Source organism: Streptomyces sp. MUSC 14, assembly GCF_001866675.1.
GTDB lineage: Bacteria > Actinomycetota > Actinomycetes > Streptomycetales > Streptomycetaceae > Streptomyces.
Window position 1 is genome coordinate 57,672 of the sequence record NZ_MLYN01000089.1, and the last position, 54,346, is coordinate 112,017.

At 71.8% G+C, this 54,346-nt stretch carries 56 protein-coding genes and 5 pseudogenes (1 of these 61 running past the window's edge); 26 read left to right on the forward strand and 35 right to left on the reverse strand.

The window, feature by feature from the left end; all coding sequences use genetic code 11:
• On the reverse strand, positions 1-947 hold the start of the coding sequence (locus tag BIV25_RS42495) for an RICIN domain-containing protein (protein WP_071377937.1). It extends 994 nt beyond the left edge of the window; only the first 947 of its 1,941 coding nucleotides appear in the window; its start codon is at positions 945-947; its stop codon lies off the left edge, out of view.
• 370 nt (positions 948-1,317) lie between these two features.
• Here BIV25_RS42495 and galU point away from each other — a divergent pair, with 370 nt between their 5' ends.
• Entirely contained in the window at positions 1,318-2,271 is a 954-nt protein-coding gene (gene galU, locus BIV25_RS42500) for a UTP--glucose-1-phosphate uridylyltransferase GalU (protein ID WP_071377938.1), read from the forward strand.
• Between the two features lie 297 nt (positions 2,272-2,568).
• On the opposite strand, the gene BIV25_RS42505 is transcribed toward galU, so the two are convergent.
• Positions 2,569-3,027: a DUF4442 domain-containing protein gene (locus tag BIV25_RS42505; protein WP_177235627.1), complete on the reverse strand. Its 459-nt coding sequence runs from the start codon at positions 3,025-3,027 to the stop codon at positions 2,569-2,571.
• A gap of 152 nt (positions 3,028-3,179) precedes the next feature.
• On the opposite strand from BIV25_RS42505, the gene BIV25_RS42510 reads away from it, so the two are divergent.
• On the forward strand, positions 3,180-4,196 hold the full coding sequence (locus BIV25_RS42510) for a hypothetical protein (protein ID WP_071377940.1): 1,017 nt from the start codon (positions 3,180-3,182) through the stop codon (positions 4,194-4,196).
• Between the two features lie 152 nt (positions 4,197-4,348).
• Positions 4,349-5,647, forward strand: a complete 1,299-nt coding sequence (locus BIV25_RS42515; protein WP_071377941.1) for an MFS transporter — start codon at positions 4,349-4,351, stop codon at positions 5,645-5,647.
• Here the strand turns inward: BIV25_RS42515 and BIV25_RS42520 are convergent.
• From BIV25_RS42520 to BIV25_RS42530, 3 genes are all read right to left on the reverse strand, one after another.
• Positions 5,609-6,454, reverse strand: a complete 846-nt coding sequence (locus tag BIV25_RS42520) for a spermidine synthase (protein ID WP_071377942.1) — start codon at positions 6,452-6,454, stop codon at positions 5,609-5,611. The two genes, BIV25_RS42515 and BIV25_RS42520, sit on opposite strands and share 39 nt — an antisense overlap.
• Positions 6,455-7,633, reverse strand: a complete 1,179-nt coding sequence (tuf, locus tag BIV25_RS42525; RefSeq protein ID WP_071377943.1) for an elongation factor Tu — start codon at positions 7,631-7,633, stop codon at positions 6,455-6,457.
• Between the two features lie 261 nt (positions 7,634-7,894).
• Positions 7,895-8,617 carry a DNA alkylation repair protein gene (locus tag BIV25_RS42530; RefSeq protein ID WP_071377944.1) on the reverse strand — a complete coding sequence of 241 codons (723 nt, stop codon included), beginning with the start codon at positions 8,615-8,617 and terminating at the stop codon, positions 7,895-7,897.
• Between the two features lie 114 nt (positions 8,618-8,731).
• Here BIV25_RS42530 and BIV25_RS42535 point away from each other — a divergent pair.
• Both BIV25_RS42535 and BIV25_RS42540 read left to right on the forward strand, forming a co-directional pair.
• A pseudogene (locus BIV25_RS42535) lies at positions 8,732-9,884 on the forward strand (glutathione-independent formaldehyde dehydrogenase).
• Positions 9,885-9,976: 92 nt separating this feature from the next.
• Positions 9,977-10,693: a TVP38/TMEM64 family protein gene (locus tag BIV25_RS42540; protein ID WP_079177239.1), complete on the forward strand. Its 717-nt coding sequence runs from the start codon at positions 9,977-9,979 to the stop codon at positions 10,691-10,693.
• Between the two features lie 3 nt (positions 10,694-10,696).
• On the opposite strand, the gene BIV25_RS42545 is transcribed toward BIV25_RS42540, so the two are convergent.
• Positions 10,697-11,866, reverse strand: coding sequence for a thiolase family protein (locus BIV25_RS42545; protein WP_071377945.1), 1,170 nt, complete (start codon positions 11,864-11,866; stop codon positions 10,697-10,699).
• Positions 11,867-12,002: 136 nt separating this feature from the next.
• Between BIV25_RS42545 and BIV25_RS42550 the strand changes: the two genes are divergently transcribed.
• The gene (locus BIV25_RS42550; protein WP_071377946.1) at positions 12,003-12,494 is read left to right on the forward strand and encodes a helix-turn-helix domain-containing protein; all 492 of its coding nucleotides are present in this window, start codon (positions 12,003-12,005) and stop codon (positions 12,492-12,494) included.
• On the opposite strand, the gene BIV25_RS42555 is transcribed toward BIV25_RS42550, so the two are convergent.
• A complete protein-coding gene (locus tag BIV25_RS42555) occupies positions 12,489-12,707 on the reverse strand; it encodes a hypothetical protein (RefSeq protein ID WP_071377947.1) in 219 nt (72 codons plus the stop codon). The two genes, BIV25_RS42550 and BIV25_RS42555, sit on opposite strands and share 6 nt — an antisense overlap.
• Positions 12,708-13,063: 356 nt before the next feature.
• Between BIV25_RS42555 and BIV25_RS42560 the strand changes: the two genes are divergently transcribed.
• Both BIV25_RS42560 and BIV25_RS48600 read left to right on the forward strand, forming a co-directional pair.
• Positions 13,064-13,939: an undecaprenyl-diphosphate phosphatase gene (locus BIV25_RS42560; RefSeq protein WP_071377948.1), complete on the forward strand. Its 876-nt coding sequence runs from the start codon at positions 13,064-13,066 to the stop codon at positions 13,937-13,939.
• A gap of 99 nt (positions 13,940-14,038) precedes the next feature.
• Positions 14,039-14,218, forward strand: a complete 180-nt coding sequence (locus tag BIV25_RS48600) for a hypothetical protein (protein WP_079173002.1) — start codon at positions 14,039-14,041, stop codon at positions 14,216-14,218.
• Between the two features lie 172 nt (positions 14,219-14,390).
• Here the strand turns inward: BIV25_RS48600 and BIV25_RS42565 are convergent.
• Positions 14,391-15,047, reverse strand: a pseudogene (locus tag BIV25_RS42565) (DUF4291 domain-containing protein).
• A gap of 92 nt (positions 15,048-15,139) precedes the next feature.
• On the opposite strand from BIV25_RS42565, the gene BIV25_RS42570 reads away from it, so the two are divergent.
• Together BIV25_RS42570 and lnt are read left to right on the forward strand one after the other, a co-directional pair.
• Complete coding sequence (locus BIV25_RS42570; RefSeq protein WP_071378016.1) at positions 15,140-15,643, forward strand: nuclear transport factor 2 family protein; 504 nt, start codon at positions 15,140-15,142, stop codon at positions 15,641-15,643.
• A gap of 51 nt (positions 15,644-15,694) precedes the next feature.
• Positions 15,695-17,260, forward strand: a complete 1,566-nt coding sequence (gene lnt, locus BIV25_RS42575; protein WP_071377949.1) for an apolipoprotein N-acyltransferase — start codon at positions 15,695-15,697, stop codon at positions 17,258-17,260.
• Here lnt and BIV25_RS42580 read toward each other — a convergent pair.
• Entirely contained in the window at positions 17,178-18,089 is a 912-nt protein-coding gene (locus tag BIV25_RS42580) for a Gfo/Idh/MocA family protein (protein ID WP_071377950.1), read from the reverse strand. The two genes, lnt and BIV25_RS42580, sit on opposite strands and share 83 nt — an antisense overlap.
• A gap of 136 nt (positions 18,090-18,225) precedes the next feature.
• On the opposite strand from BIV25_RS42580, the gene BIV25_RS42585 reads away from it, so the two are divergent.
• Together BIV25_RS42585 and BIV25_RS42590 are read left to right on the forward strand one after the other, a co-directional pair.
• Positions 18,226-18,741 carry a DinB family protein gene (locus BIV25_RS42585; protein ID WP_071377951.1) on the forward strand — a complete coding sequence of 172 codons (516 nt, stop codon included), beginning with the start codon at positions 18,226-18,228 and terminating at the stop codon, positions 18,739-18,741.
• 115 nt (positions 18,742-18,856) lie between these two features.
• Entirely contained in the window at positions 18,857-19,333 is a 477-nt protein-coding gene (locus BIV25_RS42590; protein ID WP_071377952.1) for a hypothetical protein, read from the forward strand.
• A 23-nt stretch (positions 19,334-19,356) separates the two neighbouring features.
• Here the strand turns inward: BIV25_RS42590 and BIV25_RS42595 are convergent, their stop codons facing one another.
• From BIV25_RS42595 to BIV25_RS42625, 7 genes are all read right to left on the reverse strand, one after another.
• Entirely contained in the window at positions 19,357-19,833 is a 477-nt protein-coding gene (locus BIV25_RS42595; protein WP_071377953.1) for a hypothetical protein, read from the reverse strand.
• A 105-nt stretch (positions 19,834-19,938) separates the two neighbouring features.
• Positions 19,939-20,625, reverse strand: coding sequence for a uracil-DNA glycosylase (gene ung, locus BIV25_RS42600; RefSeq protein WP_071377954.1), 687 nt, complete (start codon positions 20,623-20,625; stop codon positions 19,939-19,941).
• A gap of 108 nt (positions 20,626-20,733) precedes the next feature.
• Complete coding sequence (locus tag BIV25_RS42605) at positions 20,734-22,311, reverse strand: ABC transporter substrate-binding protein (protein ID WP_071377955.1); 1,578 nt, start codon at positions 22,309-22,311, stop codon at positions 20,734-20,736.
• 208 nt (positions 22,312-22,519) lie between these two features.
• Positions 22,520-23,281, reverse strand: a complete 762-nt coding sequence (locus BIV25_RS42610) for an SDR family oxidoreductase (RefSeq protein ID WP_071377956.1) — start codon at positions 23,279-23,281, stop codon at positions 22,520-22,522.
• 30 nt (positions 23,282-23,311) lie between these two features.
• Complete coding sequence (gene fabG / locus BIV25_RS42615) at positions 23,312-24,073, reverse strand: 3-oxoacyl-ACP reductase FabG (protein WP_071377957.1); 762 nt, start codon at positions 24,071-24,073, stop codon at positions 23,312-23,314.
• Positions 24,074-24,220: 147 nt separating this feature from the next.
• A complete protein-coding gene (locus tag BIV25_RS42620) occupies positions 24,221-24,670 on the reverse strand; it encodes a DUF3037 domain-containing protein (RefSeq protein WP_071377958.1) in 450 nt (149 codons plus the stop codon).
• Positions 24,667-25,470, reverse strand: coding sequence for a HipA family kinase (locus tag BIV25_RS42625; protein ID WP_071377959.1), 804 nt, complete (start codon positions 25,468-25,470; stop codon positions 24,667-24,669). Before BIV25_RS42625 ends, BIV25_RS42620 begins: the two co-directional genes overlap by 4 nt.
• 162 nt (positions 25,471-25,632) lie before the next feature.
• Here BIV25_RS42625 and BIV25_RS42630 point away from each other — a divergent pair, with 162 nt between their 5' ends.
• Entirely contained in the window at positions 25,633-26,151 is a 519-nt protein-coding gene (locus BIV25_RS42630; protein ID WP_071377960.1) for a Rieske (2Fe-2S) protein, read from the forward strand.
• A gap of 6 nt (positions 26,152-26,157) precedes the next feature.
• On the opposite strand, the gene BIV25_RS42635 is transcribed toward BIV25_RS42630, so the two are convergent.
• Entirely contained in the window at positions 26,158-26,802 is a 645-nt protein-coding gene (locus BIV25_RS42635) for a cysteine hydrolase (RefSeq protein WP_071377961.1), read from the reverse strand.
• Positions 26,803-26,886: 84 nt separating this feature from the next.
• Between BIV25_RS42635 and BIV25_RS42640 the strand changes: the two genes are divergently transcribed.
• Complete coding sequence (locus BIV25_RS42640) at positions 26,887-27,357, forward strand: pyridoxamine 5'-phosphate oxidase family protein (protein ID WP_071377962.1); 471 nt, start codon at positions 26,887-26,889, stop codon at positions 27,355-27,357.
• A gap of 47 nt (positions 27,358-27,404) precedes the next feature.
• Here BIV25_RS42640 and BIV25_RS42645 read toward each other — a convergent pair whose 3' ends face one another.
• The gene (locus BIV25_RS42645) at positions 27,405-28,307 is read right to left on the reverse strand and encodes a LysR family transcriptional regulator (protein ID WP_071377963.1); all 903 of its coding nucleotides are present in this window, start codon (positions 28,305-28,307) and stop codon (positions 27,405-27,407) included.
• Positions 28,308-28,381: 74 nt separating this feature from the next.
• Here BIV25_RS42645 and BIV25_RS42650 point away from each other — a divergent pair, with 74 nt between their 5' ends.
• Positions 28,382-29,341 (forward strand): DMT family transporter, encoded by a 960-nt coding sequence (locus BIV25_RS42650; RefSeq protein ID WP_177235628.1) that lies wholly within the window; start codon positions 28,382-28,384, stop codon positions 29,339-29,341.
• Between the two features lie 159 nt (positions 29,342-29,500).
• Here the strand turns inward: BIV25_RS42650 and BIV25_RS42655 are convergent, their stop codons facing one another.
• Entirely contained in the window at positions 29,501-30,832 is a 1,332-nt protein-coding gene (locus BIV25_RS42655) for an aminotransferase class I/II-fold pyridoxal phosphate-dependent enzyme (protein WP_079177240.1), read from the reverse strand.
• Between the two features lie 74 nt (positions 30,833-30,906).
• Between BIV25_RS42655 and BIV25_RS42660 the strand changes: the two genes are divergently transcribed.
• Positions 30,907-31,587: a pyridoxamine 5'-phosphate oxidase family protein gene (locus BIV25_RS42660; protein ID WP_071377966.1), complete on the forward strand. Its 681-nt coding sequence runs from the start codon at positions 30,907-30,909 to the stop codon at positions 31,585-31,587.
• 275 nt (positions 31,588-31,862) lie between these two features.
• Here the strand turns inward: BIV25_RS42660 and BIV25_RS42665 are convergent, their stop codons facing one another.
• From BIV25_RS42665 to BIV25_RS42675, 3 genes are all read right to left on the reverse strand, one after another.
• Complete coding sequence (locus tag BIV25_RS42665) at positions 31,863-32,825, reverse strand: EamA family transporter (protein ID WP_071377967.1); 963 nt, start codon at positions 32,823-32,825, stop codon at positions 31,863-31,865.
• A 191-nt stretch (positions 32,826-33,016) separates the two neighbouring features.
• A complete protein-coding gene (locus BIV25_RS42670) occupies positions 33,017-34,021 on the reverse strand; it encodes a DMT family transporter (RefSeq protein WP_071377968.1) in 1,005 nt (334 codons plus the stop codon).
• Positions 34,022-34,132: 111 nt separating this feature from the next.
• Positions 34,133-34,720 (reverse strand): Clp protease N-terminal domain-containing protein, encoded by a 588-nt coding sequence (locus BIV25_RS42675; protein ID WP_256257139.1) that lies wholly within the window; start codon positions 34,718-34,720, stop codon positions 34,133-34,135.
• 220 nt (positions 34,721-34,940) lie between these two features.
• Here BIV25_RS42675 and BIV25_RS49965 point away from each other — a divergent pair, with 220 nt between their 5' ends.
• Together BIV25_RS49965 and BIV25_RS42685 are read left to right on the forward strand one after the other, a co-directional pair.
• Positions 34,941-35,135 (forward strand): hypothetical protein, encoded by a 195-nt coding sequence (locus tag BIV25_RS49965; RefSeq protein ID WP_177235623.1) that lies wholly within the window; start codon positions 34,941-34,943, stop codon positions 35,133-35,135.
• 138 nt (positions 35,136-35,273) lie between these two features.
• Positions 35,274-35,702, forward strand: coding sequence for an SRPBCC family protein (locus tag BIV25_RS42685; protein ID WP_071377970.1), 429 nt, complete (start codon positions 35,274-35,276; stop codon positions 35,700-35,702).
• Between the two features lie 56 nt (positions 35,703-35,758).
• On the opposite strand, the gene BIV25_RS48605 is transcribed toward BIV25_RS42685, so the two are convergent.
• The 3 genes from BIV25_RS48605 to BIV25_RS42700 all read right to left on the reverse strand — a co-directional run bounded on the left by BIV25_RS48605 (position 35,759) and on the right by BIV25_RS42700 (position 38,019).
• Positions 35,759-36,385 (reverse strand): PadR family transcriptional regulator, encoded by a 627-nt coding sequence (locus BIV25_RS48605; RefSeq protein ID WP_079177243.1) that lies wholly within the window; start codon positions 36,383-36,385, stop codon positions 35,759-35,761.
• Between the two features lie 664 nt (positions 36,386-37,049).
• On the reverse strand, positions 37,050-37,370 hold the full coding sequence (locus BIV25_RS42695) for a hypothetical protein (protein WP_071377972.1): 321 nt from the start codon (positions 37,368-37,370) through the stop codon (positions 37,050-37,052).
• A 211-nt stretch (positions 37,371-37,581) separates the two neighbouring features.
• On the reverse strand, positions 37,582-38,019 hold the full coding sequence (locus BIV25_RS42700; RefSeq protein ID WP_071377973.1) for a GNAT family N-acetyltransferase: 438 nt from the start codon (positions 38,017-38,019) through the stop codon (positions 37,582-37,584).
• A gap of 41 nt (positions 38,020-38,060) precedes the next feature.
• Between BIV25_RS42700 and BIV25_RS42705 the strand changes: the two genes are divergently transcribed.
• On the forward strand, positions 38,061-38,489 hold the full coding sequence (locus BIV25_RS42705; RefSeq protein ID WP_071377974.1) for a VOC family protein: 429 nt from the start codon (positions 38,061-38,063) through the stop codon (positions 38,487-38,489).
• An 83-nt stretch (positions 38,490-38,572) separates the two neighbouring features.
• Here the strand turns inward: BIV25_RS42705 and BIV25_RS42710 are convergent, their stop codons facing one another.
• Positions 38,573-38,947 (reverse strand): MerR family transcriptional regulator, encoded by a 375-nt coding sequence (locus BIV25_RS42710; RefSeq protein ID WP_071377975.1) that lies wholly within the window; start codon positions 38,945-38,947, stop codon positions 38,573-38,575.
• 59 nt (positions 38,948-39,006) lie between these two features.
• Between BIV25_RS42710 and BIV25_RS42715 the strand changes: the two genes are divergently transcribed.
• A complete protein-coding gene (locus tag BIV25_RS42715; RefSeq protein WP_071377976.1) occupies positions 39,007-39,921 on the forward strand; it encodes an NAD(P)-dependent oxidoreductase in 915 nt (304 codons plus the stop codon).
• Positions 39,922-39,950: 29 nt separating this feature from the next.
• Here the strand turns inward: BIV25_RS42715 and BIV25_RS42720 are convergent, their stop codons facing one another.
• Complete coding sequence (locus BIV25_RS42720) at positions 39,951-40,565, reverse strand: TetR/AcrR family transcriptional regulator (RefSeq protein WP_071377977.1); 615 nt, start codon at positions 40,563-40,565, stop codon at positions 39,951-39,953.
• Between the two features lie 69 nt (positions 40,566-40,634).
• Here BIV25_RS42720 and BIV25_RS42725 point away from each other — a divergent pair, with 69 nt between their 5' ends.
• Positions 40,635-41,021, forward strand: coding sequence for a hypothetical protein (locus BIV25_RS42725; RefSeq protein WP_177235630.1), 387 nt, complete (start codon positions 40,635-40,637; stop codon positions 41,019-41,021).
• Positions 41,022-41,043: 22 nt separating this feature from the next.
• Here the strand turns inward: BIV25_RS42725 and BIV25_RS42730 are convergent, their stop codons facing one another.
• Positions 41,044-41,478, reverse strand: a complete 435-nt coding sequence (locus BIV25_RS42730; RefSeq protein WP_071377978.1) for a VOC family protein — start codon at positions 41,476-41,478, stop codon at positions 41,044-41,046.
• A gap of 120 nt (positions 41,479-41,598) precedes the next feature.
• Here BIV25_RS42730 and BIV25_RS42735 point away from each other — a divergent pair, with 120 nt between their 5' ends.
• Positions 41,599-42,411 carry a PhzF family phenazine biosynthesis protein gene (locus BIV25_RS42735; protein ID WP_071377979.1) on the forward strand — a complete coding sequence of 271 codons (813 nt, stop codon included), beginning with the start codon at positions 41,599-41,601 and terminating at the stop codon, positions 42,409-42,411.
• Positions 42,412-42,418: 7 nt separating this feature from the next.
• Here the strand turns inward: BIV25_RS42735 and BIV25_RS42740 are convergent, their stop codons facing one another.
• Together BIV25_RS42740 and BIV25_RS42745 are read right to left on the reverse strand one after the other, a co-directional pair.
• Positions 42,419-43,219 (reverse strand): CPBP family intramembrane glutamic endopeptidase, encoded by an 801-nt coding sequence (locus BIV25_RS42740; RefSeq protein ID WP_071377980.1) that lies wholly within the window; start codon positions 43,217-43,219, stop codon positions 42,419-42,421.
• Between the two features lie 139 nt (positions 43,220-43,358).
• Complete coding sequence (locus BIV25_RS42745; protein ID WP_071377981.1) at positions 43,359-44,897, reverse strand: glutamate--cysteine ligase; 1,539 nt, start codon at positions 44,895-44,897, stop codon at positions 43,359-43,361.
• Between the two features lie 571 nt (positions 44,898-45,468).
• Here BIV25_RS42745 and BIV25_RS42750 point away from each other — a divergent pair.
• The gene (locus BIV25_RS42750; protein ID WP_071377982.1) at positions 45,469-46,068 is read left to right on the forward strand and encodes a hypothetical protein; all 600 of its coding nucleotides are present in this window, start codon (positions 45,469-45,471) and stop codon (positions 46,066-46,068) included.
• A gap of 336 nt (positions 46,069-46,404) precedes the next feature.
• Positions 46,405-46,611 (forward strand): DUF5999 family protein, encoded by a 207-nt coding sequence (locus tag BIV25_RS42755; RefSeq protein WP_071377983.1) that lies wholly within the window; start codon positions 46,405-46,407, stop codon positions 46,609-46,611.
• A 100-nt stretch (positions 46,612-46,711) separates the two neighbouring features.
• Here the strand turns inward: BIV25_RS42755 and BIV25_RS42760 are convergent, their stop codons facing one another.
• The 4 genes and pseudogenes from BIV25_RS42760 to BIV25_RS48620 form a co-directional block, all read right to left on the reverse strand.
• Entirely contained in the window at positions 46,712-47,755 is a 1,044-nt protein-coding gene (locus BIV25_RS42760; protein WP_071377984.1) for an endo-1,4-beta-xylanase, read from the reverse strand.
• A 32-nt stretch (positions 47,756-47,787) separates the two neighbouring features.
• A pseudogene (locus BIV25_RS42765) lies at positions 47,788-48,633 on the reverse strand (carbohydrate ABC transporter permease).
• Positions 48,630-49,779: pseudogene (locus BIV25_RS42775) on the reverse strand (extracellular solute-binding protein). The pseudogenes BIV25_RS42765 and BIV25_RS42775 overlap by 4 nt, the downstream one beginning before the upstream one ends.
• Positions 49,780-49,988: 209 nt before the next feature.
• Positions 49,989-50,599: pseudogene (locus BIV25_RS48620) on the reverse strand (family 43 glycosylhydrolase); the annotation flags it as partial.
• A 240-nt stretch (positions 50,600-50,839) separates the two neighbouring features.
• On the opposite strand from BIV25_RS48620, the gene BIV25_RS42780 reads away from it, so the two are divergent.
• A complete protein-coding gene (locus BIV25_RS42780; protein ID WP_071377987.1) occupies positions 50,840-51,370 on the forward strand; it encodes a universal stress protein in 531 nt (176 codons plus the stop codon).
• Between the two features lie 362 nt (positions 51,371-51,732).
• Positions 51,733-53,688: an APC family permease gene (locus BIV25_RS42785; RefSeq protein ID WP_071377988.1), complete on the forward strand. Its 1,956-nt coding sequence runs from the start codon at positions 51,733-51,735 to the stop codon at positions 53,686-53,688.
• Positions 53,689-53,727: 39 nt separating this feature from the next.
• On the opposite strand, the gene BIV25_RS42790 is transcribed toward BIV25_RS42785, so the two are convergent.
• Positions 53,728-54,321, reverse strand: a complete 594-nt coding sequence (locus BIV25_RS42790) for a DUF1707 domain-containing protein (protein ID WP_071377989.1) — start codon at positions 54,319-54,321, stop codon at positions 53,728-53,730.
• Positions 54,322-54,346: the final 25 nt, after the last annotated feature.

Consider the following 54,346-nt stretch of genomic DNA (forward strand, 5'->3'; position numbering starts at 1 on the left):
CCGGCGCCGACGAGCAGGGCCGTACGGCGGCGGCCCCCGGAGCCGGTGCGGTGCCGGGCGCCGCCCGCCGCCCGGTCCGCGTCCACCGCGGGTATGGCCGGCCACTCCTCGAGGGCGCCGCGTCCGGGGCGCGAGTCGAGGTAGCGGCGGGCGCCCCAGCCGAGCACGGTCTCGGCGAGCATCAGCCCCAGATCACCCTCGAACTGCCCGATGGTGTCGGCGGCATGCCGGCAGTACGGACAGACCGACAGATGGTGGCGCACATCCGGCAGCAGGGCGCCGCCGCGGCGCATCGGGACATCGAGGAGCCGGTTGTAGAAACGGCATTCCTTGGTCGGTGCGAGTTCTCTGTGGGCACGCACGCAGCCCGTACGGAATTGCTCACGGACCCGTTCCAGGGCGGCCGTCGCGGTGGCCGGGGCGATACCCAGCAGACCGGCGGGTATGTTTATCGGCTCCGCTTCCACCTCGGTGTGCCACAGAAGGCATTGCGCCGTGCCGGGAAGGTCCCGGAAAGCGCGTTCGGCGAGCTGTCGCCTTTCCGGCGTTCCGGGGTGTGCGGCGCGCAGTCCGCGGCCGCCGGTGGGTCTGCGCAATTCCGGCAGAGTCGTACAGGTCGCGTCGTCCGCGGCCCAGGTGCGGACGGTGTCGCGGACGGCGACCAGGAGGTGCGGGCGCAGGGCGCCGCCGACGGCGCCGCCCGCCGCGCGGCCGAGCACGTCGTGGAAGGCGGCGGTGGCGACGAGCGGGGCGGCGGGGCCGAAGGAGGCCAGGCAGACGACGGCGTAGTCGCGTGCGGCTCGCCAGTGCCGGGCCAACAGCACGGCGACGGCGTGATGGCGGGCGGCGTGCGGGCCGGTCAGCCGGGCGAGGAGCTCGCGGTCGGAGGCTCCGCCCGGGCCGGGCAGGGGCGGGTACGGCGGGCGTGGGGGGTGAGGGGACTGCACGGAACCATTTCCTTTCCCACCGCAGAACTGCGTACGAAATGCGGTTCTGTCGGAAAGCAGTGCCTGATTGGTGCGTACCACCAGGGCCGGTCTCGGCGTTCGACGCCGGCCTTTGCCCTTCCCGCGGGGAGGCTCACCTTCGCACACGCGCCTCACAGGAAACAAGGAGATGGATTGACTGGACTTCAAAATCGGCGAATTCCACAAGAGTTACCGACGGTATCCCATCCCGACGAGTTCTCCGACGGGTTCTCCGGCAGCAACTCCTGCGGGTTCTCCGACGGTTGACTCCGACGGCTCTCCGGCGTCCACAGCCGGTTCCCATGATTCTCCGGGCGCACTCTCATCCACGTGCTCCACCATGAGCCGCATGATCGCCCCCCACTCCACAGCGACCCCCGTTTCCCCCCGCGCCGTCCGCAAGGCGGTCGTACCGGCCGCGGGGCTCGGCACCCGGTTCCTGCCCGCGACCAAGGCCACGCCGAAGGAGATGCTGCCGGTCGTCGACAAGCCGGCCATCCAGTACGTGGTCGAGGAGGCCGCCGCGGCCGGCCTCGACGACGTGCTCATGGTCACCGGCCGGCACAAGCGGGCCATCGAGGACCACTTCGACAACGCCTTCGAGCTGGAGCAGGCACTGGCCGCCAAGGGCGACACCGTGCGCCTGGACGCCGTACGCGACCCCGCCCGGCTCGCCGACATCCACCACATCCGCCAGGGCGACCCGCTCGGCCTCGGCCATGCGGTGCTGTGCGCCCGGCACCACGTGGGGAACGAGCCGTTCGCGGTCCTGCTCGGCGACGATCTGATCGACCCGCGGGAGACCCTGCTGCACCGCATGCTGGACGTGCGCGAGCGCCACGAGGGCAGCGTGGTCGCGCTGATGGAGGTCGATCCGGAGCAGATCCACCTCTACGGCTGCGCGGCGGTCGAGGCGACCGGCGAGGAGGGGGTCGTACGGGTCACCGGTCTGGTGGAGAAGCCGGCGCCCGGGACCGCACCGAGCCGGTACGCGGTCATCGGCCGCTATGTGCTGGACCCGGCGGTGTTCGACGTCCTGGAGCGCACCCCGCCGGGCCGCGGCGGCGAGATCCAGCTGACCGACGCCCTCCAGGATCTCGCGACGGGCGGCACCGTGCACGGGGTCGTGTTCGACGGGCTGCGCTACGACACCGGCGACAAGGCCGAATATCTGCGCACGGTGGTCCGGCTGGCCTGCGACCGCCCGGACCTGGGGCCCGAATTCCGGTGCTGGCTCAGGGAGTTCGTGGCCGGCCTGGAGGACGGCTCGACCGGCGACGGCGAGGAGCGCCAGGCCGCCTGAGCCGTCGACGCCCCGGACCCGTCGGCGCGTCCCGCCCACCGGTCCCGCCCACGGATCCCGGGCGTCGAGCCGTCGTGGGCGACGACGGTCCGTCCGCCGGGCGCGTACCGGAGCGCTGCCGGCCGGCGGGGCGGCGGCGGCGGCGATCGGACCCTGCCCGGCGGGCGCGCCCTCCGCCCGCCCACGGCAGCCCCGACCCCGCACCCAAGCCCCCCCGGTTCAGGGACCTCCGCCCAAGCTCCAGAGCACCGGGACCCTGCCGCCGGCGCCCCGTGCCCTTCTCCCCGAAATGCCGGGTCAGTCCTGCTTGTTGGGACGCAGCGTCCAGACGACGCTCATCTCACTGGTGACGGCGCCGTCCGCACGCCGGATCTCGATCGTCACGGGGAATTCGGGGCGCTGCCCCGCGTCCAGCTCGGCGACGACCTCGGCGGCCGGGCGGCCCAGCGTCGCGGTCGCGGTGACGGCGCCCATCGCCAGCTTCTTGTAGGCGATCTCGGCGCGGACCGCGAGCGGCACCGCGCGGGTGAGCTGGTCCCCGAAGGCGGCCAGCACGATGGCGCCACTGGCCGACTCGCCGAGCGTGAACATCGCGCCGGCGTGGGGCCCGCCCACGTGGTTGTGGTAGGGGTCCTGGTCCGGCAGGGACACCACGGCCCGCTCCCGGCTCGTCTCCAGGAACTCCAGGTTCAGGGTCCGGGCCATGGGCACGGTGGCGGCGAGCATCTCGCCGATCGACATCTGGTCTGCGCTCATGGACGGCATGTTACTCATGAGTAGCAGGAACTGGCCAGCACGGGCCGGGACCGCCCGCGCATCGCCCGGCCCCTTCGCCGCGACCCCTTCGCTACGACCCTGACGAGGGCCGGTGACCGAATCGTGTCCCTGGCCCCATAGGGTTACTGGCCATGTGGCCAGATCAGCAGCCGCCAGGGGGCGCGCCGAACCCGCAGCAGAACCCGTACCAGCAGCCGGGTTACCAGCAGCCGAACCCGTACCAGCAGCCCGGGTACCAGCAGTACCCGCAGGCCGGGCAGTACGGCCAGCAGCCGCAGTGGGGGCAGTCGCAGCCGCCCACCGTGCCCGTTCCGACACCTCCGCAGGGCGGCGGCGGCCGCACGAAGATGATCGCGATCATCGCCGCCGCGGCCGTCGTGGTCGCCGCCGGCGTGACCGGATTCCTGGTCCTCGGCAAGGACGGCAAGAAGGACGACACGGCGGGCAAGGGCGGCGGGCAGAGCCAGTCGCCGTCGGCCCCGCCGTCGTCGCCCTCCCCGTCGGTCACCGACGACCCGCGCGGCGTCAACAACGAGAAGGCGACCGTCCCCGGCTGGAAGGTCGTGGTGAACCCCAAGTACGGCACGGCTTTCGACGTGCCGGCCGACTGGGAGGTGGAACGGCCCGGCGTCTTCACCTTCTTCGAGGACAAGAAGAAGAACGACGGGTCGGCGTACATCGGCTTCTCCGCACCGTCGTTCCTGAAGCCGGACTACTGCAGCGTCGACACCACCGGCTCCGGCTCGAAGGAGAACTACGCGCTCGCGGGCAGCGGCACGAAGGGCGAGAACGGCGGCAAGGACACGGCCAGCATCGCACGGGGCGACGCGGCCGCCTTCGCGTTCGGCGGTTACACCGACCAGTCGGACGCGGCCAAGAAGTATCTCCGGATCGGCGCGGCGAAGCCCTTCACGACGACGTCGGGCCTCAAGGGCAGCGTCGCGGCGTCGTACGTCACCGGAGTGCCCAAGAAGAACAAGTGCGACACCGACGGCAAGGCCATCACGTTCGCCTTCAAGAACTCCGCCGACAACTTCGTCTCCTGGACGCTCTATGGCGAAAAGGGCATCAAGGACGAACTGTCCGACGCGACGATCCAGAAGATCCTCGCCACCGTACGGCTGCACGGCGACCCGACCGTGAACTGACAGCGGTCGGCAGACCTGACCGGCGTGTGGCGCCGCCCACCCCGGCGAACGGGGTGGGCGGCGCCACACAGGGAACCGGATGCTCGTCCGCGGAGACGGCCAGGGCGGAAATGCGCTTGGGCAAACCCGGAGCGGGAGGGCATAGTCGGCCGGTGACCCAGAACCCCGGCTCGGCGGCCCACCCTCACAAACCCGCCTGGGCGGGCCGCAATTACTCGCTGCTGACGGCGGCGACCGTCGTCACCGGCCTCGGCGCGAACGGCTCGCTCATCGCCGCCGCGTTCGCCGTGCTGGAGTCGGGGGGCGACGGCGGGGCCGTGGGCCTGGTGGCCGCCGCACGCACCCTGCCGCTGGTGGTGTTCCTGCTCATCGGCGGCGCCCTCGCCGACCGGCTGCCCCGGCACCGGGTGATGGTCGCCGCCAACGCCCTCAACTGCCTCTCCCAGGGCGCCTTCGCCCTGCTCGTGCTGACCGGCGAGCCCCGGCTGTGGCAGATGATGCTGCTCACCGCGTTGGGCGGCACCGGGCAGGCCTTCTTCGGCCCGGCGGCCGAGGGCATGCTGATGTCGTCCGTGGACGGCGAGCAGGCGGCCCGGGCGTTCGCCTTCTTCCGCCTGGCCACGCAGGGTGCGGCCCTCGGCGGGGCCACGCTCGGCGGTGTGCTGGTCGCGGCCGTCGGCCCGGGCTGGGTGCTCGCGATCGACGCGGCGGGCTTCGCCGTCGCGGGCGCCCTGCGCTCCTTCCTCGACGTCGGCCACATCCCGCCGCGCACCCCGGGCGAGGGCATGCTGGCCGATCTCCACGAGGGCTGGCGGGAGTTCATCGGCCGGCCCTGGCTGTGGGGGATCGTCGTGCAGTTCTCCATCGCCAACGCGGTGGTCGGCGCGGCCGATTCGGTCTACGGCCCGCTCGTCGCCCGCGACCGCCTGGGCGGCGCCGGCCCGTGGGGCCTCGCGCTCGCCTCGTTCGGCGCAGGCACGGTGGCCGGCGCCCTGCTGATGACCCGCTGGAAGCCCCGCCGGCTGCTGCTCGCCGGCACACTCTGCGTCTTCCCCCTGGCCCTGCCCTCGGCCGCGCTGGCCGTGCCGGTACCGGTGGGCGTGCTGTACGTGGTGATGTTCGTCGCCGGTACGACGGTGGAGGTGTTCAGCGTCTCCTGGATGACCGCGCTGCACCAGGAGATCCCCGAGGACAAGCTCTCCCGGGTCTCGGCGTACGACTGGTTCGGCTCGGTCTCGCTGCTGCCCCTCGCCACGGCGCTGGCGGGCCCGGCCGAGTCCGCCGTCGGCCGGAGCGCCGCCCTGTGGGGCTGCGCCGCCCTGGTCGTCCTGGTCACCGCCCCGGTTCTGCTGCTCCAGGACGTGCGCACACTGACCCGCCGCACAAAGCAGGTCACCGACTCCACACCCGCGTCAGCCGATACCGAACGCCCCGTCGGGGGGCTCGGGTGACGGAACCGCGTCCGCGTCCTCGACCGGCCGCGCGCCGCCGATGAACTCCCGTACCGCCGCCCCGTGTTCGACCCGTGCCGGGAAGGCGTCCGCCGCGGTGCGCCGGGTCAGGGCGGTGACGTCGAGGGGGCGATGCGAGGCGACCAGCAGGGTGTTGCCGAACCGCCGTCCGCGCAGCACGCCCGGCTCGGCGATCAGCAGCAGTTCCTCGAACAGCTCGGCGAACACGGCCAGTTGGGAGCGGAGGAAGGCGAACGGCGCGGAGTCCGCGAGGTTGGCGAGATAGACCCCGCCGGGGCGCAGCACCCGCTCGGCCTCGCGGGCGTAGGACCGCGTGGTGAGATGCGCCGGCACCCGGGAGCCGCCGAAGACGTCGGCGATCAGCACATCGGCGTGATCGTCCGGCGCCCCCTCCAGCCAGGCCCGGGCGTCGGCGGCGTGCAGTTCGACGCCCGAGCCCGCCGGCAGCGGCAGATGCTCGACGACCAGCTCCAGCAGTGCGGCGTCCGCCTCGACGACGTCCTGCCGGGAGCCGGGCCGGGTCGCCGCCACGTACCGCGGCAGCGTCAGCGCACCCCCACCGAGATGCGCCACGTCCAGCGCCCGCCCGGCCTCGGCCACGACGTCGAGCACATACCCGAGGCGCCGCGCGTACTCGAACTCCAGATGCGCCGGATCATCGAGATCGACGTACGACTGCGGCGCCCCGTCGACCGTGAGCAGCCAGGCCCGCGCACGGTCGACGTCGGGCATGAGCTTGGCGGTGCCGTGGTCGGTGGTGCGGAAGACGGGTATCGATTCGTTCACTCATCCATTGTGGACAACCGTCACCGTCCCCGCGCCCACGGTCCGGCCCCCCTCACGGACGGCGATCCCGAGCCCCGGCTCCAGCGGCACCTCGCGGCCGAGCTCGACCGTCATCTCCACGGTCTCGCCGGGCCGGGCCGCCCCCGCCGCGCCGAGGTCGACGTCACCGACCACGTCCGCCGTGCGGATGTAGAACTGCGGCCGGTACCCGCTCGCGACCGGTGTCGTACGACCGCCTTCGCGTCCCGCGAGCAGATAGACCCGCGCCGAGAACCGCCGGGCCGGTACGACGCTGCCCGGCGCCGCGACGACGTGTCCGCGCCGGACGGCGTCCCGGGGCACGCCCCGCAGCAGCACCGCCACGTTGTCCCCGGCCTGCGCCTCCGCCATCGGCTTGCCGAAGGTCTCCAGCCCGGTGACGACGGTCTCGACGTCGGCGCCCAGCACGGACACCCGGTCCCCCACCCGGAGCGTGCCCCGCTCCACCGCGCCCGTGACGACCGTGCCCCGGCCGGTGATGGTGAGCACGTTCTCCACCGGCAGCAGGAACGGCGCGTCCAGATACCGCTCGGGCATGGGCACATAGGTGTCCACCGCGTCGAGCAGCGCCTCGATGGACGCCGTCCAGCGCGGGTCGCCCTCCAGCGCCCGGAGCCCGGAGACCCGTACGACGGGTACGGCGTCCCCGGGGTAGCCCTGCGCCGTGAGCAGGTCGCGCACCTCCAGCTCGACCAGGTCGGTCAGCTCCTCGTCCGCGGCGCCGTCCGCCTTGTTCAGCGCGACGACGATGTGGTCGACGCCCACCTGGCGGGCGAGCAGCACATGCTCGGCGGTCTGCGGCATGATCCCGTCGAGCGCGGAGACGACGAGGATCGCACCGTCGAGCTGCGCGGCGCCGGTGACCATGTTCTTGACGTAGTCGGCGTGGCCCGGCATGTCCACGTGGGCGTAGTGCCGGGTGCCGGTCTCGTACTCGACGTGGGCGATGTTGATGGTGATGCCGCGGGCCGCCTCCTCCGGGGCCCGGTCGATGCGGTCGAAGGGCACGAAGGTGCCGGTGCCGCGCTCGGCGAGGACCTTGGTGATGGCGGCGGTCAGGGTGGTCTTGCCGTGGTCGACGTGCCCCATGGTGCCGATGTTCAGGTGCGGCTTGGTGCGCACGTAGGCCGTTTTGGACATGGCTGTACCTCGAAGCCTCTCAGGCGTGAGAAGAGATGCGGGACCCCCGGGGACCGGCCGACCCTCCCCCTGCGGGGTCCGCCGGAATGTCCGGAGAGGGTCAGCTTCGGGCGCCGTCGACAGCGGCCGCGGGATACGGGACGGCAGCCTTCGGCGCATCCGCGGAGGCGGATGCTGCGAGGAGGAAGGCGTACCGGAACATGACGTCGATCATCGCCGAGGAGCCGCTCGGCGTCGAATGGTTTTCCGTGCCGGACGCCGTCAGGCGCCGATGTTCTTCAGCGCCTCCCGCACGCTCAGCGGGGCGAACCGGCCCCGCTCCCGCGCCAGGAACTGCCGTACGGCCCCGGCGTCGGTCTTGGCGTACTCGCGCAGGGCCCAGCCGATCGCCTTGCGGACGAAGAAGTCGGGGTGCCCGGACTGGAGCAGGCAGTAGCCGAACAGCCGCTCCGCGTCGGTGCGTTCCTTCCACGTCAGCTGGTGCAGCAGGGCCGTGCGCACCGCCCACAGGTCGCCGTCGGTGATCCAGACGTCCATGGCGGCGGTGAGCTTCGGGTCGGCGGCGACGAGTGTGCCGACGACGCGTGCGGCGAGCAGGTCGACGGTGTCCCACCAGGGGACGGTCGTCACCAGGTACCGGGTCACCGGCAGGAAGCCGGAGGTGCAGCGGGCGGCGTGCCGACGCAGGTAGTCCACGGCGAAGTAGTGGTACTCACGCTCGGGCAGCGCCCAGCAGCGCAGGGCGATCGCGGTGCAGTCGGCCTCGTCGGGGCGGGGCGTACCCGCGAGGACGGTGCGGGACAGGGCGCGGCGGGCCGGGGTCGGGATGCCGAGGAAGGGGGCCACGTCCTTCATGTAGCCCCGCATGGCGACGGCCCGCCCGGGGTCGCCGGCGGCCGCGTAGGCGGGCGTGAGCCGGGCCAGCACGGTGTCGGCGAGTGCGCTGCGCGGCGCGTGCGGCGGGGTCGCGCCGGTGACGTTCATGGCACGAACGATACGGGGGTTGCACCCCTTTTCGTACGGGCGTTCCCTGGAAGTACCGACGGTGCAGCGGGCACGCGGGGCCATGGCCCGGCGTGCGACGCGGAGGTGGCACAGATGAGAGCCGTCGTCTACGAACAGCCCTTCAGCGTGCAGGTGAAGGACGTCCAGGATTCCTTCGATCCAGCACCCCGACGATGTGCTCGTACGGGTCACGTCATCGGCCATATGCGGCTCGGACCTGCACATGTACGAGGGCCGTACGGCCGCCCGGCCGGGCATCGTCTTCGGGCACGAGAACCTCGGCGTCATCGAGGAGGCCGGCGCCGGCGTGGCCTCGCCGGCCGTGGGCGACCGGGTCGTGATGCCGTTCAACGTGGCCTGCGGATTCTGCAAGAACTGTCTCGCCGGGAAGACCGCGTTCTGCCTGACGGTCAACCCCGGATTCGCGGGCGGGGCCTACGGCTGTGTGGCGATGGGCCCGTACGAGGGCGGCCAGGCCGAGCTGCTGCGGGTGCCGTTCGCCGATTTCAACTGTCTGAAGCTGCCGCCGGGCGACGAGTTCGAGACCGACTTCGTGCTGCTCGCCGACATCTTCCCGACCGGCTACCACGGCTGTGAACTCGCCCAGGTCTCGCCCGGCGAGAGCGTGGCCGTCTTCGGTGCCGGACCGGTGGGACTGATGGCCGCGTACTCGGCGCTGCTGCGCAGCGCGGCGAAGGTCTTCTCGGTCGACCGGGTGCCCGAGCGGCTCGCCAAGGCCGAGCAGATCGGGGCGGTCCCCGTCGACTTCACCCAGGGCGATCCGGCGCAGCAGATCAAGGAGCAGACGCACGGAGAAGGCACCGACAAGGGCGTGGACGCCGTCGGCTACCAGGCCCAGGCGCACGACGCCAGCCACGAGGAACCCGCGATCGTCCGCAACGAAATGGTCGAGACGATCCGGCCCACCGGCATGCTCGGCGTGCCCGGCCTGTACGTACCCTCGGACCCGGGCGGCCCCGACGAGCACGCCAGGCACGGCCAGCTGCTGGTCTCGATCGGGCGGATGTTCGAGAAGGGGCAGCAGATGGGCACGGGTCAGTGCAACGTCAAGCGGTACAACCGCCGACTGCGCGACCTGGTCATCGCCGGGCGGGCCCGGCCCGGTTTCGTGGTCTCGCACGAGCTGCCGCTGGAGCAGGCACCGCTCGCGTACGAGAAGTTCGACCAGCGGATCGAGGGCTACACCAAGGTGGTGCTGCACCCCGGTCACGCGCTGGCCGCGTGAGCACGCGCGCGTGCACTGCGGGTCCGGGCGCCGAGGGCACCCGGACCTCCCTGTGGCGGCGATCACCGGCGTACGTCGGTTAATGTCACCGGATGCTCGATGCCGACCCTGCTGGCACCGCCGCGGCCGCTCCGGGACTCGCCGCGCGCTGCACGCGCGCGCTGTTGTCCCCGTACGCGCGGCTGTCGCTGCTGCTCTCGCTGCTGGCGGGCGCCGGTGCGGGGGTCCTCGTCTTCGAGCCACAGCGGCTGCTGGCCCGGGGCTGGCCGCCGCAACTCGGCGGGGCCACGGCGGCCGTGGCGTTCGCGGCGGCCTACGGGCTGTGCACGGTGGCGTTCGTGCCGCGGCCGTTGCTCAACCTGGCGGCCGGGGCGCTGTTCGGCTCCCCGCTGGGGCTGGCGACAGCGCTGGCGGGCACGGTGCTCGGGGCCGGCGTGGCCTTCGGGCTCGGCCGGCTCCTCGGGCAGGACGCGCTGCGTCCGCTGCTGCGGGGCCGCTGGCTGAGGGCGGCCGACGGGCAGCTGAGCCGGCACGGGTTCCGCTCGATGCTGCTGGCGCGGCTGTTCCCCGGGGTGCCGTTCTGGGCGGCGAACTACTGCGCGGCCGTCTCCCGCATGGGCTGGTGGCCGTTCCTGCTGGCCACGGCCGTCGGGTCGGTCCCGAACACCGCCGCCTACGCGGTCGCCGGCGCCCGCGCCTCGGCACCGACCTCCCCCGCCTTCCTGATCGCGACGGCCTCCATCGCCGTACCGGCACTGCTGGGCACGGTGGTGGCCTGGCGCAAGCGGCATCATCTGCGGGGCCGCTAGGGGTCAGACCCCTTCCAGGATCATGGCGTTGGCGAGTCCGCCCGCCTCGCACATCGTCTGGAGGCCGAAGCGAGCGCCGCGCTCCCGCATGGCGTGGACCAGCGTCGTGGTCAGCCGGGTGCCGCTTGCGCCCAGAGGGTGGCCGAGGGCGATGGCGCCGCCGTGCGGGTTGACCCGGGCCAGGTCGGCGCCGGTCTCCTGCTGCCAGGCCAGGACCACGCTCGCGAAGGCCTCGTTGACCTCGAAGAGGTCGATGTCGTCGATGGTCAGCCCCGCCCTGCGCAGCACCTTCTCGGTGGCCGGGACGACGCCGGTGAGCATCAGCAGCGGGTCGGAGCCGGTGACCGCGAAGCTGTGCAGGCGGGCGAGCGGGCGCAGGCCGAGCCGGGCGGCCGTCTCGCTGGAGGTGATCAGTACGGCGGAGGCGCCGTCGTTGACCGGGCTCGCGTTGCCCGCGGTGACGTTCCACTCGATCTGCGGGAAGCGTTCGGCGAAACCGGGGTCGTAGTAGGCGGGCTTGAGGCCGGCCAGGATCTCCGGGGTGCTGCCGGGGCGTACGCACTCGTCGCGGGCGACCCCGTCGAGCGGGGCGGCCTCGGCGTCGAAGAGGCCGTTCTCCCACGCGCGGGCCGCCTTGTGGTGCGAGGAGACGGCGAACTCGTCCATCTGCGCGCGTGTGAGGGACCACTTGGCGGCGATCAGCTCCGCGCTGATGCCCTGCGGGACCAGGCCCTCGGGATAGCGCTCGGCGACGCCCGGCCCGAACGGGTCCTTCCCGGCGGGCACGTTGGACCACATCGGCACCCGGCTCATCGACTCCACGCCGCAGGCGACCACGAGGTCGTAGGCGCCGGAGACGACGCCCTGCGCGGCGAAGTGCACGGCCTGCTGGGAGGAGCCGCACTGGCGGTCCACGGTGGTCGCCGGGACGGACTCGGGGAACCCGGCCGCGAGGACTGCGTACCGGGTGGTGTTCATGGCCTGCTCGCCGACCTGGTCGACGGTGCCGCCGATGACGTCGTCGATCAGCGCCGGGTCGACGCCGGAGCGCTCGACCAGGGTGCGCAGGGTGTGGGCGAGCAGCTGCACGGGGTGGACGTGGGCGAGGGAGCCGTTCGGCCTGCCCTTGCCGATGGGGGTGCGTACGGCTTCGACGATCACTGCGTCGCGCATGGCGGAGGCCTCCTTGGCCGCCGGGCCGGCCGTGGACCCGCTGCTGCGGGCTACGCCGGCTACCAGTGAGTAGGAAATCCAAACTCACCATAGCTCGACGGGTTGGAAAATCAAACCCTCCACTAGACTGACCCTCATGGCCGCACGGAAGACCACGCACGACTCGCGCCCCTGCTCCATCGCCGACGCCCTCGCGCTGGTCGGCGAGAAGTACTCCCTGCTCGTCCTGCGCGAGGTCTGCCTGGGCAACGGCCGCTTCGACCAGCTGGTGCGCAACACCGGCGCCCCGCGCGACATCCTGGCCACCCGGCTGCGCCGGCTCGTGGACGCCGGGATCCTCACCAAGCGCGTCTACAGCGAGCGCCCCCAGCGCTTCGAGTACCGGCCCACACAGGCGGGGCTGGAGCTGGAGCCGGTCCTGATGACCCTGAAGGAATGGGGCGACCGCCACATCCGGGGCGGCGCCGACCTGCCCATGGCCGTCGAGCACAGCTGCGGCAGCGAACTCGTCCCGGTCGTCACCTGCCGGGCCTGCGGCGAAGAGGTCCGCCACGAGGACCTCACGGCCCACCCCCAGGCCCCGGGGTGGACGCTCACGGGGCCCGTCCCGGCCCGACAGCCCTCATAGTCGAAGCGCAGGTCGGGCAGGCTGGTACCCCTCCCTGGGTATCGAGACCACGATCTCCGCTCCGTCGTCGGCGCCCGCGAGTTCCTCGCCGACGGCGAGGCCGTACGTCGGGGCCGTCTTCCCGAACGCACGGTGGCGGCTGACCGTGACAAGGGTGTCGACGGTGAGCTCGTTGAAACGCTTGCCGTGCTCGGTGACGATCAGATCGGTCACCGGTCGCGCCCCGGCGCCCCGATCAGGGGATCGGTCGCAAGAAGCTGGTGCGTTTCCCGACGGGAAGCACACCGGCCACGGCCGTCGGGCATTTGCCCAGCGGCCTCCTTCTCCCGCTCGCGCCGCTTCGCCTCGGCTGCACCCCTGCCGGCCCGCACCGCGTCGCCCCCGGCCTCATCGGCGGCATCGTCGGCCGCATACGCCGCGTCCCCGCCACCGGTGGCCGCTTCGGCTACACCGCCTGCTGCTCCAACGCCTTGCAGCGGACCCGCGTGTCGCGCCGCCGCCCGGGCCCGCTACGCTGCCCTCGTCATTTGGCCACTTCTTTACCCGACAGCACTGGACGCATTACCTTCATGTCTTGGTTCGAATCCCTCATCCTCGGACTCGTCCAGGGGCTGACCGAATTCCTGCCCGTCTCCTCCAGCGCACATCTGCGGCTGACCGCCGCGTTCTCCGGGTGGGAGGACCCCGGCGCGGCCTTCACGGCGATCACCCAGATCGGTACGGAGACCGCCGTACTGATCTACTTTCGCAAGGACATCGGGCGCATCGTCTCGGCCTGGTTCCGGTCGCTGTTCGACAAGGCGATGCGCCGGGACCACGACGCACAGCTGGGCTGGTTGGTGATCGTCGGCTCGATACCGATCGGCGTGCTGGGTCTGACGCTCAAGGACCAGATCGAGGGCCCGTTCCGGGATCTGCGCGTCACCGCGACGATGCTGATCGTGATCGGCCTGGTCATCGGTGTCGCCGACCGGCTGGCGGCCCTCGACGAGACCGGCGGCCGGCACCGGGCGCCCAAGCAGCGCAAGTCCCTGCAGGACCTGGGCGTCAAGGACGGCCTGGTCTTCGGCCTGTGCCAGGCCTGCGCCCTGGTCCCCGGCGTCTCCCGCTCCGGCGCGACCATCAGCGGTGGCCTGTTCATGGGCTACCGGCGCGAGGCCGCGGCCCGCTACTCGTTCCTCCTCGCCGTCCCGGCGGTGCTCGCCTCGGGCGCGTTCGAGGTGAAGGACTCGGTGAGCGAGGGCCATGTGGCCTGGGGCCCGACCCTGTTCGCGACGGCCATCGCGTTCGCGTCGGGATACGCGGTGATCGCCTGGTTCATGAAGTGGATCTCCCACAAGAGCTTCATGCCGTTCGTCTGGTACCGCGTGGCCCTCGGCATCGTCATCATCGCCCTGGTCGCGGCGGGCGTACTGAGCCCGCACGCGGCCGAGTCGGCGAGCTGAGCGGGGTCCCGCACGGCGCACGGGCACGGTGACCAACCCCATACGTTCTGCGTAGCCGGGCGGTAGCGCAGTGTCAGTGCTTGCCCCTAGGCTGTCCGCATGTCCCCCGAATTCCCGACCTCTGGTTCCGTGCGGTCCGCCGCCGAGGTGAACGAGCAGATCCGGGCCCTCTGGCTGCGCGCGGGCGGCACCCTGTCCGCCCAAGAGCGCGAGGAGTACGAGCTGTTGGTGGTCCAGTGGGCCGCGGCGATCCGCGGGGAGGTCATCAAGGCCGCCTGAGCCGGACCGAGGCCGGACCCCTCGGTGCACCAGGGGGCAGGCTGTCGTTCGGATCATGGCGGCGTCGCGGGCCCTGCACGCGCTCCTCCAAAGGGGGCACCTCCCAGCGGCGTTGTCGTCGATCTCCGACTCCCCCGCGGCCCCGCGCGGGCCGGCCGGCAGGCGCCGATCCTCATGGCCGACCCGAACCGAACGACACCCCCTGCGCGAGCAGATGCGCCAGTGCCTCCTCAGCCACGGGATACGGCCGCTCGGGAGGCAACAGCCCGGCGGCGCACGCCCGTTCACCGGCCCACACCAGCGCGTGCACCTCCGTGACCAGCGGGGTCACGTCCTCGATCCCCCGGAGCCACTCGTCGGCGTACCGCGCCGCGGCCTCCCCGCCCAGCCCGAGCTGCAACGCCCGGTAGGGCAGCGGATTGTGCTGCAGATCCCGCTCGGGATCCCACTGGACACGCGTCGGCGACTGCCTCAACTCCCGCTTCCAGGCCGCCTGATCAGCGTGCAGCCCGCGCACATAGTGCGACAGGCAGGCATGGCCGAGGGCCCACTCGAATCCCGCGCGGTCGATCTCGACGGCGAGCACGGTCTCCTGCCCCTCCTCGGTGCCTCAGCCGCAGCGGTACATCATCCAGAGGATGGCCGGCTTGATCCAGGTCATCCGGTCCCGTTTCCACGCCTCCGGGAACCGGCCGTCGCGAGCGGCGGGGTGGCCGATCTCCGGGCGGTAGGCCTGGTAGACGGTGAGGGTGGAGTCCGTGTAGCGGGCGCGGATGCGGAACTTCGGCTCGGGCGTCGTGGGCGTGGCGCCGGCTTGATCTTGGTGCATGCGCCCAGGTTCCGCCCTGTGTCACGTCCGTACCACCGAATAACCCCGTTCATCCTCTTGGCACTTCACCCGCCATGCCCAACACTGTGCCGATGACCCAGCGCGCGGAGCTCGCGACCGTGATCGACCGGCTGGCCGTGGACGAGGTGATCACCGCGTACGCCGTGGCGGTGGACGACGGCGACTGGACGGCGTACCGGCGGCTGTTCACACCGGACGGCCGCGCCGACTACCGCTCGTCGGGCGGCATCGAGGGCCCCGCGCCCGGGATCGCCGACTGGCTCGCCGAGAACCTGGCCCTGTTCCCCATGCGACAGCATCTGATCGTCAACCGCCGGATCCGCTTCGGCGCCCTGGACCACGACACGGGCGACACCGCTCGGGTCCAGGCCGACTACCTCAACCCGATGCGGTTCACGGCCGCCGACACCCCCATGCCACCGGACCTGGTGTGCGGCGGCCGCTACGACTTCGGGCTCGTGCGCACGGCGGAGGGCTGGCGCCTGCACCGGGTGACGGTCGAGGAGAAGTGGCGCAGCCTTTCGGCCGAGGCGACCACGGCCCCGCGGGGAGGCTCTTCGGGCCCCCTGTCCTAGATCGCTCCCCCGGCGCACACTGGACGTGGAGGCCGGGTAGGGAGGGTCCACATGAGGACGATCGATCACTGGCTCACCTCCCCCTGGCGCCGCTCGGCCGTCGCCGCCCTCGCCGGAGCCCTGCCCGTACTGGCCTTCCCCGCCCCCTCCCTCTGGTGGTTCGCCTACGTCGCCCTGGTCCCCTGGATCCTGCTGGCCCGCTCGGCGCCGACCGGGCGGCGGGCCGCGTACGACGGCTGGAGCGGCGGCTTCGGCTTTCTGCTGGCCGTGCACCACTGGCTGCTGCCGAGCCTGACCGTGTTCCTGTTCGTGATCGCCGCCCTGCTGGGCGCGCTTTGGGCGCCCTGGGGCTGGCTGGTGCGCCGCTTCCTGGGCGGGCGGCCCACCGCGGGCCGGGGCGGCTCCGCGCTGCTGGTGCTGCCGTCGGCCTGGCTGGCGGTGGAGCTGGTGCGGTCCTGGCAGGGCCTCGGCGGGCCGTGGGGCATGCTCGGTGCCAGCCAGTGGCAGGTCCCGCCCGCGCTGCGGCTGGCCTCGGTCGGCGGGGTGTGGCTGCTCAGCTTCCTGATCGTGGCCGTGAACGTGGCGGCGGCCGTGCTGGTCTCGGTGCGCGAGGCGCGGGTACCGGCGGTGGCCTCGCTGGTCGCCACGGCCGCCGCGACCTCCGCCGCATGGGCGTGGGCGCCGCGCCCGGAGGTGGACGGGCACGTCCGGATCGCCGTCGTACAGCCGGGAATCATGGACGGCGGCGACAGGCGGTTCGACCGCGAGGAGCAGCTGACCCGGCAGCTGGCCGGGCAGGACGTCGGCCTGGTCGTGTGGGGTGAGTCCAGCATCGGCTTCGACCTGGGCGACCGGCCCGACCTGGCCCGCCGGATCGCCGCGCTGTCCCGGACGGTCGGCGCGGATGTGCTGGTCAACGTGGACGCCCGCCGCTCCGACCGGCCCGGCATCTACAAGAGCTCGGTGCTGATCGGCCCGAACGGCCCGACGGGCGACCGGTACGACAAGATGCGGCTGGTGCCGTTCGGCGAGTACATACCGGCCCGTTCGCTGCTCGGCTGGGCCACCTCCGTCGGCAGGGCGGCCGGTGAGGACCGCAGGCGGGGCACCCGGCAGGTCGTGATGGACGTCGGGCACGGGCTGCGGATCGGCCCGCTGATCTGTTTCGAGACCGCGTTCCCCGACATGAGCCGGCATCTGGCCGAGGACGGCGCGGACGTTCTGGTCGGCCAGTCCGCCACCTCCACCTTCCAGGGCAGCTGGGCGCCGGAGCAGCACGCCTCGCTGGGCGCGCTGCGCGCCGCCGAGACCGGCCGCCCGATGGTGCACGCGACCCTCACCGGGGTCTCGGCGGTCTACGGGCCGGGCGGGCAGCGCCTTGGCCCCTCGCTCGGGACCGGCGCGAGCACGGCGCGCGTGTACGACGTACCGCTGGCGCACGGTGTCACGCCGTACGTCCGCTACGGCGACTGGCCGGTGGGCGGCGCCCTGCTGGTGCTGGCCACGCTGGGCGCGGCCGAGGGGGCGCGGGCGCTCAGGCTGCGGCGGAGCGGTCCCGAACCGCTCGTACCAGCCGCTCGCACAGCTCATGGGTCGCCAGTGCGTCCCGGGCGCTGAGCACCTTGCCCGCGCGCACCGCGTCGAGGAATGCGAGGACCGCCTGCTCGATGCCGCGCTGGCGGGCCACCGGCACCCAGTCGCCACGCCGGCGCACGGTCGGCTGGCCCTTGTGGTCGATCACCTCGGCGAGGTTGAGCACCTGGCGCTTGGTGTCCTGGCCGGAGACCTCCAGGATCTCCTCGGCGGAGCCGCTGAGCCGGTTCATCACACCGAGCGCGGTGAAGCCGTCCCCGGCGAGCTGGAGCACGACGTGGTGCAGCAGCCCGCCTACGGTCCGGGCGCGCACGGTCACGTCGTCGACCGTGCCCGGCACCAGCCAGCGCAGGGTGTCGACGACATGGATGAAGTCGTCCAGGATCATCGAGCGCGGTTCCTCGGGCAGCCCGATCCGGTTCTTCTGCATGAGGATCAGCTCGCGCGGATGGTCCAGGCACTGTGTGTAACCGGGGGCGTAGCGGCGGTTGAAGCCGACGAAGAGGGACACCGCGCGTTCTTCGGCGAGGTCCACCAGCCGTTCGGAATCGGCCAGTTCGTAGGCCAGCGGTTTGTCCACGTACGTCGGTACGCCCGCCTGGAGGAGCCGGGTGACGATCTCGGGGTGGACGGCGGTCGGTGCGTGCACGAAGGCCGCGTCGAGGCCGGTGGCGAGCAGCGAGTCGAGCGTGGTGTGCCGCCGCTCCTCCGGCAGGTGGAGGCTGCCCGCGACCCGGCCGAGGGTGGCGGGGGTCCGGGTCTGGAGGTGGAGGTCGATCCCGGGCTGTGTGGCCAGCACCGGCAGGTAGGCCTTCTGCGCGATGTCTCCGAGTCCGATGCAGCCGACCTTCACGTGTGCTCCCTGTCTCGCCCGCCCGTGTGTGCTTCCCCGGCAGCATACGGGCGCCTCCCGCCGGCCCTGCCGTCGAAGGCCGCGGGAGCCGGAAAACCGCTGGTGGGGCGGCCGGGGCCGGGGGAGGATACGGGGCATGACGACGACCGAACGCCGAGAGCCCGAGCAGACCGCCGGTGAACGCGCCATGCTGGAGGGCTGGTTGGAGTACCACCGGCAGACACTGGCCGCCAAGTGCGCGGGGCTGACGGACGAGCAGTTGCGCACCGCGGCCGTGCCGCCCTCCGAGCTGTCGCTCCTCGGGCTGGTACGGCACCTGGCCGAGTGCGAGCGCGGCTGGTTCCGCAAGGTGCTGACGGGCGACGACCCGGGGCCGATCTACTACACCGCCGAGGACGAGGACGGCGACTTCCATGTCACCGAGGCCGACACCTGGCAGGAGGCGTACGCGACCTGGCAGGCGGAGATCGAGACCGCCCGGCGCAACGCGGCCGGCTTCGGGCTCGACGATCTGTCCCGGGGGAAGAGCAGGTTCACGGACACACCGTTCAACCTGCGCTGGATCTACACCCACATGATCGAGGAGTACGCCCGGCACAACGGCCACGCCGACCTGATCCGCGAGCGGATCGACGGCGCCACCGGCGACTGAACGTCACCTTCGGCACTCCGGAACCCTCCGTACGGGGCACGAGATCACCCGTGCGGGGGCATCGACCTCGGCACCTTCGTGCCAACGCGGGCGCCGACCCAGCAGAGTTGCCCGGGTGCATCGAACGACCACCACCGCAGCGCTCCTCGTCACCGTGGCCCTCTCGGCCCTCTCCGGCTGCGTGACGGTGCCGCGCCCGGCGACTCCCGCACCGCCGCCGGACACGGTCCCAGCACTGCCGACGGCACCGCGGCCGGACGGCAGCGTGGCGCCCCGGGTGATCCAGGCCCCGGCCCAACAGGCCCTCGAAATGGCAGGCGCGCCGCGGCGTCCGAAGCACAGGAAGCCCGCTGCCCCACGGCACACGGCGGAGGCCGCACCGACCGCACCCCGGCCACGCGCGGCCGAGCCCGCTCCCCCGCGCCCGCGCGCCCACCGCGAGCACCCGTACCGCTCCCCGCGCACCGACACCCCCGGCTTCTCCGGCCCGGCCCCGCAGACCCCGGACGTCTGCGCCCTGGGCCGGGAGTACGGCGGCTGGCAGGGGGACAGCCCGGCGGCACGGATCTGCGAGCAGACGTACGGCCGCTGACCGCGGGGTCTCAGGGACACCGCCTACTCCCCCAGCCGCAGTTCCAGTCGCGTGATGGCGGCCCGGACCCCGTCGCCGTAGCGGTCGTCGGACAGGGCACCCGCGGCGCGGCGGGCGCGGCGCACATGGGTGCGTGCGGCCTCCGCCCGGCCGAGCTTCACATAGTCGGCGGCGAGATTGAGATGCAGGGAGGGAAGGAAGCCGCGGACTCCCGCCGGCTCGCCGTCGGCGCTGTCGCCGCCATCGTCGGCGAGTTCCTCGGCCGCCGACAACGCCCGCAGGTCCCAGGCCAGTTCGTCCCCGGGGTCGTCCTGGGTGTCGGCGAGATAGTGGGCCAGCGTGCACCGGTGCAGCGGGGCTCCCGACTCCCCGATCTCCGCCCACAGTGCGAGGAAGCGAGTGCGGGCCTCCTCGCGGTCGCCGCCGTGGTGCAGCATCACGACCTGCCCGATCCGCGTCAGCACGGCATCCGGTGCCACCTGCTCCTGCCGCTCCGCCACCGCGTCCTCCGGGCACTCGTCGACTGTCCGGTCCGACGCTAACCGGCCACGACGGCAATCCCGGGCAGGCGGCCCCGTACGGCACGGGACCGCCCGTACGGCCGGTCAGCCCTTCAGGTTCGGGATGGTCCAGTCGATCGCCTCATGACCCTGCGCCGCGATCGCGTCGTTGATCTGGGTGAACGGGTGGGAGCCGAAGAACTTCTTCGCGGACAGCGGCGAGGGGTGCGCGCCCTTGACCACCACGTGCCGGGTCTCGTCGATCAGGGGCAGCTTCTTCTGCGCGTAGTTGCCCCACAGGACGAAGACCGCCGGGTCCGGGCGCGAGTCCACCGCGCGGATCACGGCGTCGGTGAACTTCTCCCAGCCCTTGCCCTTGTGCGAGTTGGCCTCGCCGGCCCGGACGGTGAGGACCGCGTTGAGCAGCAGGACGCCCTGCTCGGCCCACGGCATCAGATAGCCGTTGTCCGGGACGGGCAGGCCAAGCTCCTCCTGCATCTCCTTGTAGATGTTCCGCAGTGAGGGCGGGGTCTTCACGCCCGGGCGGACCGAGAAGCACAGGCCGTGGCCCTGGCCCTCGCCGTGGTAGGGGTCCTGGCCGAGGACGAGGACCTTGACCTTGTCGTACGGCGTGGCGTCCAGCGCGGCGAAGACCTCGTCGCGCGGCGGATAGACGGGACCCTGCGCCCGCTCCTCCTCGACGAACTCGGCCAGCTCCTTGAAGTAGGGCTGCTGGAGTTCGTCGCCCAGAACCCCGCGCCAGGATTCGGGCAGCATGGCGATGTCGGTCACGTCAACGTCCTCACGGTGTCGATCAATTGCGGCCGAAGCCGACGTGCGGTCACTTCCAGGCTTCAGAACCTACAGGCGACCACTGACAACGGGCACATGAAGACCGGTTCACCAGCTGGTCTTGCGGTGCAGCGTCCACATCATCATGATCGTCGACGGGTCCAGGGCCTGCTCGCCGCCGGAGATGTCGTCGCTGGCCGCGACGTACTGCCGGCCCTGCCACAGCGGGATCAGCCGGGCGTCGTTCACCATGATCTGCTGAGCCTGCTCCAGGTCCTTCACGGTCTGGGCGCGGTCACTCTCCGCGCGCGAGTGCGGCAGCAGTTTGTCGGTGATCTCCTTGGCCTGGTACGGCGTGCCGAGCGCGTTGTGCTCGCCGACGAACGGGGCGATGAAGTTGTCGGCGTCGGGGAAGTCCGGGAACCAGCCGCGGCCGAACACCGGGTACGCGCCGTTCTGGTAGCCCACCACGAACGTCTTCCAGGGGCGGCCCTGGAGCGTGATGGTGAACAGCCCGGAGGCCTCCAGCTGCCGCTTCAGCTCCTGGAACATCAGGGCGGTCTCGGAGCCGTAGCGGTCGGTGGTGTACCAGAGGGTGAGCGGGACGCGCTGGTGGATGCCCGCGTCGGTGAGGATCTTCGCGGCCTTGGGGACGCTCGGGTCGCCGTAGTCGTCGAAGAAGCCGGTGGTGTGGGCGGTCAGGCCCTTGGGGACCATCGAGTACAGCGGGTCGACGGTGTCCTTGTAGACCTTGTGCGCGATGGCGGCCCGGTCGACGAGCTGGGCGACGGCCTTGCGGACGGCGGGCTCCCTGGCCCAGGGGTCCTTGGGGTTGAACACGAGGTAGCTGATGTCGGTGCCCGCGCCGTCGACCAGTTGCAGGTTGGCGTTTCCGTGCTGCTGGAGGGTGAGGATGTCGTCGGCGGCGAGGCCGCGGTAGGTGACGTCGATCCGCTTGTCGCGCAGTGCCTTGACCATCTCGGCCGAGTCCTGGAAGTAGCGGATGGTCACCGCGTCGTTCTGCCGCTCGGCGAAGCCGTTGTAGCTGCCGTTGGCGGCGAGGACGGCCTGCTTGCCCTCCGTGTAGGAGCGCAGGGTGTACGGCCCGGAGCCGTTGACCGCGGTGTCCTTGCGCAGGGAGCGCGCCGGGTAGTCGTTCGGGTCGACGATCGACATGGCGGGGGTGGCCAGCACGAACGGGAAGGTGGCGTCGGGCTGGTTGAGGTGGAAGACGATCTCGCGGTCACCGAGCGCCTGCACCCGGTCCAGGCTGCCGAGCAGTCCGGCGGGGCCGCCGGGGGCGCTGATCGTGCGGATGCGGTCGATGGAGTACTTGACGGCGTTCGCGTTCAGCGGGTCGCCGTCGGAGAACTTCAGGCCCGAGCGCAGCTCGCAGCGGTACGTACGGCTGCCGGAGTCGGTGAAGGAGCAGCTCCGGGCGGCGTCGGGCTGCGGGGTGGTGGCGCCGTTCGGATAGGCGAGGAGCGTCTGGTAGATGTTCCGGTACAGCTCCCAGGAACCGTCCCAGGCGCCCGCCGGGTCCAGCGTGCTGGGCGCGCTGGTGGTGCCGACGACGATGGGGCCCTTGCCGTCACCGCTGCCGCCGGACAGCATTCCGCAGCCGGCCGTCAGAGACAGGGACGCGATCGCCGCGACGACACGCAGGCTTCGGTTCCGGTTGAACACGCGCACGCTCCTCGATCCGCCGTACCAAGGGTCGGCAGACCATACCGCAGCGTTCGATCCTCTGAACCTCTCCTGGGACAAGGGCTCTTGATCAAAAAAGCGGTGATCAAGCGGTGTCGAATCGATGACGACGTTGTCAGTCCGCTGTGCGGACCCGATGAGCGTTCCGGGCGCCGATCCGTCCGAAAATCGGCGCCCGGACCGTGGCTCAGCCCACGCCGGCGTTGAGGAAGATGCCGCCGTCCACGACGAGTGTCTGACCGGTGATCCAGTCGGACTGCGCGGAGGTGAGGAAGGCCGCGGCCCCGCCGATGTCGGAGGGCACGCCGAGCCGCGCGAGCGGGTAGGAGGCGGCGGCCTCCTCCTCCCGGCCCTCGTACAGGGCCTGCGCGAACTTGGTCTTCACGACGGCCGGGGCGATCGCGTTGACCCGCACCTTCGGCGCGAACTCGTGCGCCAGCTGCTGGGTCAGGTTGATCATCGCGGCCTTGCTGACGCCGTAGGCGCCGATGAACGGCGAGGGCGCGAGGCCCGCGACCGAGGCGATGTTGACGATCGCGCCGCCGTTGTCCTTCTGCCAGGCGTGCCAGGTCTTCTGGGCGAAGCCGAGCGCGGAGATCACGTTGGTCTCGAAGACCTTGCGGGCGACGTCCAGGTCGAGGTCCGCGATGGGCCCGAACACCGGGTTGGTGCCCGCGTTGTTCACCAGGTGGTCGAGGCGGCCGAAGGCCTCCATGGTGCGCTCGACGGCCTCGGCCTGGTGGGCGAGGTCGTGCGCCTTGCCGGCGACGCCGATGACGCGTTCGGCGCCGAGCTTCTCGACGGCCTCCTTGAGGGCGTCCTCGTTGCGGCCGGTGATGCACACGCGGTCGCCGCGGGCGACCAGTGCCTCGGCGACGCCGTAGCCGATGCCGCGGCTCGCGCCCGTGACGAGGGCGACCTTGCCGGACAGCTCCGGGAGTTCAGTCATGTCGATGTGTCCCCAGGTCCTCAGCGTTGCTTAGTCGAGCGGTCCGCCGGCCACGTACAGCACCTGGCCGGAGACGAAGCCGGCCGCCTCGCCGGTGAAGAAGGCGATGGCGTTGGCGATGTCCTCGGGCTCGCCGACGCGCTGCACCGGGATCGCGCCCGCGGCGGCCTTCTTGAAGTCCTCGAAGTCCATCTTGACGCGGTCGGCGGTGGCCTTGGTCATCTCGGTGGCGATGAAGCCGGGGGCGACGGCGTTGGCGGTGATGCCGAACTTGCCCAGCTCGATGGCGAGGGTCTTGGTGAAGCCCTGGAGACCGGCCTTGGCGGCGGAGTAGTTGGCCTGGCCGCGGTTGCCGAGCGCGGAGGACGAGGACAGGTTGACCACACGGCCGAAGCCCGCCTCGACCATGTGCTTCTGGACGGCCTTGGTCATCAGGAACGAGCCGCGCAGGTGCACGTTCAGGACGGTGTCCCAGTCGGAGACGCTCATCTTGAACAGCAGGTTGTCACGGAGCACGCCCGCGTTGTTGACGAGGATCGTCGGGGCGCCCAGCTCCTCGACGATCCGGGCGACGGCCGCCTCGACCTGCGTCTCGTCGGAGACGTCCGCGCCGACCGCGATCGCCTTGCCGCCGGCGGCGGTGATCTTCTCGACGGTGTCCTTGCAGGCGGCCTCGTCGAGGTCGATCACGGCGACCGCGCGACCCTCGGCGGCCAGCCGTACGGCGGTGGCGGCGCCGATGCCGCGCGCCGCGCCGGTGACGACCGCGACCCGCTGTTCAGTGGTGGACATTGCTTCTCCTCGCCCTTGAGAGAACCTGGCGGGGCCCTCGGCGGGAGAGCCCCTCGTGCGGTGAGCGACCGCTTAGTACCTTCAGTACAGGTGACGCTAGAAGCCCTGGCACCCGGTGTCAACGCCACACCGGGTGCGTGTGATCCATTACCTCACCAGAAGGTCGAGCAGGCGCTCGGTCTCGGCCGCCGGGTCGGTGGTCAGCCCGGTGTGCACCGGGCCGGGCTGGACGACGGTGGAACGGGGCGCGATCAGCCAGCGGAAGCGGCGCCCGGCGTCGTCCCGGGCGGCCTGCCCGGCTCCTTCGCCGCCCGCGCAGTGCAGCTCGACCGCGCCGAGCGCGGCCCGGATCCCGGCCACGTCGGCCGCCGGGTCGAGGGCGAGCAGCCGGGCCTCGTCCAGATGGGTGCGGGCGCCGACGTAGGCCGTGGCCCGGCTGTAGACGACCACGCCCGCGTTGACGCACTCACCGCGCTCCACGCGCGGGACGATCCGCAGCAGGGCGTACTCGAACACGTCCCGGTCGCCGCCCTGGCCCGCCCGCGTGATGTGCCGCTCGACGACGTGCCCGGCCATGTGGATGTGGGTCTCGCTCACTTGCCCTCCTGGGAGCCGGAACCGGCGCTGGAGCCGGAGCCGATGCCGGTGATGCGCTCGGCGATGACGGCCGCGCGGGCGAGCAGCGGCCGTGCGTACGCCCGGCGCAGGTCGTCCGGGGTGTCGAAGCCGGGCTCGTCGGCGAGCCAGGCGTCGGGGATCTCGGCGGTGACCTCGGCGAGCAGGTCCTCGGTGACCCGCGGCGCGAGGTCGGCCGCGGCGGCGGCGACGTCCGGGGCGAACCGGGCGAGGGTGTGGTCGCCGGCGTCGTAGGGGCGGGCCGCGGAGGCCTCGGCGGAGGGCCAGTTGTGGTGCCAGATCATCGTCGCGCCGTGGTCGATGAGCCACAGCTCGCCCCGGTGCACGAGGAGGTTCGGATTGCGCCAGGAGCGGTCCACGTTGTTGATCAGCGCGTCGAACCAGACGATCCGGCCGGCCTCCTCGGGGCTCACCGGGAAGGCGAGCGGGTCGAAGCCGAGGGCGCCGGAGAGGAAGTCCATGCCAAGGTTGACGCCGCCGCTGGACCGCAGCAGGTCCTGCACCTGCTGCTCGGGCTCGCCGAGTCCGAGCACGGAGTCCAGCTCGACGGTGACCAGCCGGGGCATCCGGAATCCGAGGCGCCGGGCGAGCTCGCCGCACACCACCTCGGCGACCAGGGTCTTGCGGCCCTGTCCGGCTCCGGTGAACTTGATGACATACGTCGCGTAGCCGTCGGCGCCGGCGGCCTCGACGAGCCCCGGCAGCGAGCCGCCCTCACGCAGCGGCGTGATGTAGCGGGTCGCGGTGACTTCCTTGAGCATCGACCCAGGCTACTGGGGCGAGGCTGACAGCTCATGGACAGCTCCGGCTTACGGCCGTCTCATGTCCCGGCCGCAAGGATCCGGGTGCCCGGCTGAACGGGTGGTGCCCGGGCGCCGTACCCCTGGACGGATCACGAGAAGCTCCGCGGAAGGGAAATCCACATGACCACCGCATCGCCCCAGCCGTCGGCCGGACCGGCCCGCCGTACCGTCGTGACGGCGGCCGGAGCGGCGGGTCTCGCCGCCGCGCTGACCGCCTGCGGTTCGAGCGACGACAGCTCGTCCAGCACGACCGGCAGCGGATCCGGATCGACCGGTACGACGGGCTCGACCGGGTCCGGCGCCGCCACCGGCGGGGCGTCCGCGTCCTCCGGGGCGTCCCAGAACGGCGGCGGCACCGCGCTCGCCAGGACCAGCGACATCCCCGAGGGCGGCGGCAAGATCTTCAAGGACCAGGGCGTGGTCGTGACCCAGCCGACGGCGGGCACGTTCAAGGCGTTCTCGGCCAAGTGCACCCACCAGGGGTGCGCGGTGGGCAGCGTGTCGGGCGGCGTCATCGTCTGCCCCTGTCACAACAGCCACTTCTCGGTCGCGGACGGCAGCGTGAAGCAGGGTCCGGCGACGCAGCCGCTGGCCGCCGAGAAGATCAGCGTCTCGGGCGAGAACATCACGCTGGCCTGAGCCGGTTCAGCCGCGCCCGCGTGGCCGTTGCAGGCAGCCGAGCACCTCGTCGGTGGTCGCGACCGTGGCGACCAGCGCGAGGGTGTGCCGGATCATCGCGGGAGTGTACTCGGCGGGCACTCCCGCGACCGCGTCGGCCGGGACGACGACGGTGTAGCCGAGGTTGACCGCGTCGAACACCGCGTTGGGTATCGCCACGTTGGCGGAGACCCCGGTGACGACCAGCGTGCGGCAGCCGAGGTTGCGCAGCAGGGCGTCGACCTCCGTGCCGTGCACCGGGGACAGCCCGTGCAGCCGTCGTACGACGATGTCCTCCTCGGTGACCTCGATCGGCGGCGCGACCCGCACGGCGGTGCTGCCCGCCAGCTGCCGCACCGCAAGCCGCTCGGCGGCCCGGAACAGCCGGGCGTTGCGGCTCGCGCCCCGGCCGTCCGGGCGGCGCTCGGCGATGGCGTGGATCACCTGGACCCCGCTGTGGTGGGCGGCGGCGACCAGCCGGGCGACGTTGCGCAGGGCACCGGAGGAGCGCGCCTCGCGGGCGAGTTCGGGCAGCGCGCTGTCCGGGCCGACGACCCCCTGCTGGCACTCCACGGTGAGCAGGACGGTGCTCGCGGGATCGAGGAGTTCGCTGAGCTGTGCGTGCGACGGCATACCCATTTCCTTTTCTGACGAGATGTCAGAGGATCACCGGGACACGATAGTTCGCCGACACGGCGTGGGAGAAGAGGGGGCCGCATGACCGTGACCGAACAGCGCCGGGGCCGCAGGATCATGATGACGCCCGGTGAGCTGGACACGTTCCTCACCGCACAGCGCACCTGCCGGGTGGCGACCGTCTCGGCGGACGGCGCGCCGCACGTCAGCGCACTGTGGTTCGCCTGGGACGGCACCTCGCTGTGGCTGTACTCGGTGGTGCGCAGCAGGCGCTGGACCCAGCTGTGCCGCGATCCGCGCGTGGCCGTGGTGGTCGACTCGGGCGAGGAGTACGACCAGTTGCGCGGGGTCGAGCTGGCCGGCCGGGTGGAGTTCGTGGGCGAGGCGCCCCGTACGGGCGAGCTGTGCGCCGAACTCGACACGGCCGAGACGCTGTTCGCGCGGAAGAACTTCGGCCTGGACGAGATGCCGCACGACGGCCGGCACGCCTGGGTCCGGCTGACCCCGGAGAAGATCGTCTCCTGGGACTTCACGAAGCTGGGCGCGGCGTAGGGCAGTTGGGCGCTACGCACGCCCGGCGGGCGGGCGGGCCGGGGGGCTCAGTCCACCGACCGCGCCGCCGTCCGCAGGGCCTCGACCGCCGCCCGGATGGAGGGGCGGCGGTCGGCGTCCGCGCGCCAGACGACGTAGACATGGCGGCGCACGCGCTGGACCAGCGGGACCAGCACCACACCCTCCGGCACCGGGTTCCGGCCCAGGCGCGGGGCGATGCACACGCCCAGCCCGGAGGCGACGAGGCCGAGTTGGGTGTGGGTCTCGCTGGCGCGGTGGCCGACGATCGGCTCGATGCCCCTGGAGCGCAGGGTGAAGGTGAGCCACTCGTGGCAGAACTCGCCCTCGGCCCAGGTGATCCACTCGTCGTCGGCGAACTCGGCGAGGTCCACCTCTTCCCGGTGGGCCAGCGGATGGCCCACCGGCATGGCGACATCGGCCGGATCGTCCAGCAGCGGGGCCTTGACCAGGCCGTCGGGCACCGGCATCGGCTTGTTGTACCAGTCCAGGACCACCGCGAGATCGAGGTCACCGCGCACGACACCGGCGATGCCCTGCTCCGGCTCCAGCTCGGTCGAACGCACGCGCAGCCCCGGATGCCGGCCCCGCAGCGTGCCGAGCGCGGCCGGGAAGAGCCCTCGGGCAGCCGTCGGGAACGCCGACAGCCGCAGCTCGCCGACGACCTGCCCGCGCTGCGCCTCCAGATCGGACTCGGCCAGCTCGACCTGCGAGAGGATCCGGCCCGCGTGCTCCGACAGCAGCCGGCCGGCGTCCGTGAGTCGCACGCCCCGGCCGTTCTTGGCGAGGAGCTGCTGGCCGACCTCCCGCTCCAGCTTGCCCAGCTGCTGGGAGACGGCGGACGTGGTGACGTGCAGCGCCTCGGCGGCGGCGCTGACCGAGCCGTGCCGGGCGAGGGCGTCCAGGGTGCGCAGGCGCTCCAGGTTCAACATGTAAGCGATTCTAAGAGATATCGCGTGACAAAACTCGATTGTGCTACGAGGTTGTCTCCGGGCATCGTGAAACCATGCGCAGCACGGTCACCACACCCCGAGCCCAGTCCTCGACGTCCCCCACGTCCGCCGAGTCCCCGTCCCGGCCCCGCCCCCGCCTCGACTGGCGGCTCCGCTTCGGCGCGTTGTCCCTGATCTGGGGCTTCAGCTTCCTCCTGATCAAGGTCGGGACGGACGGCTACGCGCCGTTCCAGGTCACCCTCGGACGGCTGGTGTTCGGCACGGCGGTGCTGGCCACGGCGATGGCGGTCAAGCGCGAGCGGCTACCCCGCGGGGCCCGCCTGTGGGGTCGCATGGCGGTCGCCGCGTTCTTCCTGAACGCCCTCCCCTTCTCCCTCTTCGCCTACTCCGAGCTGACGATCCCGTCCACGCTGGCCGGCATCTGCAACGCGACCTCGCCCCTGTGGGGCATGGCCCTGTCCCTGGTCGCCCTCTCCGAGGACCGGCCGACCCGGGTCCGCGTGGCCGGCCTCGGCCTGGGCTTCCTCGGGGTGCTGACCGTGCTCGGCGTCTGGCAGGGCTTCCACGGCCTGGACGCCACGGGTACGGCACTGGCGCTGCTGGCCTCGCTGAGCTATCCCGTCGGCTGGATCCACGTCCGCCGGACACTCGCCGGAACCGGCAACTCCCACCTGTCGATGACCGGGGCGCAGCTGCTGCTCGCGACACTCCAACTGGCCGTGGTGACACCACTGTTCGCCGGTTTCCCCACGCATCTCTCGCCGGTGCCCCTGCTGGCGATCGCCGCGCTGGGCGCCCTGGGGACGGGACTTGCGGTGCTGATCCAGTACGGCCTGGTCGCGGAGGTCGGCCCGACGACCGCGCAGATGGTCACGTACTTCATCCCGGTCATCGCCACCGCCGCCGGCGTCGCGCTCCTCGGGGAGTCGCTGCACTGGACCACACCGGTGGGAGCGGTGATCGTGCTGGCGGGGGCCGCGCTGACACAGGTGCGGGGACGGAAGGGCGCCTGAGCGCTCCGCTGGCAGTGCCGCGGTGTGCCGTCGGTCCTCTGGGCGCCGTCCTGGCCGGTCGGGCCCACGCGGCGGCAGCCGCATGCCAGGCCCGGCCCCGCGCCCCTTCGGGGCACTGCAGAACCGCGGCGGACTTCCCCGGCCCCGCCGAGGGAGCGTTCACCCGTAGACGCGCGCCGGAGACCGCCGTACCGCTGCCGCCACCGCCTCCGCCAGGGGGGCGATGTCCTTCTCCGTGAGCATCGAGACGGTGACGCGGATCGCCGGGGGGCTGTTCAGGCGGAAGCGGGCGCCCGGGGCCACCGCCCAGCCGGACTGGACGAGGCGGGCCACCGCGCCCGTCTCGTCGGGGACCGGGATCCAGACGTTCATGCCGCTGCGGCCGTGGCCGACGACGCCCCGGTCCGCGAGGGCGTCGAGCAGCGCGTCCCTGCGCGCGCCGTACGACCGTGCCACCGCCGTGCGGTCCACGGCGCCCTCCTGCCACAGCCGGACCACGGCCCGTTGCAGCAGCAGGCTGACCCAGCCCGGGCCCAGCCGCTGGCGGCCGCGCACCCGGTCGACGGTGACCGGGTCGCCGGTGAGGACCGCCACGCGCAGGTCGGGGCCGTAGGTCTTGGAGGCGGAGCGGACGACGGCCCAGTGGCGGGTGACGCCCGCGAGGGGATGCAGCGGAAGGTCGACGATGCCGTGACCGTGGTCGTCCTCGATCAGCACGGTCCCCGGATGGTCGCGCAGGACCGCGCGCAGCGCACGCGCACGCGTGGCGGTCACCGAGGCGCCGGTCGGGTTCTGGGCGCGGTCGGTGACGATCAGGGCGCGGGCCCCGGAGCCGAGGGCCGCGCGCAGGTCTTCGGGCCGCGGGCCGTCGTCGTCCACTGCCACCGGAAGGATGCGCAGGCCCAGCGCGGGGATCAGGTCCAGGACGCTGCCCCAGCCCGGGTCCTCGACGGCGACGGCGTCACCCGGCCTGAGGTGGGCCGACAGGACGCGTTCGACGGCGTCGAGGGAGCCGGACGTCACCGTGAGCGGGCCCTCGGGGACCCCGTCGGCGTCGAGTTCGGCGCGGGCGAGGCGGACGAGGCCCGCGTCGACGGGGTCGTCGCCGTAGCGGACGGGGCACCGGTCGCCCTCCTGCGCCGCCGCGGTGAGGGCCGGGGCGAGGCGGGGCAGCAGGGCCGGGTCCGGGTTGCCGGAGGCCAGGTCGCGGCCCCCGGCGGGGACCTCCACGCGCAGTTCCTCGCGTCCGGTGGTGGCCGGCCTGGGACGCACCCGGCTGCCCCGGCGGCCGGCCGTCTCGATCACCCCGCGCTCGCGCAGGGTGCGATAGGCGGCCGCGACCGTGTTGGGATTCACGCCCAGCCGAGCCGCCAACTCCCGCATAGGCGGCAGGGGTTGCCCCGGCGCCAGCTCCCCGGCACCGACCGCGCCCTCGATTCCGGCCGCAATCTCTGCTGCGCCGCGCCCCTCGATCCGATACTCTCCTAGCACAAAGCCAATTATGCACTAGTGCAATACGGGTCGCAATGCGGCTCGTCACAGCTCGCTCGCCATGGAGGACCGTCATGCAGGGGACGACCGAGGAATCCCGGGCCGCCGCCTACACCCCGACCGACCGCACCGTGCCCACGCGCTCCGCGGACCGTGCGTCGTACGACAAGGAACTGGTCCACGCGATACTCGACGAGGGGTACGTGTGCCACCTCGGCTTCGTCCGGGACGGGGCTCCCGTGGTGCTGCCGACGCTCTACGGCCGGGTCGGTGAGCGGCTCTACGTCCACGGGTCCACCGGCTCCCGTCCGCTGCGGATGTCCGGCGCGGCCGACCCGGGGCTGCCGGTGTGCCTCACGGTCACCCACGTGGACGGGCTGGTGCTGGCCCGCTCCGCCTTCCACCACTCGATCAACTACCGCTCCGTGGTGGTGCACGGCATCGCCCACCAGGTAACCGACCCCGAGGAGCGGCGTCTCGCCCTGGACGCGCTGGTGGACCACGTCGTGCCGGGCCGGGCCGCCGACTCCCGGCCCGCGAACAAGAAGGAGCTGGCCGCCACCGCGGTGATCCGACTGGATCTGGACGAGGTCTCGGCCAAGGTCCGCAGCGGCGGCGCGAACGACGAGCCCGAGGACCTCGCCCTGCCGCACTGGGCCGGCGTCGTCCCGCTCCGCAAGGGCTACGACACGCCCATCCCCAACACCGACCTGGCCGCCGGCATCGCGCTGCCGGACTACCTCACGAAGCAGTAGGGCCGCGCCACCACACGGATCCCACGCGGGCCTGCCCACGCAGGGCCGGCCGTACCCAGGCTGGCCCCGCACCTGCCGGTCACACGCGGACCCGCCACACCGGGATCGGCCCCCGCCGGCTCTTCGCCGCGGGCCTCGCTCACCACCAAAACCTCAACCGCAGTGAGCACCAGCGGGACACCACGACACCTCACGGACCCCACGCAGAACCGGTCCCCCCGGATCGCCCCCGCGCGGACCGGCCGCACGCAGGCCGCACCCGCTCCGACCGGCGGTCACACCGGGATCGACCCCCGCCGGCCGGCTCCGCGTGACTCGCTCATCGCCAGGCCCGTGACCGCGGTGAGCATCAGCAGGGTGCCGGCCGTGGTCGCCGCCGTGAGTCGTTCGCCGAGCAGCGCGACGGCGAGCACGGCCGCGGTCACCGGCTCCAGCAGCATGATCACGGAGACGGTGGCGGACCGTACGACGGCCGCTCCGGCGAAGTACAGGGCGTATGCGAGAGCGGTCGGTACGGCGGCGATGTAGCAGAGGAGCCACAGCAGCCGGGCCGGGTGGGCGGTGTGCGGGAGCAGCCCCTCGTGCAGGGCGAACGGCAGCAGGCACAGGGCGGTCACCGCGAGGGCCCCGACGGTGGTGTCGGAGGCATCGACCGCGCCGCCCCTCCCCCACCAGCGGGTCAGCAGGGTCATGACCGCGTAGCCCGCGGCCGACAGCAGCGCCGGCAGCACGCCCGCCGGGCGGACCGTCGCGGCCGAGCCGCCGAAGGTCAGCACGGCCAGCCCGGCGAGCGCGCCGCCGACGGCCAGGACACCTCCCGCGCCGAGCAGTTCGCCGAGCAGGAGCCGGGCGCCGAGCGCGATGAGCACGGGTCCCGCGCCGAGGGCGACGACGGTGGCCACGGCGAGCCCGGTCGACTCCACGGCGGCGAAGTACGCGGTCTGGAACACCGCCAGCCCGAGGCCCGTGACGAGGACCCGGACCATCCGGCGGGCCGGCGGTTCGGCCGGGGCCGGCCGGGTCTTCCGGGTGTTCGAGCGCAGCCCGCGCCCGGCCAGCAGCAACAGCAGCCCCAGCGCGCAGCGCCAGAACGACAGGGCGAGGGCGCCCATGTCGCTGGTCCGGTAGACCAGAGAGGCGGTCGCGCCGGCGGTGCCCCAGGCGGCACCGGTGACGATCAGACAGAGCAGGCCACGCCCGACGGGCAGGCCGGAAGCGGCGTTCGGGTTCGTCGACAAGAGAGTCTCTCCGCAGCAACGCACCGACGGGGTGCGGAAGTTCGAAGGCGACCCGCTTTCAGCGGGGCGCGCGGACTTCGTCTGCGGGCAGCACCGTCCGGCCCGGCGCACACGCGCCGGGCGGGTGTCCCGGAGGCCCGCCTCAGGCGGCCGGGGGCGGAAGAACGAGGGCGGACGGCATGGCGGGAACCCTAGGCGGACGTCTGGCGCGCCGACAACTCCCTTTCCGGGCCGCCCGAGGCGACGGGCCCGGCGGAGTTCTTGGCCGGGGTGGAGGACTGCGCGATGAACGCGCCGACCAGGACGACCAGGCCACCGGCGATCTGCGGCGCCGAGAGGTGCTCGCCGAGCAGCACCCAGGCCAGCACGGTCGCGATCACCGCCTCCAGGCAGGCGACGACCCCGGCGACCTGCGGCGACAGCCGCCGCACCGAGAGCACCCCGGTGACGTACGCGGCGACCGTGGCGATCAGCACGATCCAGGCCAGCAGGACGACGGCGGGTACGGCGGTGCCGTTCATCTCCGCGGAGCCGGTCAGCACCGACCAGCGCATGCTCCAGGGACGGGCCACCACGGTCAGCACAGCGGCGCCGACGAGCAGGCCGTACGCGATGACGCCGAGCGGGTCCGGGGCCTCCTCGCCCGCGTCGCTGCCCTGGTCGGCGAGGACGAAGTAGCCGACCTGGCAGCAGGCGGCGGCGAGCGCGAACAGCAGGCCGAGCGCGTCGAAGCTCAGTCCCGACCAGACCTCGACGACACAGGCGAGGCCGCCGGCCGCGAGGACGACGCCGAGCGCGGCGGCGCGGGTCACCGGCCGCCGCTGGACGAACCGCACCCAGCCCAGCACCAGGGCCGGGGCCAGGTATTCGACGAGCAGTGCCACGCCCACGGGGATCCGGGAGAGCGCGGCGAAGTAGCAGGCCTGGACACCGGCGACGGCGAGCAGTCCGAACCCGGCGAGCAGTGCGGGCCGGCGGCGCGGCAGGCTCCGGTGGCGTACGGCGAGCGGCAGCATGACCAGGGTGGCGCCGGTGACCCGCAGCCACACCACGTGGAGCGGGTCGAGTCCCGCCTCGATCAGTGGTTTCGCGGCCACCCCGGACCCGCCGAAGGCCAGCGCCGACACGAGCGCGAGACCCAGTCCGGCACCTTTGCCGTGACTGCCCCGACTGTTTTCAGACGTCTGCACCGGCACATGATGACAGGCGGCGACATGAGCGTCACGCCCCTTGACACCTGTCTCACGGACCGGACCGCCCGGCCGCCGACAACCGGCCGGCTCTCCGGCCTCTCCGGGTTCAGCGGTTCAGCAGCTCGCGCCCCCGTCGCCCGCGTACTCCTCGTCGCCCGCGTCGATCCGGGCGCCCAGGTCGAGTGCGGAGACGCCGGCGCGTTCGAGGACCTCGACCGCGCGGGCACCGGGGTCCGCGGCGAGCGCGCCGAGCAGATCGGTGCCGGCGGGGCGGAGCTCGCCGCGGCGCCGGGCCCGCTCGCGGGCGCCGCTCATGGCGGCGGCCGCGGCGGGCGACCAGGCGGGGGCGTCGCGGGTGTCGCGCGCGAGGACGCGGGCCGCCGGGGCGGGTACGACGGCGAGGGCGCCGGAGTCCTCCACGCTGCCCTGCCAGCGCAGGCCGTAGCCGATGCTGCGCTGCACGAGGTAGCCGAGCAGCCTCGCGAGCCGCTGCGGGTCCCCGACGGCGGCACGGACTTCGGGGTCGTGCTCCAGGAGGGAGTGCAGCAGATGGGCGGTGTCGATCTGCCGGTCCCCGTCCCGGACGGCCCTCCGGCGGGCACCTGCGACCACCGCTGCCAGCTCGGCGCCGAGCGCGGCATCGTCGTCGATCTGCGGAACCGCCTCGTCATGGGCGCTCCCGCGGGTAGTACGGGGTTGCACAACCTCTACCCCATCAGCCTCTACGGTCCGAGTCATCCGCGAGCGGAACCATCTTCGCGTCCCACACAGAGTGGACATCGCCGACCGCAATCTCATCCTTACGGAGGAGATTCGGCCGACCTGGCGGAGATCCGGCCGGTACGCCCCGCAGGACGCGCGCGCCGCCTCGCCGTACACCCTGGGCGCTACCGCCACGCCTCCGCACTCGTCCCCGTTGTACATGGAGAGCGCACCCGAGTGCCGGCTCGTGGCGCTGCCGGCGGTCGACGGCAAGCAGTACGTCTACCGGGTGTACGCCCCGGACGACGCCGTACTCGCCGACCTGTTCCGGGACGCCTGGCACTGCCACGACGAGAGCGCCTTCCCGCACGCGTGGGACCTGTTCGACGCGGCACTGATCCGGCGGATCGGCTGAGGCAACCGCCTCACCGTCTGCCTTTCACCTTCCATGTCACCATTTCCCCACCATTCCTGACGGTTCATCAGTATTGAACATTGCGGCCCCTGCAGCTACGTTCCGCGACACCGTAGCCCGACACGAAGGGGTGGTCGCATGGCCGAAGTCAGCGCTGAGGCACGCATGGAGGCGCAGGCCGAGAAGGTATGGGCGCAGCTCACCGACTGGTCGGCGTACGGGGAGTGGAACGCGACCCACACCAGCTTCCCCAAGGGCGGACCGGAGACCCTGGCGGTGGGCGGGACCTTCCAGGAGAACATGAAGCTGATGGGCTTCCCGGCGGAGGTCGAGTGGACCGTCGAGGAGCTGGAGCCCGCCCGGGTGCTCGCCATACGCGGCAAGGGGCCCATGGCCGTGACCGTCGCAACGCGTTACACGCTCACCCCGCAGGGCGAGGCCACTGTGGTCCGTATCGACGGCGAGTTCACGGGCGCCGCCGTCTCCCTCATGGCGGGCAAGCTCAAGGACTCGGCGACGGCCGCGCTCAACGAGTCCCTGCGCAAGCTGGCCGGACTGGTGGCCTGAGGCGCGGACCCACGAAGACGCCCCGCGGACGGTCCACGGGGCGCCTTCGGTACGGGTCAGTGCTCGTCGGCGAGGATCAGGTACAGCTTCTTGCGGGCTTCGTTGATGACGGCCAGCGCCTTCTCACGCTGCTCCTTGCTGCCGGTCTTCCAAACCTGGCTGAAGGCCTCCATCAGACCGAAGCCGGCCTGCCGGATCTCACCGAGGGCCTCCCAGTCGACCCCGCGCGAGGCCTCTTCCCACGGGGCGTCCGGGCCCTCGTCGGCGACGGAACGCCCGTCACCGGTGAGCGCGAACAGCTTCTTGCCACCCTCGCTCTCGCTGGCGATCAGACCCTCGTCCTCCAGCAGCTGGAGCGTGGGGTACACCGAGCCGGGGCTGGGCTTCCACGCGCCGCCGCTGCGTTCGGCGATCTCCTGGATCATCTCGTAGCCGTGCATCGGCCGGTCCTTCAGGAGGGCCAGGATCGAGGCGCGTACGTCGCCGCGCCGCGCCCGCCCCCTCGGGCCACCTCGTCCGCGGGGCCCCCAGGGACCGGGGCCGAAACCGGGCCCACCGGGACCGAACCCCGGCCCACCCGGCCCGAAGGGCCCGAACGCGGCCCGCCGCCCCTCGAATCCACCGAGGCCCCGGTACCCGTGGCCCTCGTGCCGATGCCCGTGCTCGTATCCGTGGCTGCGCATCGCCATCACTCCATTCCATCGATGATCTGTCACGTCTGCATCGCGTATCGTTCGCGATGCCTCAACGATATATCGGAACCGATCGCATGGCAATGCCCTTCTCGTGACAGCTCGCCAGGCTCGCCCGGGCCCTTGCGATGTGGAACACGGGAAGGCCGAGAGGCCGAGAGGCCGAGAGGCCGTACTTCGGCTGGCTCAGCACCAAGCGCGCGCTCTGTTCCGAGGGCACCACCAACTGAAGACCAACGCCCACACGCGACCGGTCGGCAGGCGACCCTTCATCGACGCTCCGGGATCGCGGAGGACCGGGTGCGCGAGATCGCCGTGGCTGTGCCGCATCCTGCCTGAGACATCGGGTCAAGGCCCGGCGAGGGCGCCCGATGCCGTGGTGCCGCGTCCAGAGGCCGCGCTTCGAGCGGCTTGAACCCGGATACCAGTCGCCTCAGCCACATGCTCCCCGGCCTCAGGCGGTGGACGAAGGGAGGCTGACGGCCACGATGGGTCGGCCGCCGGGCGCCGGTACACGGCGCAGTCCGGCCAGCGGCGTGTTCCGGGCTTCCAGGTAGTACACAGGAGACCAGGCATGCGATGGCCTCGTCGAACGCGGCCGTCGGGGAACGGCAGCGGAGCGCCGCCCAGGCCGGCCTGACGTGGGGCCGCGTCCTCACCGAGCCGCTGCCGGGCCCAACTCCAGCAGCCTGGTACCGGGTTCGACGCCGGTCACGACGGCACCGCGCTCGCGCAGCGCCTCGAACACGGGGCCGGCGCCGCACCCGACGCCAGGGATCCTGCGCCCGGCCACGTCACCAGCCAGGTCAAGGATCGCGGGCCGCGCGCAGCAGCCGTTGTGGAGGTCGGACTCGCTCTCGGCCGCGTACGCCTCGGCAAGGCTGTCGTAGTCGTAGTCGTAGTCGTAGTCGTAGTCGTAGTCGTTGGCCACGGCCTGGCCGTCGTGCTCGGCGGAAGTCCGAGGGCCGAAGGACATGCGAGGCGTCCCGGCACGGCTCACATGGTCCGAGGCGGCGCTCAGGTCGCCCCCGTCTCTGAAGCACCAACTTCGTTGTGATCCTCCGCCATGTCGGCCAGGGCACATCGACGCCGGGACACGCTGGTGCCCGACCCCGCCCAACTACCGCTGCCGAGTGGCGATCTCGCTGAGCTTCAGCAGATCCACGGCCCTGCGAGGACGGCGTCCTCTACCGGTCGAGCGGGAAACGGTAGACGGTCGACTGCCTGGTACGGAACCCGAGACGCTCATAGAGCCGGTTCGCTGCCGCGCGATCCGGCCGGGAGGTGAGATCCAGCGTCCGGGCGCCGGCCTCGCGGGCGATCCGCACAGCCTCCTCGATGAGAAGGCCGGCGACTCCCTGACCTCGCGCCGTGCTGTCGACGACCACGTCTTCGATGCGGGCCCGCAATCCGGACGGCAGCGGCGACATCACCAGAGTCAGAGTGCCGACGATCGCCTCGGACGTCCGGGCGACGAGCACGGTGCTGGCGTTGCAGCTCACCGTCCGGTGCACCGCTTCGTGGTCGAAAGGCTTTGCCGTCGAGGACAGCTGCGGCAGCAGCCTGTCGAAGGCGTCGACGAGATCCCTGCTCGGTTCTCTGATGATCTCGACACGAACGTTCATGCAGGGACCCTGTCGTCGACGCGCGCCCATACGGTGGACCCATGACGTCGATCAAGAAGTTCCAAGTCACCTTCGACTGCGCGGAACCCGAGCGCCTGGCCCGTTTCTGGTGCGAGGTGTTGGGGTACGTCGTACCGCCGCCGCCCGAGGGGTTTGCCACGTGGGACGACTTCAAGGACTCGCAGCCACCTGAGCAGCGGGATTCATGGTTCGCCTGCAGTGATCCCTCCGGGGTCGGCCCGCGGCTGTACTTCCAGCGCGTCCCCGAGGGGAAGGCCGCCAAGAACCGGGTGCATCTCGACGTGCGGGTCGGCACCGGACTCGTGGGGGCAGAGCGCCTCGCCGCACTCGAGGCCGAATGCGCACGGCTGGTCCCGCTCGGCGCCGTACACGTACAAACGCTGTATGACGGCAATGACTCGTGCATCCCGATGCAGGACATCGAGGGCAACGAGTTCTGCATCGACTGAGCAGCCGCGGACCGGAACCACCCGCTCGACCACACCCCGCCGGCATCAGACGGCCCGTCCGGCGGTGTGGATGCCCCTCGGCTTCAGCGCGCAGGGACGGCCCGGGCGTACAGGGGGCGTCCGATGAGGGAGTCGAGGATGTCGCGAGCGGTGATCAGGTCGTGGATCGCCGCGTTGATCCGGCGGCGCTCTTTCGCCAGGCCGTCGATGAGTTCCGGGCACCGCCCGGACAGGACGACGCTGTCGTCGACGGCGCAGGGAAGGATCTCTGCGACGGTGGATGTGCCGAGTCCCGCGGAGAGCAGGACCTGGATGCGTCGCACGGTGGTGACGGTGTGTTCGTCGTAGTCGCGGTATCCGTTCGGCAGGCGTGTCGGGGTGAGCAGCCCCTGCTCTTCGTAATAGCGCAGGGAGCGCTGGCTCACGCCGGTGCGTCGTGACAGTTCACCGATCCTCATGAGGAACAGTCCAACAGCGCTTGACCTTGACGTCAATGTGAAGGTTTAGCGTTCGAGACATGATCGAAACCTCTGACGAGAACACCCGCCTCACGCCCGTCACCGTCCTCGGCCTCGGCCCGATGGGTCGCGCCCTGGCCTCCGCCTTCCTCACGGCCCGCCATCCGGTGACCGTGTGGAACCGCACGCCCGGGAGGGCCGGAGACCTCCTCGGCCGAGGGGTGGCGACCGCCGACTCGGTCCGGGAGGCGGTGGCGGCCGGGCAGGTGATCATCACTTGCCTGATCGACTACGACGCGGTGCGGGCCACGCTCGAATCCTCGCCGACGGGGTGGGGGAACCGGTACCTGGTCAACCTCACCAGCGGAGAACCGGCCCAGGCCCGCCAGATGTCGCGGTGGGCTTCTTCGCACGGGATCGGCTACCTGGACGGCGCCATCCTGACTCCGACACCGGCGATGGGCACTCCGTCCGCCACCGTCCTCTTCAGCGGCGCCCATGATGTCCACGAGGCCGTTCAGGAGACCATGGCCGCGACGGGCGGCACCACGGTGCACCTCGGGGACGACCCCGGCCTGGCGTCCGCCTACGAGGTCGCGCTCCTGGACATCTTCGCCACCTCGGTCAACGGCATTGCGCACGCCTTCGCTCTCGCGTCGGCCGAGGGCATCGCGCCCGAACGGTTCGCGGCCTTCGCCACCGGCATCGGCGGACTCCTCCCGGAGATGATCCAGCGTTTCGCCCAGCAGATCCGGAGCGGCCGCTATCCCGGGGACCGGTCCACGATCGCCTCCGCGGCATCCGGGATCACACACATCATCAACACCGCCGCCGGCCACGGAATCGACGTGGGAATGCTCACCGCGGCCCGAGGCATCATCGACCGCGCCGTCGCGGACGGCTACGGGCCGGAGGGGCTTGCACGTCTGACGAGCGTTCTCCACACGGCCGGCCCTGAGAAGCCTGACGCCTGAGGATCCACTGGGCCCCGACCGCTTCGACTTCATTCAGTCGCAGCGATGAGGGACATCCCGGACACCAGAGCGCGGGCGGTGTCGGCGAAGTACTGCTCGTCGGCGCCAGGGGCAAGGCCGAGGGGGACGCCCTGGCCGAGGCCGACGAACAGCGCCCTGAGCGCGGTGGTCAGGCGTTGTGCCTGGTGCGACGTCACCACGCTTCCGTTGTGCGACCTTCCGGTGAACAGCGCGATCAGATGGTTCTCCTGCGCCCGGACGGACGTGGCGAGCCGGGCCCTCAGGTCCGGGTCGTGCAGGGCCATGTCCAGCAGGGTGATCTGGAGCGACAGGCGGGACAGCGCGTCCGGGGCGTCACAACTGCGCCGGTAGTACCGGGCAAAGGCGTCGACCGCTTCCTGCAGATCGAGTCCAGCCGGAACGGCCTGCTCGATCTCCTCGTAGTACGGCCGCAGGTAGTCGGCGACCAGAGCGACCACCAGGCCGTTCTTGCTCCCGAACAGTGAGTAGATGGCGCCGGTGGTCAGGTCGGCGCGGTCGGCGATCTCATCGAGCCTGGCCCGGTACCCGTCCCGGGAGACGACCTGGAACGCGGCATCCAGCAAGGCGCGGCGGTTGCGTTCCTTCGCCTCCGCTCTCGTCATTCTCATAGTTTGATTATTGCCGTAATCTCGTTACGGATCCAACGGAAACGAGTTCCGAGGGGGACGCTCATGGACCAGGTCGTGGCAGCGCGGGTGACCCGCCGGACGGTGGGGGCCATCGCCGACGGCGGCTTCAAGGTGCTGCTCGCCGCCGTCTACATCGCCGGTGCCGGCCCGCTCGGCCAGTTACTGGGCGCGCCCGGCTGGCTGATGGTCGTCTCGGGCGTGGCCCTGCTGATCGGCGGGGGCATCGAGATCGGATACACGCGCAGTCGGTCGATGCGCACGTACACGCACCTCATGATCGCCTACGACAGCGGCTGGGTGCTGACGGCCCTGGCCGGGCTCCTGACGGCGTGGTGCGGCGGCAGCGCGGGGGGCGAAGTCTGGATGGGGTACCAGACGGCGGCCCCCCTCGTGTTCGCCGCCCTGCTGGTCGCCGCCGATCCGGTCTGAAAGGTCGCCTCGCCGGATCCCCTCAGTCGAGGCAGAATTCGTTGCCCTCGATGTCCTGCATCACGATGCACGACTCGTTCTCGTCATCGGCCGGCAGCAGTTGCACGCGCACCGCGCCGAGCGCGACGAGTCGCGCGCATTCGGCCTCGAGGACGGCGAGGCGTTCTTCGCCCACGAGCCCGGTGCCGGCCCGCACGTCGAGATGGACCCGGTTCTTGACGACCTTGCCCTCGGGGACGCGCTGGAAGAACAGGCGTGGACCCACACCCGAGGGGTCGCTGCAGGCGAACCATGCGCCCTGCTCCTCAGGGGGCAGCGTGCGACGGAAGTCGTCCCACGTGGCGAAACCCTCCGGCGGCGGCGGTGCGACGTATCCCAGCACCTCGCACCAGAAGCGAGCGACGCGCTCGGGTTCCGCGCAGTCGAAGGTGACTTGGAACTTCTTGATCGACGCCATCGGCACACCCTAGCGGCGCGTGCTGGTCACCGCGACCCTGGGGCGGCGACCGGCGAATCGTGCCAGGACTCGTGAATTGGCCTTGGGCCGGGGCCCGGTGCGGCCGCTAGCGTCGGGCTCATGCACCTCCGAATCGTGGACGCCTTCACCGACCGCCCCTTCACCGGCAACCCGGCCGGGGTCCTGCTCCTGGACGACGCCTTCCCGGACGACACCTGGCTCCAGAACGTCGCCATGGAGGTGAACCACGCCGAGACGGCGTTCGCGCACCGGCTGCCCGAGGGCGGCGAGGCCGACTGGGCGCTGCGCTGGTTCACGCCCGTCACGGAGGTCGCGATGTGCGGGCACGCCACGCTCGCCACGGCCCACGTCCTGCACACCACCGGCGCCCACCCGGGCCCCGCGCGGTTCGCCACCCGCAGCGGCGTGCTCGTGGCGACGCCCGCCGCGGACGGCTCGATCACCCTCGACTTCCCGACCGCCCCGCTCACCCGGGTCGAGGCCCCGGCCGGCATCGCCGCCGCGCTCGGCGCCGAGCCGGTCGCCACCTTCGACACCGGCGCGAACGTCGGTGACCTGCTGGTGGAACTGGCCGACGAGAAAACGGTGCTGGAGCTTACCCCGGACCACAGGGCTCTGGCCGGCTGCTCCGCACGGGGCGTCATCGCCACGGCTCGCGCCGAGGACCCCGCCCGGGGCTACGACTTCGTCTCGCGCTGTTTCTTCCCGGACGTCGGTATCGACGAGGACCCGGTCACCGGCTCCGCCCACACCGCGCTCGCCCCGCACTGGTCCGCCCGGCTGGGCCGTGACGACCTCACGGGGCTCCAGGCCTCCCGCCGCACCGGTCTCGTCCGCACCGGGCTGCGCGGCGAACGCACGCTGCTCATCGGCCGCGCGGTCACCGTCTTCGAGGGCGAGCTGCACGCCTGACGCGCGGTCAGCCCGTGGGCAGCCAGGACACCCTGTGCGCGAGCAGGGCGTAGCCGACGAACGCGCCGATGTCGAGCAGGGAATGGGCCACGACCAGCGGACCGACCCGCCTCCAGCGGCGGTACAGGCAGACGAACACCACGCCCATCACCATGTTGCCGACGAAGCCGCCGACGCCCTGGTAGAGGTGGTACGAGCCGCGCAGGACCGCGCTGGCCACCAGCGCGGTCCCCGCGGACCAGCCCAACTGGCCGAGCCTGCGCAGCAGATAGCCGACGACGATGACCTCTTCGAGGACCGCGTTCTGCACGGCGGACAGGATCAGCACGGGGTACTTCCACCACACGTTCGGCAGCGCCTCGGGGATGACCGTGAGGTTGAAGCCGAGGCCGCGGGCGGCCAGGTAGAAGGCGATGCCGGTGCTGCCGATCACCGCCGCGATGCCGGCGCCCCGGCCGAGGTCGGGCCACGGCCTGGTGCGGTCGAAGCCCAGCGTGCGCAGGCCGGCGCCCTCGCGCAGCAGCAGATGGGCGACCAGGGCGACGGGGACCAGGGCGGTCGCGATGCCGAAGAGCTGCCAGGTGAGGTCCAGCCAGGGGCGGCCCGGGGCGGCCGACGCGTTCATGGTGGCCGCCTGGTCCTTCAGGCCGCCCGGCTTGGTCACCGAGCCGATGAAGCTGATCAGCGCGGAGACCCCGCTCGCGCCCAGCGACAGCGCGAGCACGAGCAGCGTCTCGTCCCGCTGGATCCGCCGCGGGTCGCGCCGCCGCGCCCCGGAATCGGCCACCGCGTCAGCCTCCACCTGCACCCCTGCCTCCCGCCGGCTCACGGGCCCGCGGGCCCACCTTTCGCCCGGCAAGGATCGCAGAAGGAGATGTGAGGACGGTGAGGGCGGTGCACCGGTACGACGCCGCGCACTGCGCCCGACCTCATCAGCCCGACCCAGCTCAGCCCAGCTCAGCCCCCAGCCCCAGCGGAGCGACCGGTTCGGGTAGTCCCACCGGCCACATGTGCACCGGCTCCCCCGCGAGCATCAGCTCGGCATAGCGGCGTGTCGTCGCGGCCAGTGCCGCCTCGCGGGTCAGGCCCTGTTCGAGGGCCCGGTGGAAGGTGGCCGCCTGCCAGGACGCCCCGTTCACCCGGCGCCGGCAGCGCTCCTCGATGACGCCCAGGTAGAGGTCCCGGTCGGCGGCCTCCACCCCCCACGCGTCCAGTCCGGCGGAGGCCAGCGGCAGCAGCTCGTCGCGGACCAGGGTGACCGCGTCGACCTCGGCCGTGCCGCCGTAGCGCCCGCGCCGCGGCCACACGAACCGCGCGTCGATGCCGTGGCGGCACGCGGCGTCGAAGTTGGCCTCGGCCGCGGCGAAGGGCAGCCGGGTCCACACCGGCCGGCTCTCCTCGGCGAGGGAGCGCACCAGGCCGTAGTAGAAGGCCGCGTTGGCGATCACGTCGATGACGGTGGGCCCGGCGGGCAGCACCCGGTTCTCCACCCTCAGGTGCGGTACGCCGTCGGCGATGCCGTACACCGGCCGGTTCCAGCGGTAGATCGTGCCGTTGTGCAGCACGAGTTCCGCGAGGCCGGGCGTGCCGCCGGCGGCGACGACCTCCAGCGGTTCCTCGTCGTCGCACAGGGGCAGCAGGGCCGGGAAGAAGCGCAGGTTCTCGGCGAACAGTTCGTGCGCGGAGGTGATCCAGCGCTCGCCGAACCAGGTCCGCGGCCGTACGCCCTGTGCCTGGAGTTCGGGCGGGCGGGTGTCGGTGGACTGGAGGAACAGCGGCGGACGGGACTCGCGCCACAGCTCGTGCCCGAACAGGAAGGGCGAGTTGGCGCCGACGGCGATCTGCGGGGCACACGCCACCTGCGCGGCGTTCCACACGTCGGCGAACCGGCCCGGGGTGACCTGGAGGTGCAGCTGTACGGAGGTGCAGGCGGCCTCGGGGACGATCGACTTCGCCGTACGGACGAGGTGTTCCACGCCCTCGATGTCGAGGCGGAAGTCCTCCCCGCGCGCGGCCACGATCTGGTCGTTGAGCAGGGTGTAGCGGTCGACCTCGGAGAGGTTGGCGGAGACCAGGTCGTCCGGGCCGAGCGTGGGCAGGATGCCGATCATGACGATGCCGGCGTCCACCTCGCGGGCCTTGCGGTCGGCGTAGGCGAGCGACGTGCGCAGTTCCTCGGCGAGCCGGTCGAATACCCGGCCGCCGAGTCGGTGTGGGGCTATGTTGACTTCCAGGTTGAACATGGCGAGTTCTGTTTGGAAATCGCGGCTCGCGATGCGTTCCAGCACCTGACCGTTCAACATTTTCGGCATACCGTCGGCGCCGGCGAGATTCAATTCGATCTCGACGCCCATGAGGTTCTTGGGTCGGTCGAATCGCTTCTCCACCAACAGCCGCTCCAGTCCCATCAGGCACTTCTGGAGCTTTTCGCGGTAGCGCTGGCGATCGGACAGGTCGAACTGCCCCGCCACGACCTTCTCCCCCATCGAAGCGTCCCTCCTCGGTGGGCGGACCGACGTTACGGCCGCCGGGCTCCCGGGTGCAGGGGGGATGATGCCCAGCGGAAGCGATCGATAACGCCCCGCGCGGACCCGGCGCACGCTACTCTGTCGGATTGTTCCCAGAGGCATTTTCACTGGGCATGCAGCAGCCCGTCCAGCCGAGTACCCAGCACATCTCGTGAAAAACGCCGACGACATTCGGCCGACCGCTCCCGACGCGTATTCCGAGGTCAGCGAGGCGGACCAGTCGGGGAATCGGGAGGATTCCCGCATACCGATGGCGTATTGGAGTCTTGCGCGGTTCACCGGAATGGGATAGACGAAACAACGGCCGAACACGCGTCGTATAAACTTCGCCCACAAGGCAGAAGGTTGACGCCCTCGGTCGTGGTTCCTGCCATGTTCCTGCCGTCGCGGTCACGGGAGGCAGACCGAGCCGCACCCACGTTCACCGACCCGGGCCACCACCCTTCCGGCCTTTTCCGTGAGCAGACAGCGCCGTCCGCCCCACCCTCCTCGCGCCGCCGCGCCTGTCGAATGAGAGAGGCGACCCACCATGCCGCTGCACGTGCCCCCCGCTCCCGCGCCCGCCCTGCGTTCCGTCCTCGCCGCCCTCGGTTCCCCCACCGCCGTCCGCGAGGCCCGCACCCCGTCCCTGCGCGCCGCACAGGGCCCGGCGACACCCGAACTCCCGCTTCCCGTCCATGTGCTGGACCGGATCACGCCGCAGGGCCTGTCCGCGACCCGACTGGCCGGCTGGCGCTTCCTGATCCGCTGCGGCGACAAGGCGGTGGCCGCCGCCGACACCATGCTCACCCCGGACGGCTGGGCCTTCTCGCACTTCTTCGAGGGCCCCTACGTCCCCTCCACCGAGCGCGCGATGCAGCAGTCGGAGGCGCTGCAACAGCCGTACCAGGCGCGGCTGCTGTCCGTCCCCGGGCTGTACATGCTCACGCTGTGGCTGCACGGCGACACCACCGCCGACGGCGCCGAGGGGCACCCGGTCGGCACCGATCTGCTCGTGCCCCTCGCCCCGGCCCCGCCCGGCATATCGGCGCACCGCCCGTTCCGGGTGGCCGAACTGCTTCCGGTGCTGACGCATCGCGCGACCCCGCTCCCACTCCTCGGCCCGCCCGTGCTCGGCTCGCCCGCCTGACCGGAGCTGCCGTGTGCCCCGCCGCCTCCCCGGCGGCGGGGCACACCCATGCCGGCGCCCCTACCGACGCCCGGGCCCCCTCGTGCCGGACGCCCGTACCAGGGCCCCAGGTCAGGGGCTTGGCCTGCATGGACTAGCCCCATCCGACCACTGCGAACCACCCAAAGGGACAGTGCACTTGGACTGAACCGTCCGGCCGGGTGACGCGTCATGAACCTGTGAGAAGCGGTGCCGCGAAATCCCTGCGGAATGACGCCCGGAGGGCAACACTGGGTTCCGACCGACTTATCACCACGGGGGACGGCCATGACCACGACAGAGCGAGAGAACCCACCCATGTGCCAGCACCAGCCGCCGTGTCCGACAGCAGAGTCCGCCGACCGGGAATCCGCCCGTCTCGTGGCGCACCATCCCGAGCAGGGCTGGAGTCTGCTGTGCAACGGCGTCCTGCTCTTCGAGGACACCGGTGAGCTGCTGCCCGACGGCCGGATCATCGCCCCGCACCGCCCGCTGGGTGCGGAGCATGTGATGACCGCCGCCTGAGCGGAGGGCGCGCGAAGGACCTGCGGGGCCGGCCGCACCGTACGAGGTGCGCACCGGCCCCGACGTGTGTCCAGGGGCGGCTACGGACCGTGCCCGGGCGCTAGCTCAGCGCCTCCCGCAGTGCCTGGTACGCCGGTTTGGGGTTCAGCTGCTCGTCCCAGGGCAGGGCGGCGCCCTCGCCGGGGAAGACCGCCGGGATCCAGGAGTACTTGTCCGTGTAGTCCCAGACGGTGATGCCCGCACACCGACGCACGGCCAGGCAGGCCTGTGTCAACTGCCGGTACCAGTCGGCCTGTTCGGCCAGCTTCGCGCCGGTCGCGGGCAGCTGCATCCGTACGTCGACCTCGGTGAGCGCGGTGTCCAGGCCCAGGGCGGAGAAGCGGCTCAGGTTGTCCTCGATCGTGGTGGGATATCCGTACTGGAGCGCCAGATGGGTCTGGAACCCTATGCCGTCGAGCGGGACGCCTGCGGCCTTGAGGTTCTTGGCGAGCGCGTAGTAGGCGTCGCTCTTCGGGCCGGTCGCCTCGGTGTTGTAGTCGTTGAGGTACAGCCTGGCGTGCGGGTCGGCCTCGTGGGCCCAGCGCAGCGCGTCGGCGATGTATCCGGGGCCGAGCGTCTTGTACCAGAGGCTCTCGCGGTAGCTGCCGTCGTCGTTGAAGGCCTCGTTGACGACGTCCCAGGAGTACACCTCGCCCCGGTAGTGCTGCACCTCGGTGGTGATGTGCCGCTTCAGCACGGCCCGCAGTGCGTCGGCCGTCCACTGCTTCGAGGTGAGCCAGTCCGGCAGCTGGCTGTGCCAGACCAGGGTGTGGGCACGGACCTGCTGGTGGTTCTCGCGGGCCAGGTTCACGATCTGGTCGCCGGCGGTCCAGTCGAAGGCGCCCTGCCGGGGTTCGGTGGCGTACCACTTCATGCCGTTGCCCGGTGTGATCATGTCGAACTCGCTGCCGAGGATCTTCGTGTAGGCGCTGTCGGTGAGTTCGGGGTTGTCGGTGGCGCTGCCGAAGTACCGGCCGTGGCGCCGGGCGAGATCGGCGAGCGTGGGCTGCCGGTCGTGGGCCTGGGCGGCGGGGCCGGTGACGACGCCGGCGGCGACGAGGACGGCCGCGAGGGCGCCGGCGAGTCTCAGCCGTGTCTGGGGCATGGTGCGGCTCCGATCTGTGGGAAGAGGGGTGCTCAGCGCTTGGTGGCGCCGGCGGTGAGGCCGCCGACGAGCTGGCGCCCGGCGACGGAGTAGAAGGCGAGCGCGGGGACCATGGCGAGCACGAGGTAGGCGAAGACCCGTGCGGTGTCGGTGGCGTACTGGCCCTGGAACTGCTGCACGCCGACCGGGATGGTCCACCAGGTGCTGTCCGTGAACACCAGCAGCGGCGGGAAGAAGTTGTTCCAGCTGGTGACGACGGCCAGGACCGAGACCGTGCCGAGCGCGGGCCGGGCCACGGGAGCAGCACCCGCCAGAAGAAGCCGAGCGGTCCGCAGGCGTCGAGCGTGGCCGCCTCCTCCAGTTCGCCGGGGATCTGCCGGAAGAAGCCGCGCAGGATGACGATGGTCATCGGCAGCCCGAACGCGGCCTGCGGCAGGATCACTCCCAGCGGGTCGTCCAGCAGTCCCATGGAGCGCAGCAGCTGGAACAGCGGCAGCGCGGCCACCGCGAACGGGAACATCAGCCCCATCGTGAACAGCATGAACAGCAACTCCCGGGCGCGGAAGGCGAACCGCGCGAAGGAGAGCGCGGCGAGCGCGGAGACCGCGACGACGATCACCGTCGTACCGACCGCGATGAACGTGCTGTTGCCGACCAGCCGCCAGAAGGAGCCCGACGTCAGGATGTCCCCGTAGTCGGGGAAGACCCACGGGTGCGGCAGGCCCACCGGGTCGCGCGAGAGCTGGTCGGTGGACCCGAAGCCGGAGAGCAGTGCGTAGAAGCGGTACGGCCATGACCGCGCCGACCGCGACCAGCACCACGTGCAGCGGCAGGGTGCGGCCCCTGCGGCCGGCCTTCCCGGGTGTCGCGCGGCTCATGCGCCGGCTCCCCTCATGTTCGTGGTGGCCCCTTCCAGGTCGTGGCGCAGGACGAACCGCTGGTAGGCGAGGGCGAAGACGAGGCCGATGCCGAACATGACCACGCTGATCGCGCCGGCGTAGCCGACCTGGCAGCGCTTGAAGCCGTACTGGAACAGGGTCACGGCCATCGTCTCGGAGTGGTGGTCGGGGCCGCCCGTGCCGGAAGCGCTGCCACGGATTCGCGCCGTCGGCGATCGCGGCTTCGGTCGACTCGGCCGGGACGGACTGGAGTCCGGCCAGCACCGGTTCCCGGTCGGTGGTCTCGGCGGCGAAGAACTTCAGGAAGTCCACGGCGGCCTGCGGGGCGCCCGAGCGCACGGCGTGCCCGCCGCCCCCGCCGAACACCTCGGTGATCCTTCCGGCGCCGCCCTCGACCTCGGGGAACGGGAAGCGGCCGAGGTCCGCCCCGATCCCCTTGCCGGCGGACTTCTCCGTGCTGGGCGCCCACTAGCCCATGAGCTCCATGGCCGCCTTGCCGTTGCCGACGGCAGCGGCCTGCCCGGTCGGAGTGGAGTAGGCGGCGCCGAGTAACCCCTTCTGGAACGGCTGGAGGTGCACGAGGTCCTTCAGGTGCCGGCCGGCCCGGACGACTCCGGCATCGCCGAAGTCCTTCTTGTCGTCGGCCTGTTGCGGGGCGTCGACCCCGGCGGACTTCAGCTTCTTCACGTCGTCCGGGAAGGCGGTCCATGTGGTCGGGGGCTCGGCGATGCCGGCCTTTCTGAAGAGCGCCCTGTTGCACCAGAAACCGACCATGCCGATGTCGAACGGGATGCCGTACACCTTGCTGTCGAGGAGGTACGGCTGCTTCGCCACGGACAGCATGGCGTCGGCCCACGGTTCGGTGCGGTCGTTCTCCAGTTGAACGATCTTGATCTTGACCTTGGGGTTCTGCGCCTCGAACTTCTGGGCCAGGTTCGCCCAGACGCTCTCCGCGGGATCCGTGGTCGAGATGTTCCACCACTCGATCGTGGTCGCCCCGGAGGGCGACCCTCCGTCCGAGCCGCCGCCGCAGCCGCAGCCGCAGCCGCTGAGAACGGTCATCCCGAGTCCGGTGCCGAGGGAGGCCGCGAGAAGGCCGCGGCGGGACAGTGCAGGGTCGCCCATCGTGTGCTCCTTCGAGGTTCACCGCATCCCGGCGGGTCGAGGGATTCGAAACATTCGTGCAAAATACCGAACGTTCCGGACCGCGACTCTAGAAAGGCCTGTCGGGAGCGTCAAGGTGTCGTGCACGAAGGGGTGCCGTTCAGGGGTCCCCGCCGGAGGAGTGCATGCCGGACCCCGCACCGGCCGGAAGATCCGGACGACACCTCCCACTGGCGCACCGGGCCGATCCGGGCGAGCACGGCCGCCGTGCCGCCGGCCACCTCCAGGTCGCAGTGGTGTCCCTCGTCCAGCCGGACCGGCAGGCCCGCCCGGCCCGGCAGTCGCGGTGCTGCCGGCGGCGGCCGACGAAGGTGTACCGGGGCGGTCGAGGCTGTCCCCGGTGAGCCGCCCGGGCCGCCGGGTGAGGGACCAGGACCGCGCGGGCCGGCGGTGCGGGGAGATCCACTACGGCACCGGCGACGGGGCGGTGAAGTCGTCGCGCACCGGCGGCCGTTCGAGGGGCGCCAGGCGGCCGGCCCCGGATGGCGCTCCCCCACCGGCCCCAACCGGGGCCAGGCGCCGACCCACTCCACCGGCATCAGGAAGGTGTCCCGGCCGAGGACGTGGAACTCCGGGAACCAGACGCGCGGCCGGGTGCCGAGCAGCACCATCCACCAGCTGCCGTCAGCGGCTCGGACCAGGTCGCCGTGGCCGGTGCCCGACCACATCGGCAGCGGGCACTCCAGTCGGGGTCGATGCCGGGCAGGCCGATCCACACCGGGTCCGGCCAGGGGCCTTCGGGGCGCTCGGCGGTGACGCGGAAGGTGCCGCCGGCACCGACGCCGGCGGTAGGTCCGCATGGCTCGCCCCCCGCCCTCCAGCGTGCTCGAAAGTTTCGATCGAGGTACCGAACTCAGCGGCGAGACGCGTTGCGGCGGAGGAACGGGAGAGTGGTATGCGCCCCGGCTGGTCGAATCCTCCGCGCGGGGGTGGGATGGAAGGGAGCAAGGGCCTTGCAGGCGGCCACGTCCGCACGCGTCACCCGGGCGTCGCCCGCCAGGGCGCGAGGAGCGGTGGAGCGATGTCCGGTTACGACACCTCGGCAGTGGCTCGGGTGGTGGTCGGCGTGAGCGGCTCCCTGGGCAGCGTCACGGCCCTGCGCCGGGCCACCGCGCTGGCCCGGCGGCTGGGCGCCGAACTGTGGACCGTGCTGGCCTGGGAGCCGCCGGGCGGTGACCCCGCCGCCCGGCGCTCCCCCGCCGGCGGTCTGGCGGTCGAGGAGTGGCAGCGGCTGGCCCGGCAGCGGCTGGTCGCGGTGCTGGAGGAGATCTTCGGCGGGGACGGCCCGGGGGTGCCGATCCACGCGGTCGTCGTCCGCGGACCACCGGGCCCGGCGCTGGTCGCGACCGCGGACCGCGAGGACGACGTCCTGGTCGTCGGCGCGGGGCGCCGCGGACTGCACCACGCCTTCTCCGGCCGGGTCTCCCGGCACTGCCTCGCGCACGCCGTCTGCCCGGTCCTCGCCGTACCCCCCTCCCCGCTCCAGTCCCAGCTGCTGTCGGTCCACCGGCGGAACACATGGCATCTGCGCATGGACCTCCGCCGGCTCTAGGAGCGGCCCGGCACGCCGACCATGGTCACGCACCGTGGTCGCGGGCCGTGCCGCCGCGCGGCCGACACCGACCGTGAGGACGTCAGGAGAGCGTTCTGCCGCCGTGAACGGACTGTCAAGCCATGACGCCGGGTGAGGGCACCGCACCGCCCGCGGGCACGCCACCGGCGGGATCGTGGCCCAGGCCACACCGCTCCCGGCTCCGCCGTTGATGCGACCGGGGCGGCCGCCGGTCATTCTTAACGCAAGCTTGACGCCCACCGTGCCGAGATCCATAGGCCCAGACGTCACTCTCTGCATACGCTGGTGCGGCCGTCCGCGTGATGGCCGGAAAGAGCTGAGCCGCACACAGGAGCACGCCGATGGCCACGACCGAACACCCTCCTTCCAGTCGATTGCGCACCTGGATGCTGGAGGGGCTGTCCGACATGGGCAAGCCCGGTGGCCACACGGGTCCCCACGCCGAGCCGGAGCCCCCGCACAAGGGCCAGCGCTGGTGGCGGGTGATGTGTCTGACCGGTGTCGACTACTTCTCCACCCTCGGCTACCAGCCGGGCATCGCGGCCCTCGCGGCCGGTCTGCTCGGGCCGATCGCGACCATCGTCCTCGTCATCGTGACGCTGGCCGGCGCGCTTCCGGTGTACCGCCGGGTCGCCGAGGAGTCCCCGCACGGCGAGGGTTCGATCGCCATGCTGGAGCGGCTGCTGTCCTTCTGGCAGGGCAAGCTCTTCGTGCTCACGCTGCTCGGCTTCGCCGCCACCGACTTCCTGATCACCATCACGCTCTCCGCCGCCGACGCCTCGACCCACCTGGTGGAGAACCCGCATCTGACGAGTGTCCTGCACGGCCACCAGATGATCATCACGCTGTTCCTGGTCGCCCTGCTCGGCGCGGTCTTCCTCAAGGGCTTCCTGGAGGCGATCGGCGTCGCGACGGCACTGGTCGGCGTCTACCTCGCGCTGAACGTCGTCGTCGTGATCGTCGGCCTCTACCACGTCATCACCGCGGGCCATGTGATCACCGACTGGTCCAACGCGCTGACCGTGCAGCACGGCAACATCTTCGTGATGATCGGCCTCGCGCTGCTCGTCTTCCCCAAACTCGCGCTCGGCCTCTCCGGGTTCGAGACCGGCGTCGCCGTCATGCCGCACGTCCAGGGCGACCCGGACGACACCGAGGAGAAGCCGACCGGCCGGATCCGGGACACGAAGAAGCTGCTGACCACCGCCGCGATCATCATGAGCGGCTTCCTGATCACCTCCAGCTTCATCACCACGCTGCTCATCCCGGAGAAGGAGTTCAAGACCGGCGGCCAGGCCAACGGACGTGCGCTCGCCTACCTCGCGCACGAGTACCTCGGCGGCGCCTTCGGCACCGTCTACGACGTCTCGACCATCGCCATCCTGTGGTTCGCCGGCGCCTCCGCCATGGCCGGTCTGCTGAACCTGATGCCGCGCTATCTGCCCCGCTACGGCATGGCCCCCCACTGGGCCCGCGCGGTGCGCCCGATGGTCATCGTGTTCACCCTGATCGCCTTCCTGGTCACCTGGCTCTTCGACGCCAACGTCGACGCGCAGGGCGGCGCCTACGCCACCGGTGTGCTGGTGCTCATCACCTCCGCGGCGATCGCCGTGACCATCGCGGCGCGCAAGGCCGGGCAGCGCAAGTGGACCATCGGGTTCGGCGTGATCGCGGTGGTCTTCATCTACACGACCGTCGTGAACGTCATCGAGCGGCCGGACGGTGTGAAGATCGGTGCCTGCTTCATCGTCGGCATCATCCTGGTCTCGCTGCTGTCCCGGCTGGCCCGCGCCTTCGAGCTGCGCGTGACCAGCGTGACGTTCGATCCGCTGGCCGAACGATTCATCCGGGACATGGCCAGCCGCAAGATGCGGTTCATCGCCAACGAGCCCGGGCACCGGGACAAGGCCGAGTACCGCGAAAAGATCGAGCAGATCCGCGCCGACAACGACATGCCGGAGCAGGAGGACTTCGTCTTCGTCGAGGTGACGGTCACCGACCCGTCCGAGTTCGAGGCCGGCCTGGCCGTGCGCGGCGAGGTGCTGCACGACCGCTACCGGGTGCTGACCCTGGAGTCCGCGTCCATCCCGAACGCCCTGGCCGCGCTCCTGCTCAACGTCCGCGACATGACGGGCTGCACGCCGCACATCTACTTCGAGTGGACCGAGGGCAGTCCGTTCGCCAACTTCCTGCGCTTCTTCCTCTTCGGCCAGGGCGAGGTCGCCCCGGTCACCCGCGAGGTGCTGCGCGAGGCGGAACCGAACCGGGAACGCCGGCCGCGCGTGCACACCGGCTGAGTCCAGGAGCGGACGGCGCCGGGCCCGAGCGGCCCGGCGCTACTTCCCGAACCACCGCCGGGGCGGCCGTACGTCCACCTTCCCCATGCTGATCTGCCCGCCTATCCCCACTCTGAGCACGACCGGCACCTCGGCACCGCGGGCCGGGCGGACCCTGGCCTTGCTGTGATAGAGCGCCAGCGAGTCCGTGTCGACGACCATGCCGGGCCGGGTGATCAGGCGCAGGGTGCCGCCGCACAGGCCCAGGTCGATGTCGAGGGTGTCGTGCGTGAGCACGGCGTCGGAGAAGTCCAGGGTCACGTTTCCCCAGGCGCACACGATCTCCAGCCGGCGCGGCACGATCCAGCGGCCGTCGCGGATGGCCGAGGCGTACTGCTGCTCGATCCGGACGACGTCCTTGGCCGCCGCCGGTGCCGCGGCGGCGGCGGCCTCCACCGGCAGGTCGGCGGTGAGCACGGCCAGCTGCCCGAGCGTGCGGGCGGCCAGCGCCGCCGCCACGCGCTCGTCCAGCTCCTCGTGGGTGAGCCGGCCCTCCCCCGCGGCGGCGGCGAGCGCCTCCACCACCCGGTCGCGGTCCGCGTGCGAGGCCCGCAGCCCGTCCGGCACGTCCGCGTCCACCATGTCGGCAGTCATCCCCTCACCCCGTTTCAGCGGGCTC

Coding starts and splice junctions, on each gene's coding strand:
- BIV25_RS42570 (WP_071378016.1), top strand. CDS start 15,140: ATGACCCAGCGCGCGGAGCTCGCGACCGTGATCGACCGGCTGGCCGTG.
- BIV25_RS42560 (WP_071377948.1), top strand. CDS start 13,064: ATGTCTTGGTTCGAATCCCTCATCCTCGGACTCGTCCAGGGGCTGACC.
- BIV25_RS42745 (WP_071377981.1), bottom strand. CDS start 44,897: ATGGGGGAGAAGGTCGTGGCGGGGCAGTTCGACCTGTCCGATCGCCAG.
- BIV25_RS42725 (WP_177235630.1), top strand. CDS start 40,635: ATGGACCAGGTCGTGGCAGCGCGGGTGACCCGCCGGACGGTGGGGGCC.
- BIV25_RS42625 (WP_071377959.1), bottom strand. CDS start 25,470: ATGCTCAAGGAAGTCACCGCGACCCGCTACATCACGCCGCTGCGTGAG.
- BIV25_RS42610 (WP_071377956.1), bottom strand. CDS start 23,281: ATGACTGAACTCCCGGAGCTGTCCGGCAAGGTCGCCCTCGTCACGGGC.
- BIV25_RS42650 (WP_177235628.1), top strand. CDS start 28,382: ATGCGCAGCACGGTCACCACACCCCGAGCCCAGTCCTCGACGTCCCCC.
- BIV25_RS42635 (WP_071377961.1), bottom strand. CDS start 26,802: ATGCCGTCGCACGCACAGCTCAGCGAACTCCTCGATCCCGCGAGCACC.
- BIV25_RS42530 (WP_071377944.1), bottom strand. CDS start 8,617: ATGAACGTCACCGGCGCGACCCCGCCGCACGCGCCGCGCAGCGCACTC.
- galU (WP_071377938.1), top strand. CDS start 1,318: ATGATCGCCCCCCACTCCACAGCGACCCCCGTTTCCCCCCGCGCCGTC.
- BIV25_RS42585 (WP_071377951.1), top strand. CDS start 18,226: ATGACGACGACCGAACGCCGAGAGCCCGAGCAGACCGCCGGTGAACGC.
- BIV25_RS42715 (WP_071377976.1), top strand. CDS start 39,007: ATGATCGAAACCTCTGACGAGAACACCCGCCTCACGCCCGTCACCGTC.
- BIV25_RS42705 (WP_071377974.1), top strand. CDS start 38,061: ATGACGTCGATCAAGAAGTTCCAAGTCACCTTCGACTGCGCGGAACCC.
- BIV25_RS42695 (WP_071377972.1), bottom strand. CDS start 37,370: ATGTCCTTCGGCCCTCGGACTTCCGCCGAGCACGACGGCCAGGCCGTG.
- BIV25_RS42735 (WP_071377979.1), top strand. CDS start 41,599: ATGCACCTCCGAATCGTGGACGCCTTCACCGACCGCCCCTTCACCGGC.
- BIV25_RS42645 (WP_071377963.1), bottom strand. CDS start 28,307: ATGTTGAACCTGGAGCGCCTGCGCACCCTGGACGCCCTCGCCCGGCAC.
- BIV25_RS42710 (WP_071377975.1), bottom strand. CDS start 38,947: ATGAGGATCGGTGAACTGTCACGACGCACCGGCGTGAGCCAGCGCTCC.
- BIV25_RS42760 (WP_071377984.1), bottom strand. CDS start 47,755: ATGCCCCAGACACGGCTGAGACTCGCCGGCGCCCTCGCGGCCGTCCTC.
- tuf (WP_071377943.1), bottom strand. CDS start 7,633: ATGTCCAAAACGGCCTACGTGCGCACCAAGCCGCACCTGAACATCGGC.
- fabG (WP_071377957.1), bottom strand. CDS start 24,073: ATGTCCACCACTGAACAGCGGGTCGCGGTCGTCACCGGCGCGGCGCGC.
- BIV25_RS42750 (WP_071377982.1), top strand. CDS start 45,469: ATGCCGCTGCACGTGCCCCCCGCTCCCGCGCCCGCCCTGCGTTCCGTC.
- BIV25_RS42720 (WP_071377977.1), bottom strand. CDS start 40,565: ATGACGAGAGCGGAGGCGAAGGAACGCAACCGCCGCGCCTTGCTGGAT.
- BIV25_RS42640 (WP_071377962.1), top strand. CDS start 26,887: ATGACCGTGACCGAACAGCGCCGGGGCCGCAGGATCATGATGACGCCC.
- BIV25_RS42540 (WP_079177239.1), top strand. CDS start 9,977: ATGCTCGATGCCGACCCTGCTGGCACCGCCGCGGCCGCTCCGGGACTC.
- BIV25_RS42630 (WP_071377960.1), top strand. CDS start 25,633: ATGACCACCGCATCGCCCCAGCCGTCGGCCGGACCGGCCCGCCGTACC.
- BIV25_RS42685 (WP_071377970.1), top strand. CDS start 35,274: ATGGCCGAAGTCAGCGCTGAGGCACGCATGGAGGCGCAGGCCGAGAAG.
- BIV25_RS48605 (WP_079177243.1), bottom strand. CDS start 36,385: ATGCGCAGCCACGGATACGAGCACGGGCATCGGCACGAGGGCCACGGG.
- BIV25_RS42700 (WP_071377973.1), bottom strand. CDS start 38,019: ATGAACGTTCGTGTCGAGATCATCAGAGAACCGAGCAGGGATCTCGTC.
- BIV25_RS42510 (WP_071377940.1), top strand. CDS start 3,180: ATGTGGCCAGATCAGCAGCCGCCAGGGGGCGCGCCGAACCCGCAGCAG.
- BIV25_RS42790 (WP_071377989.1), bottom strand. CDS start 54,321: ATGACTGCCGACATGGTGGACGCGGACGTGCCGGACGGGCTGCGGGCC.
- BIV25_RS42785 (WP_071377988.1), top strand. CDS start 51,733: ATGGCCACGACCGAACACCCTCCTTCCAGTCGATTGCGCACCTGGATG.
- lnt (WP_071377949.1), top strand. CDS start 15,695: ATGAGGACGATCGATCACTGGCTCACCTCCCCCTGGCGCCGCTCGGCC.
- BIV25_RS42780 (WP_071377987.1), top strand. CDS start 50,840: ATGTCCGGTTACGACACCTCGGCAGTGGCTCGGGTGGTGGTCGGCGTG.
- BIV25_RS42660 (WP_071377966.1), top strand. CDS start 30,907: ATGCAGGGGACGACCGAGGAATCCCGGGCCGCCGCCTACACCCCGACC.
- BIV25_RS42545 (WP_071377945.1), bottom strand. CDS start 11,866: ATGCGCGACGCAGTGATCGTCGAAGCCGTACGCACCCCCATCGGCAAG.
- BIV25_RS48600 (WP_079173002.1), top strand. CDS start 14,039: ATGTCCCCCGAATTCCCGACCTCTGGTTCCGTGCGGTCCGCCGCCGAG.
- BIV25_RS42505 (WP_177235627.1), bottom strand. CDS start 3,027: ATGAGCGCAGACCAGATGTCGATCGGCGAGATGCTCGCCGCCACCGTG.
- BIV25_RS42550 (WP_071377946.1), top strand. CDS start 12,003: ATGGCCGCACGGAAGACCACGCACGACTCGCGCCCCTGCTCCATCGCC.
- BIV25_RS42755 (WP_071377983.1), top strand. CDS start 46,405: ATGTGCCAGCACCAGCCGCCGTGTCCGACAGCAGAGTCCGCCGACCGG.
- BIV25_RS42730 (WP_071377978.1), bottom strand. CDS start 41,478: ATGGCGTCGATCAAGAAGTTCCAAGTCACCTTCGACTGCGCGGAACCC.
- BIV25_RS49965 (WP_177235623.1), top strand. CDS start 34,941: ATGGAGAGCGCACCCGAGTGCCGGCTCGTGGCGCTGCCGGCGGTCGAC.